This is a genomic window from Burkholderia sp. Ax-1720, from assembly GCF_011753035.1.
GTDB lineage: Bacteria > Pseudomonadota > Gammaproteobacteria > Burkholderiales > Burkholderiaceae > Burkholderia > Burkholderia gladioli.
This window is the reverse complement of the sequence record NZ_VWWK01000003.1, coordinates 1-54,481: the sequence shown is the minus strand read 5'-3', so window position 1 is coordinate 54,481 and position 54,481 is coordinate 1. Positions and strand designations below refer to the sequence as shown.

At 61.5% G+C, this 54,481-nt stretch carries 65 protein-coding genes and 1 pseudogene; 52 read left to right on the top strand and 14 right to left on the bottom strand.

Annotated elements, in window-relative coordinates; all coding sequences use genetic code 11:
• Window positions 1-93: 93 nt before the first annotated feature.
• The 30 genes from F3J18_RS01665 to F3J18_RS01530 all read left to right on the top strand — a co-directional run bounded on the left by F3J18_RS01665 (window position 94) and on the right by F3J18_RS01530 (window position 26,606).
• A complete protein-coding gene (locus F3J18_RS01665) occupies window positions 94-1,233 on the top strand; it encodes a PRTRC system protein F (RefSeq protein ID WP_166910939.1) in 1,140 nt (379 codons plus the stop codon).
• Window positions 1,234-1,250: 17 nt separating this feature from the next.
• On the top strand, window positions 1,251-1,976 hold the full coding sequence (locus F3J18_RS01660) for a PRTRC system protein B (RefSeq protein WP_166910937.1): 726 nt from the start codon (window positions 1,251-1,253) through the stop codon (window positions 1,974-1,976).
• A complete protein-coding gene (locus tag F3J18_RS01655) occupies window positions 1,973-2,608 on the top strand; it encodes a PRTRC system protein A (protein WP_166910935.1) in 636 nt (211 codons plus the stop codon). The genes F3J18_RS01660 and F3J18_RS01655 overlap by 4 nt, the downstream gene beginning before the upstream one ends.
• A complete protein-coding gene (locus F3J18_RS01650) occupies window positions 2,608-3,426 on the top strand; it encodes a PRTRC system ThiF family protein (protein ID WP_166910933.1) in 819 nt (272 codons plus the stop codon). The genes F3J18_RS01655 and F3J18_RS01650 overlap by 1 nt, the downstream gene beginning before the upstream one ends.
• Before the next feature lie 269 nt (window positions 3,427-3,695).
• On the top strand, window positions 3,696-4,157 hold the full coding sequence (locus tag F3J18_RS01645; protein WP_166910931.1) for a hypothetical protein: 462 nt from the start codon (window positions 3,696-3,698) through the stop codon (window positions 4,155-4,157).
• An 85-nt stretch (window positions 4,158-4,242) separates the two neighbouring features.
• Complete coding sequence (locus F3J18_RS01640; protein WP_166910930.1) at window positions 4,243-4,635, top strand: hypothetical protein; 393 nt, start codon at window positions 4,243-4,245, stop codon at window positions 4,633-4,635.
• 9 nt (window positions 4,636-4,644) lie between these two features.
• Entirely contained in the window at window positions 4,645-5,118 is a 474-nt protein-coding gene (locus F3J18_RS01635) for a hypothetical protein (protein WP_166910928.1), read from the top strand.
• A complete protein-coding gene (locus F3J18_RS38500) occupies window positions 5,115-5,246 on the top strand; it encodes a hypothetical protein (RefSeq protein WP_275691106.1) in 132 nt (43 codons plus the stop codon). The genes F3J18_RS01635 and F3J18_RS38500 overlap by 4 nt, the downstream gene beginning before the upstream one ends.
• Window positions 5,247-5,333: 87 nt before the next feature.
• Window positions 5,334-5,732, top strand: coding sequence for a hypothetical protein (locus tag F3J18_RS01630; protein WP_205195243.1), 399 nt, complete (start codon window positions 5,334-5,336; stop codon window positions 5,730-5,732).
• 80 nt (window positions 5,733-5,812) lie between these two features.
• Complete coding sequence (locus F3J18_RS38010; protein WP_240154474.1) at window positions 5,813-6,100, top strand: hypothetical protein; 288 nt, start codon at window positions 5,813-5,815, stop codon at window positions 6,098-6,100.
• Between the two features lie 75 nt (window positions 6,101-6,175).
• Window positions 6,176-7,333: a hypothetical protein gene (locus tag F3J18_RS01625; protein WP_240156345.1), complete on the top strand. Its 1,158-nt coding sequence runs from the start codon at window positions 6,176-6,178 to the stop codon at window positions 7,331-7,333.
• A 14-nt stretch (window positions 7,334-7,347) separates the two neighbouring features.
• Entirely contained in the window at window positions 7,348-7,812 is a 465-nt protein-coding gene (locus tag F3J18_RS01620) for a hypothetical protein (RefSeq protein WP_166910924.1), read from the top strand.
• Between the two features lie 255 nt (window positions 7,813-8,067).
• Window positions 8,068-8,319 carry a DUF3717 domain-containing protein gene (locus F3J18_RS01615; RefSeq protein ID WP_166910922.1) on the top strand — a complete coding sequence of 84 codons (252 nt, stop codon included), beginning with the start codon at window positions 8,068-8,070 and terminating at the stop codon, window positions 8,317-8,319.
• 119 nt (window positions 8,320-8,438) lie between these two features.
• Window positions 8,439-9,464, top strand: a complete 1,026-nt coding sequence (locus F3J18_RS01610) for an ATP-binding protein (RefSeq protein WP_166910921.1) — start codon at window positions 8,439-8,441, stop codon at window positions 9,462-9,464.
• Window positions 9,465-9,573: 109 nt separating this feature from the next.
• Window positions 9,574-10,197 carry a DNA polymerase III subunit beta gene (locus F3J18_RS01605; protein WP_166910920.1) on the top strand — a complete coding sequence of 208 codons (624 nt, stop codon included), beginning with the start codon at window positions 9,574-9,576 and terminating at the stop codon, window positions 10,195-10,197.
• 216 nt (window positions 10,198-10,413) lie between these two features.
• Entirely contained in the window at window positions 10,414-11,343 is a 930-nt protein-coding gene (locus tag F3J18_RS01600; RefSeq protein WP_166910919.1) for a hypothetical protein, read from the top strand.
• 7 nt (window positions 11,344-11,350) lie between these two features.
• Window positions 11,351-12,556 carry a VWA-like domain-containing protein gene (locus tag F3J18_RS01595; RefSeq protein ID WP_166910918.1) on the top strand — a complete coding sequence of 402 codons (1,206 nt, stop codon included), beginning with the start codon at window positions 11,351-11,353 and terminating at the stop codon, window positions 12,554-12,556.
• A 277-nt stretch (window positions 12,557-12,833) separates the two neighbouring features.
• Entirely contained in the window at window positions 12,834-13,880 is a 1,047-nt protein-coding gene (locus tag F3J18_RS01590) for an ATPase, T2SS/T4P/T4SS family (protein WP_166910917.1), read from the top strand.
• Between the two features lie 17 nt (window positions 13,881-13,897).
• The gene (locus tag F3J18_RS01585; RefSeq protein ID WP_166910915.1) at window positions 13,898-14,278 is read left to right on the top strand and encodes a conjugal transfer protein TrbC; all 381 of its coding nucleotides are present in this window, start codon (window positions 13,898-13,900) and stop codon (window positions 14,276-14,278) included.
• Window positions 14,271-14,582, top strand: coding sequence for a VirB3 family type IV secretion system protein (locus F3J18_RS01580; protein ID WP_166910913.1), 312 nt, complete (start codon window positions 14,271-14,273; stop codon window positions 14,580-14,582). Before F3J18_RS01585 ends, F3J18_RS01580 begins: the two co-directional genes overlap by 8 nt.
• Window positions 14,579-17,056, top strand: coding sequence for a type IV secretion system protein VirB4 (locus F3J18_RS01575; RefSeq protein WP_166910911.1), 2,478 nt, complete (start codon window positions 14,579-14,581; stop codon window positions 17,054-17,056). Before F3J18_RS01580 ends, F3J18_RS01575 begins: the two co-directional genes overlap by 4 nt.
• A 234-nt stretch (window positions 17,057-17,290) precedes the next feature.
• Complete coding sequence (locus F3J18_RS01570) at window positions 17,291-18,031, top strand: type VI secretion protein (RefSeq protein ID WP_166910910.1); 741 nt, start codon at window positions 17,291-17,293, stop codon at window positions 18,029-18,031.
• Entirely contained in the window at window positions 18,028-19,038 is a 1,011-nt protein-coding gene (locus tag F3J18_RS01565; protein WP_166910908.1) for a type IV secretion system protein, read from the top strand. The genes F3J18_RS01570 and F3J18_RS01565 overlap by 4 nt, the downstream gene beginning before the upstream one ends.
• Window positions 19,038-20,390 (top strand): TraI domain-containing protein, encoded by a 1,353-nt coding sequence (locus tag F3J18_RS01560; protein ID WP_166910906.1) that lies wholly within the window; start codon window positions 19,038-19,040, stop codon window positions 20,388-20,390. Before F3J18_RS01565 ends, F3J18_RS01560 begins: the two co-directional genes overlap by 1 nt.
• The gene (gene traD, locus F3J18_RS01555; RefSeq protein ID WP_166910904.1) at window positions 20,387-22,255 is read left to right on the top strand and encodes a conjugative transfer system coupling protein TraD; all 1,869 of its coding nucleotides are present in this window, start codon (window positions 20,387-20,389) and stop codon (window positions 22,253-22,255) included. The genes F3J18_RS01560 and traD overlap by 4 nt, the downstream gene beginning before the upstream one ends.
• 10 nt (window positions 22,256-22,265) lie before the next feature.
• The gene (locus F3J18_RS01550; protein ID WP_166910902.1) at window positions 22,266-22,781 is read left to right on the top strand and encodes a hypothetical protein; all 516 of its coding nucleotides are present in this window, start codon (window positions 22,266-22,268) and stop codon (window positions 22,779-22,781) included.
• Window positions 22,738-23,001, top strand: a complete 264-nt coding sequence (locus F3J18_RS01545; protein ID WP_166910900.1) for a hypothetical protein — start codon at window positions 22,738-22,740, stop codon at window positions 22,999-23,001. Before F3J18_RS01550 ends, F3J18_RS01545 begins: the two co-directional genes overlap by 44 nt.
• On the top strand, window positions 22,991-23,596 hold the full coding sequence (locus F3J18_RS01540; RefSeq protein ID WP_166910898.1) for a DUF4400 domain-containing protein: 606 nt from the start codon (window positions 22,991-22,993) through the stop codon (window positions 23,594-23,596). Before F3J18_RS01545 ends, F3J18_RS01540 begins: the two co-directional genes overlap by 11 nt.
• A gap of 355 nt (window positions 23,597-23,951) precedes the next feature.
• The gene (locus F3J18_RS01535; protein ID WP_166910896.1) at window positions 23,952-24,866 is read left to right on the top strand and encodes an ATPase; all 915 of its coding nucleotides are present in this window, start codon (window positions 23,952-23,954) and stop codon (window positions 24,864-24,866) included.
• 18 nt (window positions 24,867-24,884) lie between these two features.
• On the top strand, window positions 24,885-26,606 hold the full coding sequence (locus F3J18_RS01530) for an ATP-dependent helicase (protein WP_166910894.1): 1,722 nt from the start codon (window positions 24,885-24,887) through the stop codon (window positions 26,604-26,606).
• Window positions 26,607-26,691: 85 nt separating this feature from the next.
• Here F3J18_RS01530 and F3J18_RS01525 read toward each other — a convergent pair whose 3' ends face one another.
• The 3 genes from F3J18_RS01525 to F3J18_RS01515 all read right to left on the bottom strand — a co-directional run bounded on the left by F3J18_RS01525 (window position 26,692) and on the right by F3J18_RS01515 (window position 29,026).
• Window positions 26,692-27,087: a hypothetical protein gene (locus F3J18_RS01525; protein ID WP_166910892.1), complete on the bottom strand. Its 396-nt coding sequence runs from the start codon at window positions 27,085-27,087 to the stop codon at window positions 26,692-26,694.
• Window positions 27,084-27,491 carry a polymer-forming cytoskeletal protein gene (locus F3J18_RS01520; RefSeq protein ID WP_166910889.1) on the bottom strand — a complete coding sequence of 136 codons (408 nt, stop codon included), beginning with the start codon at window positions 27,489-27,491 and terminating at the stop codon, window positions 27,084-27,086. The genes F3J18_RS01525 and F3J18_RS01520 overlap by 4 nt, the downstream gene beginning before the upstream one ends.
• Before the next feature lie 926 nt (window positions 27,492-28,417).
• Window positions 28,418-29,026, bottom strand: coding sequence for a DUF1845 domain-containing protein (locus F3J18_RS01515; protein ID WP_166910887.1), 609 nt, complete (start codon window positions 29,024-29,026; stop codon window positions 28,418-28,420).
• Between the two features lie 615 nt (window positions 29,027-29,641).
• On the opposite strand from F3J18_RS01515, the gene F3J18_RS01510 reads away from it, so the two are divergent.
• From F3J18_RS01510 to F3J18_RS01475, 8 genes are all read left to right on the top strand, one after another.
• Complete coding sequence (locus F3J18_RS01510) at window positions 29,642-29,908, top strand: hypothetical protein (RefSeq protein ID WP_166910885.1); 267 nt, start codon at window positions 29,642-29,644, stop codon at window positions 29,906-29,908.
• Entirely contained in the window at window positions 29,905-31,179 is a 1,275-nt protein-coding gene (locus F3J18_RS01505) for a hypothetical protein (RefSeq protein ID WP_166910883.1), read from the top strand. Before F3J18_RS01510 ends, F3J18_RS01505 begins: the two co-directional genes overlap by 4 nt.
• A gap of 167 nt (window positions 31,180-31,346) precedes the next feature.
• Window positions 31,347-31,832, top strand: coding sequence for an NADAR family protein (locus F3J18_RS01500; protein ID WP_166910881.1), 486 nt, complete (start codon window positions 31,347-31,349; stop codon window positions 31,830-31,832).
• Between the two features lie 79 nt (window positions 31,833-31,911).
• Window positions 31,912-33,279 carry a metallophosphatase family protein gene (locus tag F3J18_RS01495; RefSeq protein ID WP_166910880.1) on the top strand — a complete coding sequence of 456 codons (1,368 nt, stop codon included), beginning with the start codon at window positions 31,912-31,914 and terminating at the stop codon, window positions 33,277-33,279.
• A 191-nt stretch (window positions 33,280-33,470) separates the two neighbouring features.
• Window positions 33,471-33,995, top strand: coding sequence for a hypothetical protein (locus F3J18_RS01490; RefSeq protein ID WP_166910878.1), 525 nt, complete (start codon window positions 33,471-33,473; stop codon window positions 33,993-33,995).
• Window positions 33,983-36,304 (top strand): SMC family ATPase, encoded by a 2,322-nt coding sequence (locus F3J18_RS01485; protein ID WP_166910876.1) that lies wholly within the window; start codon window positions 33,983-33,985, stop codon window positions 36,302-36,304. Before F3J18_RS01490 ends, F3J18_RS01485 begins: the two co-directional genes overlap by 13 nt.
• A gap of 79 nt (window positions 36,305-36,383) precedes the next feature.
• Window positions 36,384-36,560, top strand: coding sequence for a hypothetical protein (locus tag F3J18_RS01480; RefSeq protein ID WP_166910874.1), 177 nt, complete (start codon window positions 36,384-36,386; stop codon window positions 36,558-36,560).
• 22 nt (window positions 36,561-36,582) lie between these two features.
• Window positions 36,583-36,777 carry a hypothetical protein gene (locus F3J18_RS01475; RefSeq protein WP_166910872.1) on the top strand — a complete coding sequence of 65 codons (195 nt, stop codon included), beginning with the start codon at window positions 36,583-36,585 and terminating at the stop codon, window positions 36,775-36,777.
• Window positions 36,778-36,846: 69 nt separating this feature from the next.
• Here the strand turns inward: F3J18_RS01475 and F3J18_RS01470 are convergent, their stop codons facing one another.
• The 7 genes from F3J18_RS01470 to imuA all read right to left on the bottom strand — a co-directional run bounded on the left by F3J18_RS01470 (window position 36,847) and on the right by imuA (window position 44,572).
• Complete coding sequence (locus F3J18_RS01470) at window positions 36,847-37,317, bottom strand: hypothetical protein (protein WP_166910870.1); 471 nt, start codon at window positions 37,315-37,317, stop codon at window positions 36,847-36,849.
• Window positions 37,318-37,388: 71 nt separating this feature from the next.
• Window positions 37,389-38,318 carry a site-specific integrase gene (locus F3J18_RS01465; RefSeq protein WP_166910868.1) on the bottom strand — a complete coding sequence of 310 codons (930 nt, stop codon included), beginning with the start codon at window positions 38,316-38,318 and terminating at the stop codon, window positions 37,389-37,391.
• Between the two features lie 300 nt (window positions 38,319-38,618).
• Window positions 38,619-38,918, bottom strand: coding sequence for an H-NS histone family protein (locus F3J18_RS01460; protein ID WP_166911091.1), 300 nt, complete (start codon window positions 38,916-38,918; stop codon window positions 38,619-38,621).
• 92 nt (window positions 38,919-39,010) lie between these two features.
• Window positions 39,011-39,277 (bottom strand): hypothetical protein, encoded by a 267-nt coding sequence (locus tag F3J18_RS01455; protein ID WP_166910866.1) that lies wholly within the window; start codon window positions 39,275-39,277, stop codon window positions 39,011-39,013.
• Between the two features lie 23 nt (window positions 39,278-39,300).
• Complete coding sequence (locus F3J18_RS01450) at window positions 39,301-42,450, bottom strand: error-prone DNA polymerase (RefSeq protein ID WP_166910864.1); 3,150 nt, start codon at window positions 42,448-42,450, stop codon at window positions 39,301-39,303.
• A 6-nt stretch (window positions 42,451-42,456) separates the two neighbouring features.
• Complete coding sequence (locus F3J18_RS01445; RefSeq protein WP_166910862.1) at window positions 42,457-43,935, bottom strand: DNA polymerase Y family protein; 1,479 nt, start codon at window positions 43,933-43,935, stop codon at window positions 42,457-42,459.
• Window positions 43,853-44,572, bottom strand: a complete 720-nt coding sequence (gene imuA, locus F3J18_RS01440) for a translesion DNA synthesis-associated protein ImuA (RefSeq protein WP_166910860.1) — start codon at window positions 44,570-44,572, stop codon at window positions 43,853-43,855. Before imuA ends, F3J18_RS01445 begins: the two co-directional genes overlap by 83 nt.
• A 184-nt stretch (window positions 44,573-44,756) precedes the next feature.
• Here imuA and F3J18_RS01435 point away from each other — a divergent pair, with 184 nt between their 5' ends.
• Entirely contained in the window at window positions 44,757-45,164 is a 408-nt protein-coding gene (locus F3J18_RS01435) for a hypothetical protein (protein ID WP_166910858.1), read from the top strand.
• A gap of 63 nt (window positions 45,165-45,227) precedes the next feature.
• On the top strand, window positions 45,228-45,986 hold the full coding sequence (locus F3J18_RS01430) for an SOS response-associated peptidase family protein (protein ID WP_166910856.1): 759 nt from the start codon (window positions 45,228-45,230) through the stop codon (window positions 45,984-45,986).
• 411 nt (window positions 45,987-46,397) lie between these two features.
• Here F3J18_RS01430 and F3J18_RS01425 read toward each other — a convergent pair whose 3' ends face one another.
• Together F3J18_RS01425 and F3J18_RS01420 are read right to left on the bottom strand one after the other, a co-directional pair.
• On the bottom strand, window positions 46,398-47,237 hold the full coding sequence (locus tag F3J18_RS01425) for a hypothetical protein (RefSeq protein WP_166910854.1): 840 nt from the start codon (window positions 47,235-47,237) through the stop codon (window positions 46,398-46,400).
• 11 nt (window positions 47,238-47,248) lie between these two features.
• Window positions 47,249-47,521: a hypothetical protein gene (locus F3J18_RS01420; protein ID WP_166910852.1), complete on the bottom strand. Its 273-nt coding sequence runs from the start codon at window positions 47,519-47,521 to the stop codon at window positions 47,249-47,251.
• A 739-nt stretch (window positions 47,522-48,260) separates the two neighbouring features.
• On the opposite strand from F3J18_RS01420, the gene F3J18_RS01415 reads away from it, so the two are divergent.
• From F3J18_RS01415 to F3J18_RS01360, 12 genes and pseudogenes are all read left to right on the top strand, one after another.
• Window positions 48,261-48,488, top strand: a complete 228-nt coding sequence (locus tag F3J18_RS01415; protein WP_166910850.1) for a transcriptional regulator — start codon at window positions 48,261-48,263, stop codon at window positions 48,486-48,488.
• Between the two features lie 209 nt (window positions 48,489-48,697).
• Window positions 48,698-48,919, top strand: coding sequence for a hypothetical protein (locus tag F3J18_RS01410; RefSeq protein WP_166910848.1), 222 nt, complete (start codon window positions 48,698-48,700; stop codon window positions 48,917-48,919).
• A complete protein-coding gene (locus F3J18_RS01405) occupies window positions 48,916-49,209 on the top strand; it encodes a hypothetical protein (RefSeq protein ID WP_345891669.1) in 294 nt (97 codons plus the stop codon). The genes F3J18_RS01410 and F3J18_RS01405 overlap by 4 nt, the downstream gene beginning before the upstream one ends.
• Before the next feature lie 26 nt (window positions 49,210-49,235).
• The gene (locus F3J18_RS01400) at window positions 49,236-49,460 is read left to right on the top strand and encodes a hypothetical protein (protein ID WP_166910846.1); all 225 of its coding nucleotides are present in this window, start codon (window positions 49,236-49,238) and stop codon (window positions 49,458-49,460) included.
• A gap of 66 nt (window positions 49,461-49,526) precedes the next feature.
• Window positions 49,527-49,751 carry a hypothetical protein gene (locus tag F3J18_RS01395; RefSeq protein ID WP_166910844.1) on the top strand — a complete coding sequence of 75 codons (225 nt, stop codon included), beginning with the start codon at window positions 49,527-49,529 and terminating at the stop codon, window positions 49,749-49,751.
• Entirely contained in the window at window positions 49,751-49,993 is a 243-nt protein-coding gene (locus tag F3J18_RS01390; RefSeq protein ID WP_166910842.1) for a hypothetical protein, read from the top strand. The genes F3J18_RS01395 and F3J18_RS01390 overlap by 1 nt, the downstream gene beginning before the upstream one ends.
• Before the next feature lie 324 nt (window positions 49,994-50,317).
• On the top strand, window positions 50,318-50,638 hold the full coding sequence (locus F3J18_RS01385; RefSeq protein WP_166910840.1) for a hypothetical protein: 321 nt from the start codon (window positions 50,318-50,320) through the stop codon (window positions 50,636-50,638).
• Between the two features lie 32 nt (window positions 50,639-50,670).
• On the top strand, window positions 50,671-50,916 hold the full coding sequence (locus F3J18_RS01380; protein ID WP_166910838.1) for a hypothetical protein: 246 nt from the start codon (window positions 50,671-50,673) through the stop codon (window positions 50,914-50,916).
• A 98-nt stretch (window positions 50,917-51,014) separates the two neighbouring features.
• Entirely contained in the window at window positions 51,015-51,335 is a 321-nt protein-coding gene (locus F3J18_RS01375) for a hypothetical protein (protein ID WP_166910836.1), read from the top strand.
• Between the two features lie 18 nt (window positions 51,336-51,353).
• Window positions 51,354-51,671: an H-NS histone family protein gene (locus F3J18_RS01370; RefSeq protein ID WP_166910834.1), complete on the top strand. Its 318-nt coding sequence runs from the start codon at window positions 51,354-51,356 to the stop codon at window positions 51,669-51,671.
• 312 nt (window positions 51,672-51,983) lie between these two features.
• Entirely contained in the window at window positions 51,984-52,583 is a 600-nt protein-coding gene (locus tag F3J18_RS01365; protein ID WP_166910832.1) for a DUF3267 domain-containing protein, read from the top strand.
• Window positions 52,584-52,669: 86 nt separating this feature from the next.
• Window positions 52,670-52,753: pseudogene (locus F3J18_RS01360) on the top strand (DDE-type integrase/transposase/recombinase); the annotation flags it as partial.
• A gap of 777 nt (window positions 52,754-53,530) precedes the next feature.
• Here F3J18_RS01360 and F3J18_RS01355 read toward each other — a convergent pair.
• The gene (locus F3J18_RS01355) at window positions 53,531-53,956 is read right to left on the bottom strand and encodes a biopolymer transporter ExbD (protein ID WP_166910830.1); all 426 of its coding nucleotides are present in this window, start codon (window positions 53,954-53,956) and stop codon (window positions 53,531-53,533) included.
• A gap of 12 nt (window positions 53,957-53,968) precedes the next feature.
• A complete protein-coding gene (locus F3J18_RS01350) occupies window positions 53,969-54,391 on the bottom strand; it encodes a biopolymer transporter ExbD (protein ID WP_166910828.1) in 423 nt (140 codons plus the stop codon).
• Window positions 54,392-54,481: the final 90 nt, after the last annotated feature.

Sequence of the window (54,481 nt, the reverse complement as noted above, 5' to 3'; positions counted from 1 at the left end):
CCTGCTCGCAGCCCTGTCCGATCCGGACAACGGTTTTGACCAACATGAACCGCCCGGATGGGCGGTTTTTTTTCATGATGACGAGGTGGCTAAATGCTGTACGGCACTCCGGGACTTGATTCAGTCCTCGTTGACGGCGCCTGCCCACATTGGGAATCGGCGCGCCATTCAGCTCCCCGAAGTGGATCTGCCGATGGTTTTCTGACCTTGCCGATGCTTTCGGAATGCGTTCCCGTCGCTGCGGTGTATCGATGGCGGACGGAGCTGGATTTGGCAGAGATGGTGAAGCTGCACTTCATTAATGGTCCGCTCCGCGCGGCCGATGTCGAGAACCCGTCCGGCGCGCTGGATGCGTTTAAGCAGGCCTTCAAGGTTTGGTTGGGACGCGTTGGCATGGAAACCCTGAATGTGTCGTATACGCCGGTGCTGCTGGAGCGGGAGGCGGTAGTGGAGATGGTCGAATGCCGCTGCGGTGACGACGAATCGAGGTTGGTTTCACCACTGTACCTCGCGTTGGAAATGGCGGACGAGGGGTTGTATTCGCTCGCTAGGTTCGCGCCAGCGGCCCAGCAGGTTCACCCGTTGTTGCTCTCTTCGGTGATATCGATCCTCGATCAAGTGTCGTGTCGAACGGGACTGATCAGAACGCCAGGATGGTTCCTCAGCCAGTTTTCTCGCTATCACTGGGAGTACAACGAATCAGCGACTGACGAGGAAGCGCTCGAGTGGCTCCGGGAAATGTACGAGGACGACGAAAAGTCGATCCAAAGGCGCCTTCCCAGCGTCGTGCGCCCGCAAGTCTACCCAGATGATGTTCGGATGCCAGCGAAGGTGAAGGGCCGACGATCCAGGTCGTTTCATCTATCGGAGCGCGAGTTGGCGGAGTTGCGCCCGCTGGCGGGCGGCGGGATGGCGAAGGTTTGCGATGAACTCTCCACACTGTCGCGTCTTCTGCGTACTGCGGGCAAACGATTTTTGCTCGGCGATGGGATCGATGGTCAACCGATCTACTCGTTGGCCACCGTGGTCATCGACGAGAACCCCCTCATTTCCGAGCTTCTCGACGATCACTTCAATTATGCCCACCAAGGTGGCGAAGAGACTTACTTCAACGGTTTCATCCCTCTTTCTACTTCCAGCGTCACGGTCGCTCAGCAGTACCGCGATCTCGCGCTCGGCTTTCGGATGCTCAACCATGTCGATCGTTTGCTCGGCGTGTTGGACACCTTTTAACTCACCCGAGGATTCCTATGTCTGAACTTTCAACAGCAGAGCGATCGCGCGCCGTTGAGCTCGAATCTGCAATTCTTTTTTATGCTGGCCGATCCGGCAATCAGTTCGCCACCGTCCATGAGATCGTCCACGATCGCACTGGGCGGCCCGTGATCGGTGCGGGGAGGCCAGTGGATCGCAACGCGTTGCTTCGCGCGCTCATTCAACTGGACCGGAACGCAGCGCCGAAATCGGAGTTCCTGCCCCCGAACGTTCTCGGATTGTCGAGTACCGGGGTCACATGGTGGAGCCCGCCGGCGATGCGCCGGGTGTTCTTCGATTGCAGTGAGTTAGGTGTTAGGTCGGCGGTGGTGCCCCATCCAGGCCTCGTTTTTCAAGCAGCGGCGACCGGGTTTCGTGTGTTCTCAACGAAGACCTGCGAACGGCCATCTGCCGACACGCCACTTTTCGAGCCGCCATACTTCAACACGTGGAACGACGGCCAGATCTGCATCGGCACTGCGAAGGTCCCAGCCCGCATCGAGGTGAAGTCGATCGAGGGGTGGGAGGCGGCATTTTTCGATTCAGCCTTTACTCACCCGAACCACGGTTCCGCGCGCGTGAAGTACAAGCGCGGTGTCTTCGCGTTCTGGCAGGACATGCTCGACGGCAAGTTTGGCGAGAGGTTTCCGCTGAATGCGCTGGTGCCAACGACGTACAAAGTCCGGAAGCTCGTGTGTGGTGCAAACGGAGGTGGTGAATGAATCCGATCGATACAGCGCTTCAGATGTCCTTTCCGACCGTGATGGTACCCAAACACGAACCGGTGCATCCGATGGAACGCTCCGGGGAGCGTCTCCTCATCGCCGCGAACGGGGTGTTTTTGGAAGTCCTTCGACCGTGGATCCGGGCGGTGCGCCGTGTCGCGACGTACCACGAGTCGACGCCGATCCCGTACGGCTCAGTCGATGAAGCCACGGAACTGCGCTGTGGCCCTGTGCCGCCGGAGCTCATTGCGGAATTTCATGCGATGACGCGTACCGCGCTTCCGAACGAGACTGGTGCCTGGATCGTTTGGAAGGCAGCCTCTCGCGAGTGGCGGCTGATTCCTCTGAAATCTTTGTCGCATGGGCCTTCGCATCTCGACTACGACCGGCCAAGTCTGGCCGATGGTGAGTGGCTCGTAGTTGACTGCCATTCCCATGGAAGGGGGAGGGCATTTTTCTCAAACCAGGACGATAAGGACGACCGGTACGATGTGAAGTTTGCATTCGTGCTGGGGCACTGCGACAGGGTGCCGTCGCGCGCGCTTCGTCTCTGCGTGAAGAGGATATTCGAGAATCTGCCGGACGTTCCAGAAGCCTGGGCCGCTGCTTTGGCCAAGGAGGTAGCGTGATGAGTGGTCCCATTCAGCATCGCATTCCGGCTGATATGGTGAATGCGCCGTGGAAAGTAGTGGTTGTCGGCGCTGGCGGCACGGGGAGCGCGTTTCTTCCTAGCCTCGCACGGCTTCATCACGCGATGATTGATCTCGGACACCCCGGTGGAATCGAATGCACGGTGTTCGACGATGACACGGTGAGTGAGACGAACGTCGGTCGGCAGGGTTTTTATCCGTCCGATGTCGGTCAGCACAAGGCCCTGCTTATGGTGCACCGGCTGAACAATCTGATGGGCACGCGGTGGAAAGCGGAGCCGCGTCGGGTCGACTCCGGCGTACGGCTGGTTGCGGACCTCGTGGTTGGATGCGTCGACACGCGGCGGGCGCGGCATGCGATCGTGCAAGCGGCGAAACGCGGGCGAGTTAGGTACTACCTCGACTGCGGCAACGAGACCGATCGGGGGCAGGTGATTCTCGGCGAGCTTGGAAAGGCCCGCCACGACAGGTTGCCGCATGTGGGCGATTTGTTTCCGGACCTGCTGAACGCCCGGAACGACAAGGGCGACGAGATGCCGTCGTGCTCGATGGCTGACGCGCTGCGCAAGCAGTCGTTGGTGATCAACCAGGCGATCTCCGTCCAGGCATTTAATCTGCTTTGGACTCTCTATCGGACTGGGTCGCTTTCTTATTCCGCAGTGTTTGTGAACCTGGCAACGGGCCGAACGAATCCGGTGCCGTTAGACCCCGCAGCATGGGGCCGATTCGGGTATGACGCGCCCGAGCCGAAAAAGCCGAGGGTCCGCAAGTCGAAGGCAGTGGACATGCCGTTCTAGGTCGTCTCCGTTTTTATCCAGCGCCTCCCGATCATTCGGGCAAGCGCTTTTTTTTCGTCCAGAAGAAAGGGGGGCGGTTTTCTCGATGATTCCGGCGCGCAGCGTCGGCTTGGAGTCTTACACTGACCTTGACTCTCGCGCTTCTGCGCATCGACCCAGCCGCACCGGCTCAGCCCGTGCGCATTTCTCTCGCCGACACAATGTCGGCTTCCCAGTCAGGGCACTCTCCCTGACGGGCGATTGCCCTGCTTTTTTTCGAGGCAATCGTCATGTTCAGGCTTCTCATCTCTGTCCTGCTTCTCGCGTCGCTGACAGCGTGTGCTTCGTATGACTTCGGCTCTCCCGACGTCTACAAGCGCTACGACGTCCAGCGCGCAGGTGATATCGAGGCGGCCACGGTCGTCAGCGTGCGTGGCATCACGATCAGTTCCGAGACCGACCGCTCCGGCCTGGCTTCGCTCCTGAGCGCCGGTGTCAGCGCGTTTCTCGGTTCCCGCACCATCGGGGGAGGAAACGGCAGGTACATCGCCGGCGCGCTGGCGGGCGCCGGCGCTGCCTATGTTTCGCAGCGGCTGTCGGAGTCCCTCGCACGTCACGCGGGCCTCGAGGTCGTCGTTCGCACCGGGTCCGGGCGGACCTTGGTGGTCGTTCAATCCGATGAGCAGCGCTTCGCACCTGGTGATCGCGTGATGCTCGTCAGCAGTTCTTCCGGCATGCGCATCACGCGCTAAGCCGCTCTATCGCCGGCACCAGCCGGCTTCTTCCTGCATAGCGAGGTTCCCTTTTGGGGCCTCGCTTTTTTATTCCGAGGGCAAGATGTTCAAGGTACCGAAAGTTTTGTATGCGGACCGGCGCGCGCGTGGCGCCGTGGCCGATGCTGCTTTGACCCACCACGCGACGCGAATGCTACACCGTGTTGCGCGCGACCTCCGGTTGCGCGCGGGCGAGCATGAGGTGGTGGCGGAGCCGGCGAAACCTGGCCGCGGTTGCCGCGTGACGCTGCGGACTAGCCGGATGATGCTCGAGGTCGCTGATTCGTCATCGCGTCAGCGTGTCGCGGTGTCGTTCCGGACTCGCCGCGGGCATCGCGACCTGTCCGGCGGTGGGGACAACGTGGTGCCGCTGGCCGAGCTCGACACGGACGAGGGGTACCAGGCTTTGCTCGGCGGCCTGCGTCTCGTGGATGGCCTCGATATCGACCGGCGATAGGAGATAGCGATGGAAATCGTTGATGTTCGCGTCGAATATCCTTCGGGCCTGACGGTCGTCGATCGCGGATCGTTCGACGCCGAAGACGAGATCGTTCGCGTCTCTGTCGCAATGCGAGATGCGTTGCTTTCGATCAACGCGTTTGAGGCGCCTCCGCTGGCCACGGCAACCGGGGATGGATTTGTGGCGACGCTGATACAGTCGAAGGGGGATACCTTTGACGTTGTCTCGGTAACGGAGCTCGCCTCGAAGCCACGGTCGAGGTTGGGTGCCCGTCTCGTCCGCGCGTCCTGGTCGAAGGACCAGCGGCAGCAATTCGGGCGGTTTTGCCACACGTTGACAGTCTCGTCGATCGTCGGCGCAGTCGGCTATGTGCACGCCATTTCGGGTTTCTCGATCTGGGCCGCGATGAACGTCGGGGCACTGGTCGTGATCGGTGTGATAACCTACATTGTGGGCATGGATTCCATGAACGGAGAATGAATATGTACTTCGGTCCTGTTGCACTGCTTCTGACGCTGGTGTTCTGCGGCTACGGCATCGTCGCGTGCGAGCGCGGTCGCAAGGCCGAGCGCGACCAACGTCGTTCTCTGCGTCACGACACGCGTTAAATCGAACTCACGGCCGTCCCTAGGCGGCCGGTTTTCTATCAAGGGCTACACCTTCCGGTGTGGCCCTTTTTGTTTTCGGAGGTGTCCATGTCTGACGCGGAGGAACAGTGGTCGGATCTGCGCGAATTCGCGGATAAGACGGTCGAAGAGGTCGCCCGGTCCATCGAGCAGGCGCTTCGCGGCGCCAGCCTTGAGCCGGAATGGGTGAGCGTTGCGAACCGAAGCACTTTTGCGAGCGAAATCGTTTTTGGCTCGAGGCCGTGGGCCCAGTGGCCCATTGCTGGTGGAGACCGACGTCGGATTTACGTGTCGCTCCAGCGAGGGGTGTCGGAAGGGTGGATCGTGCATGTCGATAATGTCTGGCTCCATGTCGAGGGACCTGCTGATCACTGGCGAACGCAACCCCTGATTCGCATTAAGACGCTGACGCGTTCCCATGGATGGGCCGTCGCCTCCTTCGTATCGAGCCTGCTCGATATCGCCTAACGCTCCACTTTCTATTTCTCCCAATCCGGGGCAATCGCCCGGATGGGGTGGTTGCCCTTTCTTTGTAAGGTCAACCACTGATGTACACGATCCATACTCCCGACAACGCAATCAAAGTTGACACGTTGGCGCACGTCTTGCACCTCTTCTTCCACGATGCATCGCTAGCCGCTTACGACACGACGCAGATCTCATTGACGCGCTGGGGCACGGCGCTGCCGATCCTGCGCTACAACGGGATGTTGACCGTTCGCCAGCCTGGAACCGCCCACGCAATTTTTACGTCTCTCTTCGCGGAGATTCGTGACCGCTGGTTCACGGAGGACGGGAAGGTGCTGCAGCCGTGGCAGGTCAACCGCGAGCGCTGAGAGATCTTCCAGTTCGTTTTCGAGTCGGCGAGCAAGCCGGCGTGGGTGCTCTCTTCGGAGCAGCTGGAGGTCGAAGTGGCGTCCGCGCGCGCGGTGGGTTCCAGTTTTTCCCTGTCGTCTGTCTGCGACGGCGTAGCTTTCACCCTCTTTGGCTACACCTCGCAAGGCCCGCGACTCGCGCTGTCCGGAGGTGTCAACGGCCGGCACGAGCTTCATGTCGCGCAGGCTCTATTTCTGGATCAACCGATTCCTGATTCAGTGCTGGCCGGCTACCGTGGCAACGTAGAGCGCTTCCAGTACGACCTCCAGTGGGTTCCCGTTCTTCTGGACGTGCCAGGCCTGCGTAACTCGCTGCCGTACGATGTTATGCGGTCCGCAGTGGCGATCTTCCGTCATGAGAAGCGGCCGATCGACGCCAAGATGGGCGCCGCGATTGTCGCGGCACTCGAGTCGGCGCCGCCCGGCATTTCCTACAATGAAGTCGACGACCGTCTCTTCGCCGCTGGGATTCTGGCCAAGCCAGATCTTCCCAAGCGGTATCAACGGCCCGTGGATGTCGGCACCGCGTCTTCTCCGGTGGCCGAGCGCTTGCGCGAGCTGATCGCGGACGCGGTTTTGAAGAAGACGCTCGATTGGCTCGAGGCGGAGCGGCAGCAAGGGCGAGTTTCTCAGCGTCGGTATGGCCTCCTGGTCGAGATGGCCAAGCTGGATCGAGGCCGGACAACGTTCGAGCATCCGAATCGATTCGCCGCCGCGGTGGAAGCGCGGGCTGTCGGCGAGTTGCTGAGACACCTGGACCACCCGGTTGGTTGGAATGACCAGAGCAAGCAGGTAGTCCATGAGCGGTATGGGTTGTCGCTGCGCGGGTTGAATTCGGTACGCCGGCGGCGCGCGATCTTCGTGTTTTGTGGATATGACGAGGCGGAGCAGGCCGAATGGGAGGCCGAACAGAAAGCCGCTCGGGCGCGCCGGGTCGCCGAAGATGCGGCTAACGACGCGAAGGAGCAGGCTGGCCGGGCTCGATACCGGAGATCCGACAATGTCGTGGTATCGGGCGTCGAACACGTGGACCGGGCGATCGCCGAAGGCTATTCCGAGATTCGATGCTTTCGCCGTGGTGCGGCGACGCGCTACGCGTTGGCCAAACCTCGCTCGACTGAGGCTCGGCGACTGCAAAGGAAGGACGGCACGCTTGACTATGCTCGGTCTCGGCTCGCGCCGCTCGCGGCTTGAATGGAGAGCGAAACATGCGATTTGATCGGAAGGTTCGGTTCGAAGAGTATGCCTGGACGCGCCGGAAAGAGCTGGCGTTTCTCAATCGGCACAAGCGCGCGGCTCGAAAGCTTGAGCGGGACTGTCCGCTGTTTGCGGACCAACTCGCCCCGGCGCCGGAGACGGACGTTGATGCCGAGAAAGCCCGAAGGATGCAACGGGCGCAGGAGAACGAGCAGATGATGCGTGATCTGGATGCCCGCCATTGGCGTTCCGGACGAGCGTCATACTTTGCCTGTGGTCCCGAGACTCGCAGCCGCATCATGGCCGAATGGAAAAAATGGCCTGGTCCGGCAAAGGCCACCTACTTTATCTACGTTGTAGAGAAACACAACGGCGTGTCGGAAGAGCGGAGCCGCCGTATACGGGAAGAGGAAGCCGCGCGTCGTGCAAGGATTTCCGCAGCGTTGCCTTCCCAAGGTGAACTGCTTCAATTCTGACGGCTGCGCATTCGATCGATCTAGAACAACCGGCGCCTCGTGCGCCGGTTTTTTTTGCCCATTCGGATAGCCATTTTTTCAAAGCAGGGTGATTTTCTCTATCTTTCTGACCAGCGCACGGGGCGACGGCTCCTACACTGGCTTGACTCATCGCGTCTTTGACGCATCGAATCCGCCGCAATGCGGCTCTCTCCAGCCCCATGGGATCGCGTCCCGACGGGTGTGGTCCACGGGGCTACACCTTCGAGGCCACCCGTGAACCAACCTGCCATCGCAACTCCCCTTTTGCCTGATGCTGTTTCGATCGCCGAGATCGAGGCGGCGATCAACGTCTGGCGCAATCGCTCGCGAGCGCCGGCCGGGCTCGATGAAGTGCTAGTGCTCTGCCCCGAGGCGCGGGCTCTTGCTGACGTCTATGGCGTCATGATCGTGAGCCGCGCATCGAGTGTTTCGCGCTCGGCGTTGTCGACCAAGCAAGCCGCCGCGCTTCGCGGCGCCAGCGCGTAGGGAATCACTCGCGTCCCAGGACGCATCGACTCGCCGCACCGCGGCAACCTCCATCGCCCCGCAGGGTCACGTCCCTGCCGGGCGCGATTTCCGTGGGGCTTTTTCACTTCAGGCCTCCCATGAAACTCTCTCCCGCACGCCTTTCTCAACTGCTTGCTGCCTACATCCCTAGCCGATTTCCTGTGCTGATCACCGGTCGTCCCGGGATCGGTAAATCGGACATCGTGGCGGCGGGCACTGAGGCGGCTGACCACGACCTCCTGATCAGCCACCCTGTTGTCGAGGATCCGACCGACTCCAAGGGCCTGCCGTTCCCGTCGAACGATGGCCAGCACGCGCGATTTTTGCCTTTCGGTGACCTCGAGCGAGCGTTGTCGGCGACCCGGCCATTGGTCTGGTTCTTCGACGATCTTGGCCAGGCCTCGCCCGCAGTGCAGGCCGCCAAGATGCAATTAGTGCTCGCGCGTCGTATCGGTGAGCACCGACTGCCGGACTGCGTAACGTTTGTCGCAGCTACGAATCGCCGCGGAGACAACGCTGGCGTCTCGGGCTTGCTCGATCCGCTGATCGATCGTTTCTCGGCGGTTGTCGAGCTCGAAGCCACAGCCGAAGACTGGACGACCTGGGCAGTTCGTCAGAACCTTGCCCCCGAGCTGATCGCATTCATCCGCTTCCGCCCCGATCTACTCGAGGAGCGGCGCAGCAGTCGCGACATCGTGGCGTCAGCGAGCCCTCGGAAATGGGGATTTCTGGCGAAGACGATGCAGACAGTCACCGCCGATTTGCTGCCTGCCGCAATTCCTGCGACGGTCGGCGAAGCAGCTGGCGTCGAGCTGCTCAGCTTCCTCGAGATATACCGGGCGCTGCCGTCGGTTGACGCGATTCTCCTCAACCCGGATCTAGGCGACATCCCGACAGAGCCGAGCATTCTGTTCGCGCTCGCTGCGGCGCTCGCTCACAAGGCGCGCGACGCCAACTTCGAGCGGGTGCTTCGATATGCGGAGCGCCTCGTGGATGCCGGCCATCGCGAGTTCACGGCGCTGCTCGTGCGGGACGCGGTTACTCGCACGCCTGAACTGGCTAACCACCACGCATTCATTCGGGCGCAAGGCGGGGAGATCGGCAAGATCATTCGCGGCGAGTAACGCAATTCAAGGCGTCGAGGTCGACTGGCAGACGAACTGAAACGCCAATCCCAACTGCGACCAGATACCGGTCCGAAATGGCTGGTGGTGGCGCCCCATGGAAATCACTATGCAACGAATCTTCCTGAGTGGTACCCAGCTGAAAGCGATACAGCTCTGTGCAGCCATTAACGACGTCCGCCATTACCTGAACGGGGTGCATCTGGAGGCGACGCTACGCGAGACGCGTCTGGTCGCAACGGACGGCTCGATGATGGTGGCCTTCCGAACGGAAGCGGACAATGAACTGGATGCTCCGATCGCCACCCTCACGGTCCCAAGTGAGGTGGTCAAGCAAGTTAAACCCGCAAAGGGCGTTGACGACGTTCTCACGATCGAGATCGAGGGTTCGCGCTACACGCTGATTTTCGGTCGGCTGCGCATCGGTTTCGAGCCGCTGCAGGGGCGCTATCCGGACTATCGCCGCATCGTGGCAACGAAGACCAACGGCGCTGTAGGTCAATATGATCCCGATCGCCTGGCAGTGATGAAACGGATCGGGCGGATGCTCGGACAAACCATCAAGGCGATCCCCTACGTCCATCACAACGGCGAGGGCGACGCCGTCGTCACCATAGGATGCGTGCCGACGTTCATCGGAGTTTTGATGCACGACCGGAAAGCGGCCGAGAGGTCTGAGCCGCAACCCTGGCCGGCGCTCTCGCAAGAAGACGTTTCGGCGCCCCGGGAATAGCCTGCGACGAATGCTGCCCGGCGGGCCGCGTTGCCGGTCCTCGCGCTCGCACGCTTTGCAACCCTTGCGCGCACGGTCTTCGCATCGCATTCGATCCCGCAAAGGGATTGCGAATTCGGCATCTGATGCACTGTCATGCTTTTGCCTGTAGCCACGTCCGATTTCGGGATGTGGCTTTTTTTTATCTCGATATTCCTCGTTTATTTGGAGTTATTCATGAACATCACCGATCTGCAGTCGAAGGTCATGCTGTCTTCTGTCGCGATTTCCACGTGGGTTGCCCGTCGCTATGACGGGAAAGTCACGGAGGAGGTCGAAAAGAGCCATAGTGCCCGGGGCATTGGCCGCTTCAATAAGCGGTTGCTGCCCGAGCATGCACCGAGCTTTACCGAGGTGTTGTCGATCGGAAATCGGATCCGCTCTCACTACTACAGCCGGACGCTGAAATACGATCAACTGGGCGTGCGTCTGCTTCCGACCATGGTCTACATGGAGCTGGCCGAGCGGCTGCGCGCGATGAAGGACGAGTTTGACCTCGCGGTCTCGATCTTCCTCACGAACTACCTCGACCTGAAGGAGCAGGCGAGGGTGGAGATGAACACCCTGTACAACGAAGCAGACTATCCGAGCTTGGCGGAGTTGAAAGGCAAGTTCGGAGTCAAACTGTCGGTGCTGCCGTTCCCGGACGCCAGCCAATTCGGCGTCGACCTGCCAAATGACGTCCTCGCGACGCTGCGAAACGAGGTCGATGAGCACGCGATGGCGTCGATCCAGACCGCGAACAACGACCTGGTGGGGCGGCTCTACGAGGCAGTCTCGACGATGGCGTCGCGCTTGTACGGGGCCGGCAACGTCCGACTTGACGTCGCCAACAACGTCCGCGAGCTGTGCGATCTGCTGCCCAAGCTGAACTTCAGCAACGACCCTAAGCTCGCGCACATTCTGACCGAGGCGAAGCAGCATCTCGCAGCGCACAGCGGTGCTGAGCTCAAGGAGTCCAGCGTTTTGCGTTCGAAGGTGGCCGGCAAGGCGTCCGAAATCGAAGGTTTGATGGCGGCCTTCATGGGCGGTGCGCCGGCAGTACCGCTGACTGACCAAGTTCCGGTCCTGCCGAAGCCCGGCCTGTCGCTCCTCGCCGCGGCATGAGGGCGCCATGGAAAAACGCATCGCAAAGCAGCGCACTGCCTTGGTTCTCGACCATCCGTTCATTGGGGCGCTGGCCCTACGGCTCAAAGTCCGCGAGGATCCGAGCTGCAAGACGTTCTGGACGGACGGCGAGTCGCTGGGTTACAACCCGGCGTACGCGTCGACTCTGACAGACCTCCAAATTCGTGGGGTGCTCGCTCATGAGGTATGGCACGTAGCCGGCGGCCATTGTTGGCGCCAAGGTGCACGAGATCCTGATGGCTGGAACGAGGCATGCGACTTCGTCGTCAATCTTATCGTCGATGGCGCTGGTATGCAGCTTCCACCCGGGGTGCTCATCGACGCTCGCTTCAAGGGGATGTCCGCAGAAGAGGTGTACGGCATCCGCGCGCACGAGAAGCGCCAGTCGGCGAAGAAAAAGGGCGGCGGCCAGCCGCCCAATCCGCAGGCTGGCGAGTCAGGTCAGCCGGACGGCTCAACCGCCAATCAACCAGCGGGTACGCCGAATAGCCGGGTTGCAGAAGCAACTCCGTCTTGTGGCGAGGTCCGGCAGTACGCGGGCCACGACAAGGCGGCGAAGGAGGCTCAATGGAAGGTGGCGGTGCTGCAGGCGGCCAAAGCGGCGCAGGCATGCGGCAAGCTAGGCGGCGCGCTTCAGGCCGCAGTCGAGCAGTCGGTGACTGCGGTTGTCGACTGGCGCCCGCTCCTGCATCGGTTTGCGCAGGACTCGGCACCGACCGACTACACCTGGACACATCCAAACCGCCGGTATCTGCACCTGGGGATGTATTTGCCCTCGTTGAGCGAGCGCCGAGTCGGTGACGCGGTGTTTGTTCGCGACACCAGTGGTTCGCTTTGGGATGAGACCCAGGCGCAGTTCGCGGCCGAGATTCTGGCCGTCGCCGAGGCGGTTCGTCCGCGGCGCCTGATCGTGATGGATTGCGACGAGCGCGTGACCCAGGTCCAGATATTCGAGCAGGGTGATGCAGTCGAGCTTGCGCCGTTGAAAGGCGGCGGTGGCACATCATTTGCCGATCCATTCCGACGGATCGCGGTTGAGGATATTGAACCGGCGTTCCTCGTGTACCTGACGGACATGGACGGCACGTTTCCGTCCGAAGAGCCGGCATACCCGGTCCTTTGGGCGTCAACGACGCCACTCAAGCGCGCGCGGCGCGCACCGTTCGGGGAAACGATCGAAGTCGTTTGCTGATCGGCCGCATTTTGTACGCCATTTCCTGTCCTACGCCCGGTCCTTGTGACCGGGCTTTTTTTTCGGCTCTCGCAAACGCTTGCCATTACCGCGCACGTTCCCGAGGGCGAAAAGCTATATCTTTTTACGACGCATTTTGGGTTTGCCCCATCAACCGGTTGCTCGTAGCTCGGTCTCTACGGGGTCTCGGCGGGCGCGCTCTCCGACACCCGAAAGCTGTTCAAATTCGCCGATCTTTTGGGCGATTCGCCGATGTAGCAGCTTGAACAATAGCTGCATGTCCGAAACTGCCGAAAATCCATTTCTGAAGGTCGCGCGTCTCGAGGAGAACGCTGTTCAGCTGTTCTTCGAGTCGCTGAAGCTCATCCAGCCGTATCTCGAATCACCGAGCGTCGCCGAGGTCATGATCAATTCGGCGAACAACGTCTGGGTCGAGGAGCGGGGCGTGATGCGCCGGCTCGATATCGAGTTCAATCCCGCGACGCTGAAGGGCGCCATCCACTCGCTCGCGGCGTCGGTGGAGAAATCGGCGCAGGCCGGCACGGCTCAGGGGATTATCAACGGCGGCCACAAGAACCTCCGTATCGCGACGGTCATGAAACCGACGGCGATCGATGGCGACGCGCTAGCGATTCGCCGGCACCGGGACACCAAACTGTCGCTCGCCGATTACGCGAGGACGGGGGCGTTCTCCCGGCTCCATGCGAAGCGGGATGTTCAGCGACCGATATTCCCACCGGGCGTCGCGGACGAGGCGCTCGGCGAAGCGTTCGCCGCGATGGTCCGACAGCGAGCAAACGTACTCGTTGCTGGAGGTACATCGTCCGGAAAGACGACGCTCCTGAACGCATTAAACGAGGCCATTCCGGAAGAGGAGCGCGTCATCACGATAGAGGACACCATGGAGCTTAGGGTCGACCTACCAAACCGTGTCCGGCTGCTGTCGAACCCCGACAAGGGTGTGACGACTCAGGTTCTGGTGGTGCTTTGTCTGCGCTTGCGCCCCGACCGGATCATCGTCGGCGAAGTGCGCGGCGGGGAAGCGTACGACTTCATCCAGGCGCTGAGCACCGGCCACGACGGCGGAATGGGTTCGATTCACTCGAACGATGCACGTGGCGGACTGAGCCGTCTGGAGAGCCTGGCGATGTTGGGCATCCCGCCCGGCAGCCGTTGGGAACTGACCGACATGCGCAAGGCAATCGCCGACTGCTTCCACTACGTCGTCCACCTCCGACGCACGGGCGAGCTCCGTCATGTCTCCGAGGTTCTAGCCATCAAAGGGTTCAAAGACGGGGACTATGTCCTCGAACGCGTTTTCTAACCACACGGGGTTTATCAATGAAGAAGCACATTCGCATGTTGTGTTCGCTGGTTCTGCAAAAGGCACTGGCGTGCGCTCAATACTTGTTCGGACGTGACGAGAGGCGCTCGACGTTTATCGCGCTGCTCCTTACGTTTGCTGCACCGGCGGCGAAGGCGGTTGACCTCACCGACATGGCCAACGGGTCCGACCTGATCTGCTTGATTCAGGCCTACGTCAGTGGTCCGCTCTTGTTTGGGATCGGCATCGTGTTGATCATCGTCGCCGGTCTGGCCGTCGCGAACTCGGAAAGCACCATCGGGAAAGTGATCGGTAGCGTGGTCGCCGGACTTGGCGTCGCTGCCTGTGCACTTCCGCTCGTGAAGAACCATCTGAAGATCAACTACACCTGTGCGTGAGCCGAAGAAAGTTAGCCGATCGCTCTCGCTACCGCGCCAGATGGGCGGAGCCGATCGTTCCCTTGCAATCGCGAACGGAACGCTGACGGCATTGCTCTGCTATAGCAGCATGACGCCGATTTATCTGGTGGTGGGCATCACGGTGCATTGGGTGCTTCGCTGGCTGTCAACGAATGATCCGTGGTGGCGAGACGTGCTGGTCGTCTACAACCGCTATCCGGACGTGCATGAGCCGCTGCAAACGGCCGACGTCGCAGCGCGATTCAAGCGGCCATACGGCTTTGACCAGGAGCTTCCCCTGTGAGTGCCAACCCGAAGCGTCGAGCGGTTCAGGAAATAGCCCCGTGGGCGACGATGGTCACACCCGAAGTCATTTTGGACAAGGACGGGTCGTTGTTGACGCTGTACACGTTCGACGGTGTGGATGCCGACAGTCCGAACACCGATGAGATTTCGGCTGCCCGCGACAATCTCGACCACGCGTGCAAGAACTTCGATCATCGAATTACCGCTTGGTGGCGGCTGTCGCATCGTCGCGTCCGGGGAGAGATTGGAGGACGCTTCGCGTCTGAGATGGACCGGTACATTGACTCGATAAACCAGAAGAGCGTGGGGAGTGGAAAATATTTCCGCAACACGCATTCCCTCGCGCTCGCGTACACGCCCGAGACCGGCATTAATAAGCTATTTGAAAAGATTGCTTATCACATTACGGTGGGCGGGAAATCGGTTCCGATCGCTTTGCTCGAAACCGTCAAGGACATGGTGTTCTCGCGCAGTGCGTTCGTGTTCGACATGGAACGGATTGCGTCGGACATCAAGCGATTCGAGTCGATCCTGGACGCGTTCAAGGGGGGCGTCGGTCGGCTCAAGATGAAGCGGCTGCAGTTGCAGGCCGCGCTAGGTTTTCTACACCAGACGGCAAACCCGTCAGTTCCCCCGAGGCGCGTGCGCTACCCGGTCACGATGCTGGATACCCACCTGACAGAGAGCTTCGTGACGTATGGCGCCGAGCACATCATGTTCGAGTCAGCCTACGGAACCCGGTACGCGAAGATCATTGCCGTGAAGGAGTGGATGGGGTTTCAGGAAGCTGCTCTCGACGTGCTGTCCGACGTCGATGCTGAGTTTGATGTGTGCGTGATGTTCCGCTTCCTGTCGACAACGAAAGCGCAGGCGTATATCGAGAAAATGCGCAAGTTCTACAAGGTTGCGGCATTCAGCCCGATGAAGGTGCTGAAAAGCTTCCTGTCGAAGGATGTGAAACAAGAGAACATGGAGAACGAGAAAGGGCGCGAGATCCTCGCTGACGAGGCGGAGAAGGCGCTCGCGCGCCTGGTGGCGGAGGGCCAGCAGTACGGATTCGCGAACGTCTCGGTAGTCGTCTATGGGGATACGATCGACGAGTGTGATGACAACGCGCGCGAGATCGTCGGCCGCATCGGTAACGCTGGCTTCGGTGTGCTCGTAGAGAAACGGAACCTAGCCGCGGCCTGGGCGTCGACGTTGCCCGGTCGGTGGGACCAGCAGAAGCGGTTGCAGTTCGTCGAGACGCCGGTGGTCTCGGATATTGCGCCAGTGCGAGGCGTCACGGAAGGGAGCGAGGTCAACGAGTGGCTGACGCAGCAGCTGGGTGAGAAAGTCGGGCCATTGACGCTTCTTCCCACTCGCCACCGAACATTGCAGCGGGTTACGTTGCATGATCGCAGCGGGAAGTCGCACGCGCTGATCATAGGTCCGATTGGTGCCGGCAAAACGATCATGCTCAATTTTCTCGTTTCGCAAACCGGCCGCTTCGCGCCGCGGCGCATCAAGTTCGACAAGAACCGATCGACACGAATACCGACCCTCTTCGCAGATGGAAAATTCGTTGATGCGACTGGCAAGTTCGCGGCAGCGACGCAGGTCAATCCGCTTTCTCTGTTGGACGAGCCTCGGCACCACACCTACGTCGCGGACTGGGTCCAAATGGCGATCGAGGGGGAAGACGAAGAATTCCGATGCACCCCGCAGCAGCAGCGGACGATCTACGAACGGGTTTTGACGCTCGCTCAAGGATTTTCCCGAGAGTACTGGACGCTGTCGTTCCTGACGACGTTGTTGCCGGAAGAGCTGCGCGAGCGGCTCCAGATCTGGACCAAGGGTGAAAAGAACGGGCGATTCTTTGATCACGTCGAGGATGCATTCTCGCTATCCGATGACCTGGCTATCGAGATGGGCGAGCTATTCGAGAGCTATCCAGTCGCTGCGGCGCTCTTCATGGACTATGCCTTCTACCGCATCTCGCAATGGCTGGACGGCAAACGATTGACTGTCATCGAGGTCGAGGAGTGCGGCTTCTTCTTCCGGTACCCGCGCTTCTATGCACGTCTGGAAATGTGGGCCGTCACGATCCGTGGGCTGAACGGCACGTTGGTCATGGCGACGCAGTCGCTGAGCCAGCTTGAGCGCGTTCCGAACTTCGAGATCTTGAAAGAGAACATCCAAAACTTCTTCTTTCTGCCAAACCGCGACGCGCGCAACAACAAGCGTCTGTATCGCGATGTGTTTGGGCTGACAGACGACCAGATCGAGATGATCAGCGAGGGCGTGCCCAACCGCGACTACCTGTGGGTCACACCGGATCAGTCGCGAATGCTTCAGGCGCAGTTCCCCAAGGAGGCTCTGTCGATCTTGCGCGCCGATGGCGCTGCGCAGCGCATGGTTGACAAGCATCTCGCGACCGGATCGCAGACCTGGCGCGAGGACTATCTGAATGAAATGGCCACGATTGACTGATAGGAACCCTATGGAAGCAATTTTCACCACTGCCCAGCAGGCGCGATACCGCGACGCATTTGGGCTCACGCAGGACGAAATCAACAGGATCGCCGTCGGGAAGCCGGATCGGGTCCACTTGCAGGCGGGCCCGAGCGAGTCGGCGTGCTCGGTACCGACGCCGCGGCCGGCAGTATTTGACAGACCGCTCGCTGTAGGTGCGACCCACCGAACCATCGACTGAAAGGCTTTCCGATGAATCTCTTGCCGACCCTTCGCACCGCGGCGCTCGCGGCTTCTCTCCTCCTCAGCCAGCACGCGTCGGCGATTTTGGTGTTCGACCCGACGAATTTCGCCCAGAACGTCGTGACCGCGGCCAAAGCGGTCAAGGGCGAGATCTACCAGAACACCAACATCCTCTATCAGTACCAGATGATGATGAACGACCTACTGCAGGCGCAGAACCTGAATCCGGCCGCATGGAAGGCAGCGTATGACCAAATCACCGGGGACATCAACAAGGTCAAGGGCCTGGTTGGCACGCTCCAGGGCCTTTACGGCGACCTCAATAAAGGCGGGGAGTGGGTGACCCAGGTTCAGGGGTTGATTAGCCGATCGGGGAAGTCGAACGCGCAGTGGTTCTCGGACATGAACACCCTGTTCCAGCAGAACGATAAGGTCGCGCGGAATCTGTTCCAGATGGGGTCGAACATCATGGAGCACACGAATGAGATGGCACAACGCCGACAGGACCTTCAATCGCAGCTGTCGATGTCACCGACGCAGCAGGCGACAGCCGAGATCACGACGCACTACCTCGACATTGTGACGAGTCAGAATTCGGACATTCTCCAGCTCAACGCTGCCAAGGCCCAGAAGGACGCCCAAAAAGACGCGCAACAAGCGGCAGACGACGAGGAGAAGGCGGGGGACGCGCAGAAGTTTCTCTCGAAGCAACAGGCCGAGCGGGCGGCCTACGGGGTCACGACGCAATGAGGCACGATATGGCGCGCTTGTGGCTGTTGAAGGTGCTGCTATTTGCCGTGCTAGTGCTACCGGCGATTGGTCGAGCCGCGGCCCCGGATACGCCTTCCGTGCCCGGGACCTCCGGTTGGAGCTCGAGCTACGTGGTCGGGGAGGTCGCCCAGGGTGCGATGGCGGCGATCGACGAGATCACGAAGTTGATGAAGGATCTGATCGATCTCGCGGTCACTGTCAGTAAATCTCTCGATAAGGATTCCGACAAGATGGCAGGCGGCCTCGCGGTTATTACTATTGTCCTGGCGTCCCTGCGTTTCGCTGCGACAAAGGACTCGGTTTTAGCGTGGGAAAGCCTCCTCGAAGATCTTGCAATCCTGGGAATATTCACGTCCATCTACGTGTCGTATGCCACCTGGGCACCGGGATTCTACAAGTGGTTCAACGATATGGCGGTCGCGGTTTCTGGAACCGATGCCCAGTCTCTGCCGTCGGCAATGGTGAAGTCGGCGGGAGCGATATTCGACGCAATCAACGAAGCGCTGAAGGCGGAACACTGGTGGAACTATGTCGCCTTGGTCATCAATCTAGTTCCGCTTCTTGCGGCGTGGTTCATTCTGATGGTCGCGTCGTTGGTGTTCCTGTTCTACGTCTCGCTCGGCACGATCCAAATGGCGATCGCCATCGTGATGGGGAAGATTGCGCTCGCGCTCGGCATGTCGGAGTTCACGCGAGGATGGTTTAAGAGCTGGCTCGATTTCACAATCGGGGCCGGCATGTACATGGTCGTTGCCGCAATTCTCCAACGGCTGATGACGACCACTCTGGCCACGACGTTCGCGAACACGATTTCGAAGGGACTGACGACACCGTATTCCGGGTCAATGACGTTCGATCTATCGATCTTTGTGCTCATTCTGGCCTTCGAGATCCCGAAGTTCGCGTCAATGTTCGGCGGCGGTGCCAATGCAAGCGGCGCAGCCTTCAAGACCTTGGCCAAGGTGGCGACGAAGGGCATGGCGTGATGAGCGATTCACGTCTTTTTCCGCCTGGCGACAACGACGAGCTCCTGCACCGCAACGAGCGCCGTATCGAGCTGATCGCGCAATGCGCCAACGAATCGCCGCGGGCTGAATTCGATCGAAAATGGATGGTGCTGATCCGCCGTTGCGCGGATTGGTTTTCGTCCGTTCCGCTCAGCCCGGAGCTGTACCGAGAACCTTCCGGTGGGTTTCGATGGACCGTCGAAACGGCTTTCTATGCGATGCGTCTGGCCGGCGGCCTGAAGTTCGGTTCGAACCTTCCGTCGGAGCGCCGGCGCCGCATCGAACCCCAGTACAGCTACGGTGTGTTCCTCGCCGCAATCTGTTCGGGGTTGGACGAACCGTTCCGCCATTTCGAAGTCGAGCGGGCATCGGACCGCCAGGTCTGGAATCCCTCCGTCCATGGAGCGCTCGGGCCCTGGCTCGCGGGCGCGAGCTATCGTGTGGCACGGCGGCCAGCGCCGCTCCCGGTCGAACGGATGCGCACAGGCGTGTTGGCGCATGCCCTGGTTGGTACGGAGCTGCTGTCTGGCCTGGATGGCGAGGTGCAGGCCGAAATCTTTGGCGCGATCAATCCAGCGTCGAGCCCGTTAGGCGGTGTTGAATCGCTCACCCATAAGGTGGTGCGCCAGGCGGTCGCGACGGCAGCCGAATTCGATCGTAAGGCGCAACGCGCAGTCTTCGAGCCGGTGACGTTCGCGGTGCCGTCGGCGATCCATGTGGCCGCCGAGCTCGAGCCCAGGGTCGAGGCGCAACGATCGGTGGCTACGCCGGTACCGGAAGCGGCGGCAGCACCGGCACCGGCACCAACGGGAGCTGCAGCGCAACCAGTGATTGCCGAGTCGCCGTCTGCGACAGAGACGGCCGAGGCGAGTCGTGCGTCGAAGGACCTTGGCTTCTCTGGCGCGGCCGCCCCGGACGGGGAAACTGCGCTCCCGCCGTCGGCGCCTCCTGCGGGGCTCGATGGACGGCAGATGGCGCTCGAGTTGCCCCCGCCGGCGGTTGCCGTCAATCCCGCCGAAATGCGACGGGTTTCGGCCGTCGCCCCGGGCGCTTCGCCAGCGGATCGCTTCGCCGAGATCCTGAGGGGCGCGCCGCGGATGATCTCGGATTTCTTCTTGGCGCTGCAGCAGGACGTGGCCAGTGGAAAAGCCAAGGTGCGGTGGGACGACAAGGGGCTCACTGTCTCGAAGCGAACGATCGGTAGCTATGGCGTGACCAGCGATACGCTGATCGAACATATGCGCCGGCGCAATCTGCTTCTCGCGAACGATCCGGCCGAGGTGATGTTGGCGCCGCGCATTGGCGAACTGATCCAGGAGCGAGAAGCATGAAGGGCCATATAAACCACTTTCGCCCCATCTACGAGGTGCGGGGAGCAATCGGTTGGCTCATGGCGCTACTTGTCCTTCCGCTTTCGGGCATGCCGTATGGCTGGGTTTTCGCCCTGTTCGCGCTCGCGATGTTCGGTCTCCGCTCGGGTCAGGTGTGGCGCGCGCTCAAGTTCCGAATGGGGCTGTCCACGAAATGGCTGACGACGCTGGCGGTACCGGCGTTGCTCGCGATCCAAACCCGCATGCGGGCTGAAGTGAACGCGATGTATCTCGGCACCGGCTTCGAATGGACGCAAAAGCACTGTCAGATGGCGCACGACATTTTGCGGATGCCAACCACCGAGATCCCGGGGCTGCCGAAGTGGTTGCCGAAAACGAAAGCGGGGCGCGCGTTCGAGGAGATGATCGAGAACCTTTTTGCACCGAAAGACAGCATCCGGGATCGCACGCCGCAGGGTGTGTCCTGGACTCATGGACTGGAGGCAGCGAAGGGCTACGTGCCGTTCCACTATAAAGCCATGGGTGGCCATACTGCGGTGGGTGGAACAACGGGCTCTGGCAAGACACGGTGTTACGAGGTCATCACGACGCAGGTCATCCACGGCGGCGACGTGCTGATCGACATCGATCCCAAGAACGACAAGGAGTGGAAGGCGCGAGCTGAGCGCGAGGCGGAGCGCACCGGCCGAAAGTTCCTCTACTTCAACCAGGCGAAGCCGTCCGAGTCGATCCGCCTCGAGCCGCTCGAGAGCTGGTCGCAACCTTCGGAAATCCCAAGCCGCATCGCACAGCTGATGGAGGAGGGGCCGTTCCGATCCTTCGCGTTCCTCTTCATCAGCCGATCGGTGAACGGTGAACTGTATATTGGCGACAAGCCGAACCTGCGCTCGATTCTGAAGTATGCGCAGCTGGGCATCGATCCACTGCTGGAGAAGGCGCTCATGCGCTTCTTCATTGAACGCGGTCTGATTGACTGGGAACAGCTTGTCACGGCCGACACCGTGAGAATTGCGAACAAGCCCGGATCGACGCGCGTCGACGCGATGATCTCGCTCTACCAAGCCCGGTTTGGTGCGCAGGATCGAGCCCACGAAGCGATCGATGGTTTGATCGCGACGCACTTGCACGATCGCGAGCATTACATGCGGATTATCGCGTCGGCATTGCCGCTGCTCCAGATGCTCGCGACCGGAGAAACCGGCCTGATGCTCGCTCCGAAGGTTGACGACTTCGAGGACGAGCGCGAGATCTGGACGATCGAGAAGGTGATTCGACAGAAGGCGGTACTCCATATCGGCCTTGACTCCCTGTCGAACAGTATCGTGGCGAAGGCCATCGCGTCGATGATTCTCGCGGACGTGTCTGCCGTGTGCGGTGCGGTCTACAACTTCTATGACACGACGCCTGAGGTCGTGCTGGTCATCGATGAGATCGCGGAAGCGATCAACGAGCAGGTGATCCAGATCCTGAACAAGGGGCGCGGCGCCGGGTTCAAGGCGTTCGTGGCGTTCCAGACGCGCGCCGACCTCGAGGCGAAGCTGGGGAATGCCGCGAAAATGCTGCAGGTTTTGGGGAACCTGAACAATCAGATCATCTTACGATTGGAAGACACCGACACGGCTGAGTGGTTCTCGAAGAAGGTGGGGGATACCGCGATTCGCAACCTGATCTTCTCAAGCAGTACGAGTAAGGCCAGCGAGGGTCACGTCGGGGAGTTTACCGGTTCGGTAACCCGCTCGCAGCAGCTGGAGGCAGTGCCGTTGATTCCGACGCGTCTGATACAGACCCTTCCGAATTTGCAGTATTTCATGCGGATTTCGGGCGGCGCGGTGTACCAGGGACGTATTCCAATTCTTACAGGCTAAACAACCAAGCATGTCTGCCGTATTCAAAAAAATCATTCGCGAGCACAAACTGTCTGCCCACCTGACGCCCGTATTCACCTTCGCACCTGAGCTGGAATTGGTCTGCACCCGCGTCGCAGAATTCGTTGGGGAGCACTTCATCGGGAAGACGGAGCCCCTCGTCAAGGAGATGTTCTCGGACGGGCTGGCCGAGTTCAAGCGCGTGCGCAAGAACGGCGATCCGCATGTCGCGTTCATGCAGGGTATGTTCCGGTCGGCGCACATGCTGTATGCGCGGCGCTTTGTCGTGCGCGACGGCGAACGATGCCACGTCTGGTCGCCGATGTTCGAGCCGGTAACGGCGTTTGAGTCCCGGTTCAAGGCGGCGCCGGAGATGGTGAATGAGCGGTGTCCGGAGAATATCAGCCAGAAGTCGGCTGCATTCCAACTGGCCGCTCGCGCGCTGACAGGGGAAACCTTCAGACTGTACTTCGAGGAATACGATGTCGCTCACACATTTTCTGATTCGGACGCTGGCGCGGCTTGACGACCATACCGTGCGGCGAGTGATCGCGACAGCAGCCGCGCAAGATGAGCCGACCGCGCAGCCCCCGATGGAGTTTCGGCAAGGCAGGAACGCGATGGCCTATGCGCTGGCGGGGTTTATCGCCAGGCGGCCTCTCCAGTTCTTCGTCGGACTGTCCGGCCTGATCGCGTTTCCGATCTACCTGGTCGGCAGGCTTGTTGGGGGCTTCTATGGCGGGTAGCCGGTTCGTCGGACACATCAAGATGTGGTTTTTCTTTGTGCCCCTGCTTTCTGTCGCGCTCCTTCCGGCTGCTCCAGCCCCGTCTCTCTTTGAGATCCCGGATGCCGAAGCGGCGTCCGTGGCGAGCAGCCTCGGTGACGCCAGAACTGCAGCCGTGGTGGCGGCAACGAATGACAGATTTCGGCACTACTTTATCGACAGCGGTTTGGTGCAAGCGTCGATGGAGTCCGCCGGCGGGTCCCCGATCGCGGATGGGGGGATCGCGAACTTCGCAAACAGGTGGGTCCGAAATTTCTGGCATCTCGTCTACCGCATGATCTATCGGCTCACGGTGATGAAGTATTGGTTGCTCGGCGTGCTGGTATTCGGAATGGCGATGTTCATTGACGGGTCCGTGCGCCGCAAGGTTCGGGCCGCGGCCGCGGGGTACGTCAGCCCACTGTCGTTCCACCTCGCGGCTCACGGGATACTCGTGGTGTTTGGCGTGACATTCACGGTGCTGATCGCGCCGTTGCCGCTGCTTGCACCCTACTTGCTGGCGATCGCTGCGAGCCTGGGTGTGCTGCTCTGGAAGGTTGCATCCTCGTACCAGTGATGCCGAAAAGCTGGCAATTTTCATATAGCTTTCTGCGTCTAGGCCCACAACCGGTTGTGGGCCACCTGGTCACCCGACTGAGGAAAGCGTATCGAAACAGACGACGTTTCCGGCGGTTCTTCTCGAGCTGTCGAGGCACAATGATTCATGGCCTTCGGTCCTAGGAAAGCTCGACTCCCCGTAGAGCTTTCAGCCTTGCCCCCTCTTAATCGGAGGGGGTTTTTTTTCGACCCTCCGGGACGAATCGCTGCGAAAGCCGCGCGAAATCGATCACGTTTTGGACGCGTGCCGCGGTATTGGGCCGCAAGAATAGATGCAGGCCGCACGTGCGGTTAGTCAACTAGAAAGGATCCACATGAGCACGATCAACGAAGAACCGCACGTTGGCGTCAGTAGCGCTGACGTGACATCGGACGCCGGCGCAGGGGCGGTCGACGGCTCGGAGGCAAACGCGATCGAAGGCGGCAATGTCCTCGCGCCGGCGGCCACCCCGGAGTTGGTCGACGCCCGGCAAATCACGGATGGCGCGGACGATGGAGACGTCGAACGGGAACTCGACGAAATGGAGCGGTCGGCGGGCGTCCTCCAGCGTGAGGGGCTGATCAGCGCGGAAGAAGCAGCGACGAAGCGAGACGAGGTGGCACGCACGCGTACGCTGTTCCGAGACCTGCCGCCGGAGCAGCGCGCACGGATCGTCCAGCGCCGGCGCGAGATCGGCCGCGAGCTGATGAACAAGCAGTTGTCCGGCGCTGCCGTCGTGACCGCCCGGGTCACGATGAGGCATACCCGGCTGAAGCCGCTGTTCGAGCAGTGGTGGCCGTATCTGAATCGAATGACGATCAACATGCAGCGGTTCGGCCGAGTCACCTATGGCGCGAACGAGCAGGGGGTCGTGAGCTCGTGGTTCGAGAAGCAGTTGGACCAGCTCGAAGGGTACGTGGACGAGCAGTTGGACGTCGCGAAGGGGTTTCGGGAAAAGACCGAGACCGAGATGCGGGAGCGGGCCGAAACGGTGTTTGTTCCTACCGTGACGAAGCCGTCGCTGGATATCGAGGTCGAGGCTTACTCGCGGTTCTCGATGCGGCTGCTCTCCGTGATCCTGAAATTCGACCAGGTGATGGACCACTTCGATTTTCTGGTCTGGAACGGCATTCGCGATCAGTCCGACGTCGATGACGAAACTGCGCGCTTTCTCCGCAAGTTCCATCCGGTGGGCCTGCGCGGCTACACGACTCACTTGAAGCTGATGAACACGGTTCGCGGTAACTAACCCGAAAGGCATGGTGCCATGCTCGACGAGTTGAATCCCCAACAGCGCGAGGTGGCACTTCTACGCCGCCACTGCCTCGCGATCGCCTGCCCGGGTGCGGGCAAGACGAAGATGAGCGCTGCCAAGGCCGCCTGGCGGCTGCAGGATCCGACTGCGCTGGTCGGCGCTGTGACGTTCAGTAAGGACGCGGCGCTCGAGCTGCGTGAGCGCATCCTTGCTTTGGCCCCGCCCGATGCGAAGCGCCGCCTCATCGCCGGCACCTTCCACTCGCTGGCCTACAAACAAATTCAGCAGCCCGGCCGAGGCCGCCCGGACATTGCGTCCGACGGCGATCGCTTGGCGTTACTTGGGCGGGTGCTGGCGGAGCTCGGGTACAACTGGAAGGTCGAGGAGGCCGTACCGATCGTCGAGCGCATCAAGACGAACTTCGGTAGGGCCGGCGAAGGAACGGCCGAGGCTGCGCTCTACGCCGCATACCAGGAAGCGCTCGAACGCAACGGCAAGATCGACTTCCAGGATATGTTACGTCTCGCCGTCGAACGGATGCAGAGTGGGGATATCCGTCCCTACCGGCTCACCGATCTGCTCGTAGACGAATTCCAGGATACGGACCCGCTGCAGTTTCGATGGGTCGAGCTGCATGCGCGTGCGGGCACGCATGTGACGGTCGTGGGTGACGATGACCAGAGCATCTACGGGTTCCGGGCGGCTCTCGGGTTTCGAGGCATGGAGAGCTTCGCGAGCACGTTTGAAGCGCAACGCGTGGTGCTGGGGAGCAACTATCGCTGCCGAGCGGAGATTCTGGCGGCCGCCGACCGGGTGATCCGGAACAACGTCGACCGCATGCCGAAGATCCTTCATGCCGCCCGGGGCGCCGGCGGCGCAATTGCGGCTCGACGGTTCGACGACGAGTATTGCGATGCTGTGGCCGCCGTCGAGGCGCTGCAGCCGAGGCTTGCCGGCGGCGCGAGCTGCGCGATCCTCGCGCGCACGAATCGAATTCTCGATCCGATCGAGTCGGTGTGTCGATCACACGGCGTACCCTACTACCGCGCGTCAGGCGGCTCCGTGCTCAACAAGCCTCAGGCCGCGTTGATGTGCAATTTGCTGCAGGTGGTCGAAGGCCACAAGCAAAACGGTATCGACGCAGTCTTGGGCTATATGGGTGTGAGTTCCTACGACCTCGGCACGTTGCACAAGCGCATGGGCACGTCCTTCGTTCAGCTGCAAAAGCAGGAGCTGGTCGGTCTCGGACTGAGCGAAGAGACTGCGACCGCATACCGAGCCTTTATGAAACGGCTGGGTGAATGGCAGGCGCTATGCCAGAGGACGTTTCACTCGCTCGCGTTAGAGGGCGTCTACGAGTGGATGATGACGTATGCCAAGGGTGACGTCGCAGCTCGAGCGATCCAGTGCATCTACGACGTCGTGGGGCGCCTGAATGGCACGTTTACCGATCGTATCGAATTTTTGAAGCGCGACAACAATAAGCCTGGAGATGGCGTCCTGGTGCTGACGACGATGCACAGCTCGAAGGGGCTCGAGTACGACCACGTTTGGATCAGCCGATCGGAGGAGGGGGTGGTGCCGGACGACAAGAGCCCTGAGTCGGAGGAGCGGCGCCTCTTTTACGTCGCGATGACCCGAGCACGCGATAGCCTGACCATCTCGTCGATCAGGAAAAATCCGGTGTCTCGTTTTGTGATCGAGTCGGGAATCGAACGGCAGCCGGCCGCGTGACGCGGCCGGATACACCTATTCAGAACGAGACGACGGGGCCACAACAGAGCGCGCGAGCACCTGCCATCGTGTGGCCACGGAGTTCCTAGGCGCTCACCATCGAGCGCCGGATCCGAAGCACAAACCCAAACGCCGCGCGATTGAGTGAAGGGGTAATTTCTAAACTGATAAGACAAACTAAGATTACCAGGACGAAATCAGTCAACACTCCCCAGAGATAGAATGCCCCCCGGCCGATGACCCCCAGTTGTTCGAGGTTGCCTGCGGAAAATGGTTGGAAGCGGGCCGACGCGTCTGTGACGGTCCGTACGAAAAAATATGCGACGGTCTGTAGGATCGAGACAACTTGCGATGTCCCGTCGTCGCGGAAGAATGGCACGAGACTCCAGACAATGTGTGCCGCGAGGATGATCACCGGAAGCGTCCAGACACACGCCACGGCGACGTCGGTGCGGCGCCGGATTCGACGGAGCACCTTCATTCGGGTGCACCGTTGGCTTTAAGGCGCTCGGCAGCAGTCGCACGGTCGCTGGGCGAATTTTCGATGATGAGCTCGCGCGACACGCGACGGAGCTGCCCATTAAGCGCGGCTTGCTGGCCGAGCCGGATGGTGCCGCAATAAAACACGTTCCCTAGCACGCGGCCGTTAATCTCGAGCATGGCGCGCGCGTGGACGTCGCCTTCAACAACGCCATCTATCCGGACGACCTCGCCGTCTACCTTTCCCTTGACGATTCCGCCAGTGCCGACGTGCAGCAGACCGCCGGTCGATATGATGTCGCCGTTTACCAGAGCGAAGACGCTCAGGCCATGGTCGAGGATCATGTTGCCTTCGACCACCAAGCCCGCCATGAGGACCGTCACGTTATTTGGTTTTGCTTTCATGGTGAGCCTATCTCAGAACAGTGGAACATCGCCGGCCTTAGCTGGCGTTGGAGACTTCGACGGGGATTCGACGCGCAGCGTGGAGGCCGTCGTCTCGTTTACGGCCGTCTCTTGACGTTGACGCGCTACTGCTCGATGTCCGCGGTGCTGGTTGCCTTTCGGCTGCTCAGCGGATCGTACCGAGGGTTGCTCAGCTGCCGGCGCGGAAGACGTTGCAGGTACCGCCGAGGGTGCTTGTTCCGCCGTCGCGGGCTGTTGCTGGCCAGCGGCGGCGCTCGATGCGGCACTGTCGGCCGGAGGTGACGACGGTGCGCCTTTTTCGTGGAAGGTATTGGGCCGGGCGTTGCTTGCCCGTGCCGCCGATTGGCCAGCTTCAGGGGGCTGTTGCGTTCCTGCGCCTTGTGGATGCGTCCCGTTCGGCGTGCGTTCGGCCAGGTCGGCGAAGTCGCCGCTGGTGAGCTGCCGCTGAGGGCCGGTGGGCGCAGAGTGGGAGATAGCCGCCAGCGCCGTGACGGGGGAGGGTCGGGTTGCCCCCGCGACGTCTGCGACGGCCTGGGGCGGGTTGAGAGCGTGCCAGAGCCTGGCCGCGCAGATGCCGGTCAGCGCCGCTCCTGCCGCCAGGGCAACGACAATAGCGGCCGGCCGTCCGAGTTTTCGACCTGAAGAAACGAGCCGAGTAGTAAGGCGGTCGCGCGCCAAGCCAGGCCGGTGGGGAGCAGGAAGCGCCCGCACGTGGCTGTTGATGTCGATGACGACGGGTTGCGACGAATACTGGGCGTGCAGCGCCTGGATATCTCGAATGTCCAAAATGGGCTCCGTGGTTGATCGAGACGCCGCGAGGAAGTGTGAACGCGCGACGGGCTCGAGACGAGCTTATTCACCGGACAGCTGGGTCAAGGTCCGGTCTTTCCGCGAAATCTCAGGCGTCAGTCGCGAACGGTGCCGTCGCTGTCGTACCGGTCGTTGTCCGGGATGCACACGGTTTTGACGTGTAGGATCCGGCCTTCGGCGTTCTTCAGGATGTTGGCGCGGTCTTGCGGGGTGATCTTGTCGGCGAGCTGCGCTTCCATGGATGCCGTGAAGAGTCGGTCGTACTGGGTTAGGCAGCGGACCAACAGGCCGGCAAGAGGCCGAGTCACCTTCAGCTCGATCTGTTCGTAAGGAAAGGTGAGCGCGCGCGCGTTGTGGCGTTCGACCCAAGCACTCGCTTTGCGCATCCAGTCCGCCGTCTCCCTCAGTGCGATTTCGAGTGCCCGGACCTTGCCGCCGCGCGCCACCGATATTTTGGCGGCGCAGAAGTTGTAGTCGCTTCGGATGAACGTGCGGGCGAAGACGGAGCTGTAGTGCAGGATCGTGACCGCGTCGGAATCCGGCACGATCTTGTCGATTCGGCTGTCGCTCGTCAGACGCTGGATCGGTTTGAGACCCGTCGACGTGGCAAGGCGGACACCCGGCTCGCCGGCCGGTAAGGTGGGCGGCGTGGGCGTGTCACATTGCCCGCGCCCTTGGTGCGGTGGTTCGAGAACGGCTGACATGGTTTTTTCGGGTGGTCTCTCTCATTGACAATTCTGCGCGTGCCGCACGTGTGATTTGTCAGGAAAAGCGTGGCTGTTTTCGTGAGCTTTTCGGGGATTGCCGATCGAGAATTTCGCGATACTGACTCTACTTCTCGCGTCTCTGACGCATCGACCTTGACTTCGCTGGCCGAAGTCCATCTTTTGTACAAGCCGTGCCAATGGGCATGCTCCGACTGGTTGGCAACCGGTGTGGAATTTCTTTTTGATGAGCGCCTCGCCCGTGCTCCCCATTTCAGTCATGAAACTCGTCGCTGGCCGCAGTCTTCTGCGCCGCGACGTCGTTCGAACCCCGACAATGGGTGTCTCTCTCCAGGCCTCTGTCTGGGTAGAACGACTGTAGTCGACTGAGCCGTGATCCTGCGGCGGAATGGCACTTCCGAAAATGGGCTGTAGCGCAGCGTGACCATGCTGCGCGAGGACGACCTAACGTCCTCTCTATGAGCCACCCGGCTCCCTGAGCACCACGTCCCCGGAAGGGACGTGGTGCTTGGGTCATTCCACCGAATCCACGAAGCGCGTTCCTCTGCCGAGGGACGCGCTTTTTTTCGTCTTTTTTCTGTCCTGGAGGTACGTGTGCTTCCCAATCGTCTCAATTCCCGGATTGCCGACGTGATCAGTCAGACGATCGCGGAGGAACGCTCGACCACCGATACGACGTCGCCCGCCTGGCGGGAGCGTTGCGAAGTGGCGCAAGTCGCTATGTTCACCGACAACGAGCGCCGGATTTTTCTGACCAGTATCGCCACCCGCCGCGGAGAGGCGGCCGCCAGCGTGCTCGAGCAATCGGCGGACGCGTTGCGGACTCAGGCGATCTTCAAACTTTCGAGGAAACCTTCATGAATGCAGTGGTCAATTTGGTCGGCGGCCCCGTACGGAGTGTCGTCGAAGAGCGGGCGATGCGCCCGCCCGTGATCGGGAGGATCCGTCCCGGGATCAAGGTCCTGACATCGGGTGCACGCAACAATCCGAATGCGGTCGCGCTGTACGAGGCAATGGCGGCTGCTGGCGACTCGTTCGAGACGATCGGCAAGGCGATCGAATCGCGTTGCCAGATCCGGAATGCACTGGCTCCGCGCAACACGGATTATTTCACCTGCCGGCGCTCCGATTTCAACAACCCGGATGTTGCTGACGAGATCCTCCGGCTCTACGGCGAGGATCGTGGACATGGCCCGAGGCTCTACCGCTTTCCGGTGCTGTTCGCGTTCAACGACTGGATGCAGAACATCCCCAACGAGATGGCGGCCTGGGGCTCCAGCGGCCGGAAGTACTTCTCGGAATATGGCGGTGATGGGCTTCGGTATTGCAAGACCTACGCGAAGGTTGAGCGCGATCCGCGCGCGCAACGTGCGTTTCGCCATTTCGGCGGCCGAGACGTGATTTTCCGACAGGACGATCCGATTCCGGACGGTATCTGCAATCCCGAACATTGCCCGCAGTATCAGGGGCGGCAATGCAACCTCGGCGCGCATTTCGTATTCGCGATTCCTGACATCAAGGGCCTGGGCTTGATCGAACTGCCGACCAATTCGATCTACGTGCTGCAGAAAGCCTATGCTGCGATGAAGACAGTCCAGCTGGCACGCGGCAAGCTCACGGGGACCCGTTTCTGGATCTCGAAGCGCGAATTCGACATCACTCGGATCAACGACCAGGGCGAATCGGTTAGGCAACCGCAGATGCTGACCGTGCTCGATGCCGATATCGATATCGGCGCGCTGCTCGACGGCGCCGAGGGCGCGCCTTTGGCGATCGAGGAATCGGGTGCGACGCAAAGGAGCGATTCCGGCGGCACCGTGTTACGACTCCATCCCGCAGAAGTCGAAAGCACTGCGGGACACGTCGACCAGGCCGTAGACGGTGACAGCCCGCCGGAGTCGATGGAAGAAAAGCGCCACCGCATGCAGGACCTGCTACAGCGCCTCGGTTTCGTTGAAGACGAGCGGCGTAACGCGTTTCGCATCTACGGCCGCTCCCAATTTGGGCGTGGCTGGGTGGAGCGGACTGTGGATGTCGACAAGATGATCGAACGATTGACGTCGGCGCTGGAGGATCCCGCCGGGTTTGAGGCTGACTTCGACGCGGCGATCAAATCCTTTCACCACGCGTAACTTACACCACGTTTACCGGCCCTTCGGGGCCGGTGCCATTTTCCTGAACCTGCGAGTGCGAGAGTTCTTCAGCAAAGCGATTTGCTCAAGTGCTTTCGATCGCGTGTCCCACGCATCGAAACCGTCCGCGCGAGCGGCCATCTATTGACTCATCCCTGGAGGATTCCATGCGCCGGATTGGCAGCATTACGGCGTTTTTCGGTGCCAGCGACGTTTTCAGCAATTGGCACCCGTCCGGCTTCACGTTCCACGAAGTCACCTTCAACTGTGTCGAACAGTTCATGATGTACGCGAAGGCAATGCTGTTCGACGATCACGTCTCTGCGGAGGCAATTTTGAGGTCGACGTCGCCACGCGAGCAGAAGCGCCTAGGCCGCGAGGTGTGCGGCTTCGATGAGGGCCGTTGGCGCGAAGCGCGGGAAAAAATCATGTTCGTTGGCTGTCGAGAGAAGTTTCGACAGAACGAATCCTTCGCGACCGCGCTTCGCGCAACGGGAACGTCTTTGCTGGTGGAGGCGAGCCCCTATGATCGGATCTGGGGCGCCGGTTTGGGTGAACACGATCCGCGTATTGCTGACCCGTCGGCCTGGTTGGGATTGAACCTGCTCGGTATTGCGCTGATGCGTGTGCGAGACGGTTTGTCTCGTTCGTAACTTTCCCCGTTGCGCCGGCTGTCGGCGCGGACCTTATACGGCTGCCCTTGGGCGGCCTTCTTTTTTTCTGGAGGCGTTGATGAAGATCGCGCATTTCTCTGACCTGCATTACTCGCCAGGCAATCTGGACGAGTCGGACCGCTGCTTCTCGCACGCGGTGGGCGACGCTATCGGGCGCGAGGCGCGGGTCGCCGTGATCAGCGGTGACTCGACTGATCATCGGCTCGACGCCCACGCACCCGCGCTGAACGCACTTGCCACACGGGTGCACCGTCTAGCGCAGGCAATGCCAGTGCTGATGTTGCAGGGCACCTTCTCGCACGAGCCGCCGGGAACGCTGGACAACTTCGCGCTGATGGGAGCTCGATATCCGGTGGCGGTTGCGGATCGGGTTTGCCAGGTTGCGCTCTACGATGGCCAGTTCTGGTTCTCTCGCGGCCCGATCTTCGATGATGGGGAGATTCAGCATCATTTGTATTCGGAGCCTGAGGCGATCTTCACGTGCCTACCGACGATTAACAAGGCCGACCTGGTGCTGCGGGTGGGTGCACTCGCAGCGTCCACGGATCTTGCAGATACGCTCGCGGGTTTCTTGACCGCTGCTGGGCGCGTCAACGCGAGATTCCGAGCGGAGGGTATCCCGACGGTTGGGGTGTCGCACGGGACTGTCAATGGATGTGAGACGGAGCACGGCGTGACGATGGCGGGGTTCGATCACGAATTCAGTCTCAGCGCGCTCTTTTCGGCAGAATGCTCGGCGTTCATGCTCGGCCATATCCACAAGTGCCAGACGTGGGAACGCGAGGGGCGCTTGGTGGGGTATCCAGGCTCGATCGGACGCTTCCACTACGGCGAGATCGGTGACAAGGGCTATCTGTCGTGGGAGGTATCAGCTTCGGGCGCATGCGCGGCCCTGATTCCGACGCCTTCTCGTGAGATGGTGTCCGTTGCTTTTGACGGGCCCCCTGACATGAAGGCGTTGGAAGTCCTTGCCGCGGCATCCGCTGGAAAGTTTCTGCGCATTCGATGGCAGATTGACGAGGAGCACAAGCAGTTGATCGACCGCAAGGCGATCGAAGCGATGTTCTCGGCGGCCGCGGGTGTGAAGCTCGAGCCGCGTGTGCTTCCAGTGATGCGTAGCCGGGCAGAAGGGATCAGTACCGCACTGACGGTTGAGGCTAAGTTGGCTCGTTGGTGCGACCTGGCCAACGTCGACGCCGGCCAGGTGGTGGATAGATTGCAGCTGCTCGAGACTGCCGAACCGGATGCCATCGCGGAAGCGATCCTGGCGCGATTTGCCGGCGCCGGTACGCCGGCTGCTGATCGACCAGCCGTGGTCGACGCCTGTGACGGACACGCCTTGGTCTCTGCGGCCAGTCAGGCACTCAGTTTGGCGTCTGACGCCGCGGAATCATCCTGGCTTACCGATGATCTGTTCGCGGCCTAGCGCTGCCCACCGACGGTTCGCCGTCCATCTTGAACACCAGCCGTGTTCCGATAGCCCTTGTGGCTATCGAAACGAGGTTCACCCCGCGCCCGTAGGCGCACCGAAGGCAGCGTCGCTGCATCCATTTTTTCTACCCTGACGGGGCGCGTTCCTGTCCGGGGCGCTCTCCGTCCCCAATCCGGAGTGTGCTCATGTTTGGTCTCTATCCTGCTGGTTCCCGATGGGCAAGGTCCTTTACGGCGTCGACCGACGCCAAATCGCTGCAGAAGCTTCTCGTAACCTACGGTGGATGCACGGCAGCACTCTTTCATCAACCGTTTGGTGCCCAACGTGGAGCCGTCATTGCGCAACGCGACGGCCTGGTTGTCCTCGCCCACGTGGTCGACGCCGACCAGGCCGAGATCGTGGTGACACCGGGCATTGATCTGCAGAACCTACTCTGGTCATTCGACTCGGGGTACTCGGGTCAGTGGTCAGGGCGCGAGTTGCAGATTCTCACGGGGTGTCCAGACTGGCACTCAATGCTAGAACAGACGTCGGACGCGTTTCGGCGGGTCTGTGGAACGGTCCAGTCCGCCGTTGAAGGCACACTAGGCAAGCAGGCCTCGCCGCCTGAATCGACCCCTCCCGTCGACGGTTTCGATATCCCGTTCTTCACGCCTGATGACTATGACCAGCTCATCTCGGTCTCGGAGTCTCAATCATGCGGCCACTGAGACTGTTGCTCGAGGGGTTCTATGGCGTCCGAGACGGGATGAAGCGGGACAGCATGGAGCTCGACCTGGAGGCGCTGCCGCATGGGTTGATCGCATTGACCGGACCGAATGGCGCGGGCAAGACGACGATCATGGATAACTTGCACCCGTACCGGATCATGCCGTCGCGCGCGTCGAAGCTCTCAGTCGATGCGTTCTCTTACTGGGATCACATCTGCGGGGTTCAGGCGCGCAAGGAGTTTGAATGGGAGCACGATGGCTTGCGCTATCGGTCGACCTTCGCGTTCCGCAAGCCAGGCAAGACCGGCAAGGCAGACTATTTTCTGTTCTATCGCTCGACCGATGGCGAGTGGCGGCCAGTGTCGCTGCCGGATGGCACCGTGTCGGATGGCAAGGGCGAGACCTATGATCGATGCGTTGCCGCAATCTGCGGTTCGCTCGAATCGTTCTTCACAAGCGTGTTTTCAGCGCAGAACCGCCGGCCGCTCGCGTCTTACGGAGCGACCGAGATCAAGGCGTTGCTCGCTGAACTGCTGAAGATCGATCACCTCCGCGCGTTGTCGACGAAAGCGGCAGAGGTCGCAAAGGTGCTGGCCCGGCAACTCGGCGTGGTGCAGCAGGATATCGCCGCATTTTCAGGAAAGCGTGATCGAGTCGATCAGACGCGCAATGCGATCGCGATGGACGTTTCGGCGATCGCAGCCGCGCGCGAGCAGCGTATGGCAGCCCAGGCAGACATCGCGACGCTAATGCAACAGCACGCCGTGCTGGTTGCCAAGCGAGGCGAGAACGCAGGAGCGGCGGCGCGACTTGGGGAACTGGGTGCGCGCCGCAATGAGCTGCGGACGTCGCTCGATGTCTCGGAGCGTGACGGTCAGGCCGAGCAGCAACGGTTGCTGCAGCGTGCGACGACGATTCGTAGCACGATCGCCAGCCATGCAGCGGTTGTTCGGCTGCGTGAGTCGATTCTTGGCGCCGCGGCGGATCGCGACGTTGCCCAGCTTCGGCTCAGCAAGGCCGAAGCACTGATCGAACCTTTGCAGCGCGCGATCGACGAGCTCGACGCGAAACGACTGCGGGCAGCAACGGTCGGATCGACGCTCGCCAGCCTGCAATCGGAGGGCACGACCAAGGCCCACCTGATCACGACCCTGACCGAGCAATCGGCGGTCATCGGTTCGGTGCCATGTGCGGGGATGGACATTCACGTGACGTGCCCGTTGCTCGCGCAAGCGAGGAGCGCGGCACGGCAGGTAGACGTCCAGACCATCTCGTTGAAAGACCTTCGGGTCCGGTATCGCAGTCATAAGGCGGAACTTGACCAACTGACGCCGGCTGTCGAAGTGTTGTCCGTGAAGCGCGCCGAACTGCAGCGCGTCAATGCGGAAATCGCGGCGGCCCGCCAGGCGCTACAACGTGCAACCGAGCTTGCCGCCCGAAAACCGTTGCTCGATGCAGCTGAAACGGGGATGCAACAGGGCCACGCGGAACTCGAATCGCTCGATGTTGAGCGAGGCGAGGCGTCGAAGCGTCGAGAGTCCGAGATGGCGCGGCTCAACGGCTTGTTGCGGGACGTCGAGGCGGAGGTTTCGCGTCTGGCTACGGCCGATGTTGCGCAAGCGATTGCGGATGTCGACCGGCAGTTGGCTGCGCGGCGCGAGACCAGTACGGGGCTGGACGCCAGGATCGAAGCGTTGATCAGGAGTCAGGCGACGGGAGAAACGACGCTGGTGACGCTCGAGCGCGAGCTTGAGGGCTTTTCAGCGACGCAGGCACTCGCCGAGCGCATCTCGGACGAGATCGCGAAGTGGAAGCTGTTGGCGAAAGGGCTGGGCAATGACGGCGTGATCGCGCTGACGATCGACGACGCGGGCCCGGCGCTGACGCAGACGGTGAACGACCTGCTGCTTGCGTGCTACGGCACGCGGTTCACGGTCGAGATCCAGACGCAGCGCACGTTGGCCAATGGTGACACGCGCGAGGGATTTGAAATCCTCGTGCACGACGCCGAGAGCGATAGCAGCAAAGCGGTCGGTGTGATGTCCGGTGGTCAGAAGGTGTGGATCAATGAATGCCTGACACGCGGGGTCGCCTTGTATCTCGCGGGCAACGCAGGGCAGCCATACGAGTCTCTGTTCAGCGACGAGTCGGATGGACCGCTTGATCCCGATCGAAAGGTGCAGTTCATGCGTATGAAGCGCGAGGTGCTGCGTCAGGGCGGGTATGCGCGAGAGTTTTTCATCTCGCAAACGCCTGACCTGATTGCGGAGGCCGATGCGGTCATCGACGTGGCCGCACTCGCGAGGTAGTGCAGCACACATTTTTAACCCTGGTGGGGAACGTTCCCCACAGGGGCGTTCCTCGCCTTTTTTCTGTTCGAGGAACGCAATGAAACTGAAGTCCAATGCTGCTACTTTGTATGGAAACCTGACGATTTCGATCCGCCCGACGCCCATCCGCATGGGTACGGAACACGTCTACGAGCTGAACGGCTCGAGGCTGCGGGACGTGCTGATTGACGGGCGCTGGGTGACGGTGGCCGCTGCGGCTGTCGTCGCGTCCTGACTCGTCGACGGCGGAACCTTCGATGAACGGGATGACGAACCTGGTGATGCTGTTGATCGCGATGCAGGGCGGCTCGGAGCCGCCGGCGCCGGCGCTGCGCTACGCGCTGGCTTCGCAGGCCGTGAATAGGCGGCCGCCTATGAAAACGGACGCGGTCATCTGCAAGGATGGCCAAGTCGACACTTTTCCCGCAGGGCACCCGAAGCCCTGCATTTAATCCGTTGACCAGCGGCCCCGCTCTCGCGAGAGAGTGGGGCCATTTTGCATTCTTAGGGCGAACTTAGACCTACGCCGGCTGGTCGAGGATTGCGGCAAGGCTGTCGGCCGCGATCTTCGGCTTCGAATGTGTGGTCTGCAACCGCGCCCGGCCGATCAGCAAATCACGGGACTGAATCGAGATTCGTTCAATATCGCGGCCGCGTGTTGCCGGCTGCGCGGTTCTTACGTAGGGATATCCGCGCTTGATGTAGTCATCGATGTCGGGTTCGGCGTAGACGATGTGATGTTGGCCAGCCGCGGTCAATGCGACGGAGAGCATGTCGAAAGGGATGCCGATCAGATCGCGATCGGCAATCCGGTTGAGAATTCCATCGCGGAGGATGTGATCGGCTACGAGAACGGCGTTCTCGCCGCCGGCCTCGACCTGGATGACGACGGGCTTGGGCGCAGACCTGAGGGTGAGCAGTCGATAGCGGCAGACGGCGATGCCACCAGTCACGAAGTAGATGAGGTCTGCATAAGGTGATATGTAGTCCATATTGAATACTCCGATAAGAAAAAAGCCGGCGAAGTTGCTGGCTTTTTCAGGCTATCGGCGGGCAGGAGAAGTCAAGTCTCGGATAAGCCTTGGGGTCTGCTCGGTATCGTTGCGCGAATGCGTATGACTGTCCGCTGGCTACTGAGGCCAAGCATTTTCATGACGTCGTCGTTGCGCTGGCCAGCGAGCAGCTGGCGGCGTGCGAAGGTGTTGCGTAGGGTGCGTGGACTCATATCCGGCAGTCGCACGTCGATCGTCAAGAGCTCGTCGCGCACGATCCTGCCGAGCATCTCGTCAGTCATCGGGCCGGCCGCGCGGGGCGAGGGGAAAAGTAGCGCGCTGTCAGAGGCCGTGCAGAGGTTCTGCCACTGGATGAGCGCCGGTGCCGCGAACTCGTCCACGTTGATCCGCCGTGCCTCGCGAGGCCCCCGCTTGGGGATACGGATATGCGGCCGTGCCGGCGAGAGGTCGAGGTCGATGGCGGTGGCATAGCGGATCTCCTGAGCGCTGATACCGGTCGACAGCAACAGACCAACGATGGCACGGTTGCGCAACGCGCGATCGTCTAGACCGTCGATGGATCGGACGGAGGCCTGCAGTCGCTGATCATCGGACTCGATGAGGTAGACGGGAACGGGTTCGTCTTCTGGCCACGTTTGGGCCATTGTGTAGATGGCCGCGGGATTGGTCGTGCGAACACCGACATCGACGAGGTGCCGGCCGAGCCGATCAAGGAGCCTTTGATATCGCAGACGCGTCGTGGTGCCGGGTTTGCACCGGCGATCGAGGTCGGCGAAAAAGGATTCGAGGTGCTCGGACCCGTAGGTGGCCAGCGAGCGTTGCGCGGTGATCAGGTGACGCATGAAGCGCTCGAACATGGCCTCATGCTGGACGATCGATCTGGGGGAGAACGCACGCCGATCGGCGCCTGCCGCTTCCGTGCGTTGCCACTGCTGATAGGCTTCGGTCGGTGCCGACAGCCAGAGAGTCGGATCGTCCATTTGACCTTATATACTGAATATTGGGTCCGCCAAGCATAACGCGAATCTACGATTCGCGTCCCTGGCCACCAGCGAGAGGGGGTTAATTGCGGCCGCGTTGACGAAGCTACCCGGCAACTTGCGCTAGTCCTGCATCCGCGACGGCGGTGTTCGAGCAGCGGCGAATCGAATTCGGGATCGAAGATTGCAGGAATAGCGGACTGCGCCAAAGGGGACTCGTCGAAGAATACGCGGCGGGCGGGGCTCCGCGGGCCCGCCGCAAGCTAGAGAGGCCGAATGTGTCGGGCGGTATTACGACGCTCAAGCGTGGACGGCCGGTGCCACAATCTGAAACTGGGAGCGGTCTTTACCGTCGATCCATGCCGGCGGGCGACCTCGACCACTCCACGTCGCACCGCTCTCGGGGTCGCGATATCGAGGCGGAACGGGTTGGCGCTTCCGCGTCTTGCTGATGCCGAAAATCTCCCGCTTCGTGAGGGCGAACTCGCTCACGATGCGTTTGACCTCGTTGAGCGCTTGCGCGCGTTCTTCTGCCTGGGCAGCTTGGATTTCCGTTTCCAGAGCGGCTCGCTGCTCAAGAAGTTCTTTGTAGGTCGACATCTTTTCTCCAGTCGTGGTGAGGGAATCGATATCGATCAGCATATGAAACGATTTTGGAAGTCAAGTTTCCGCGAGCGACCGTGCCGATCGCGTCAGGAGAAATCCGGTGCGAGGCTGGCGTGATGGGCCGCAGCGGCCTCAGGGCTCGGGAATCGGTCGTAGATGTGCCGGCCCTTCCATAGCAGGGTCCGCCATTCGTTGTCGATTCGGCAGCGCTCGATCGTCCAGCCGGACGGGTGTGAATAGCCGTACGGGTTCACAACTTGCCAGCCTAGGGCAATGAGCGCTTGTGCTTCTGGCGTTTGCGCAGCCGCCTGGATCCATCGCCGCGACGCTTCGTCCCGCTGTTCTCTGTTCATCCTTCCGTCCTCCCTTTTCGCAATCAATGGAAATCGTGCGACTCGACGATCAATCCGCCGAGCAGTTCACTGCGATCTCGTAGGTCTTTCGCGATCAGGTGGTGAACATCACCTTCGGTTTGCCACACACCATAGACCGCGAGCAACGAAGCGCCAAGCGCCTCTCGTCGATACCTTTCGAGAAGGTCGGGCCAGACAATCACGTTGGTCTGGCCCGTCTCGTCTTCGAGCGTAATGAACAGCACGCCCTTTGCGGTGCCCGGGCGCTGACGTACGGTCACAATCCCGCATGCGCGCGCGAATTGCCCATTGCGCAGCTGCGCGAGCTCGCGCGCCGGCAGCAGCCGGTCGGCTCGCAGCCGATCGCGCAGCAGCTCGAGTGGGTGCCGACCGAGCGTGAAGCCCATCGCACGATAGTCCGTCACAATCTCGCTGCCTTCCGAGGCCTGCGGCAGCGCCGGCGCCTCGTCGTCGCGTTCCGTGCCGCGCAGAATATCCTTGTCCGGCACCGCCGCGGCGGCCGTCCAGATGGCGTTGCGCCGATGGCCCTTGGCCAGCGAGCGCAGCGCGCTGGCACGAGCGAGAACAGCCAGGTCATGCCGGTCGAGCGCCGCCCGTCGAGCGAGATCCGCGACGTCGACGAAGGGGCGCACGGCGCGCGCCAGCTGGATCCTCTCGGCGGCTTCCACGCGCATGCCGCTGATCAGCGACATGCCCACGCGCACGGGCGCCGCGGTGGTGTCGCCCTCGAGCGTCGAATCCCAGCTGCTGACCGTCACGTCGACGGGTAGCACCTGTACGCCGCGGCGCCGGGCGTCCTGGATGAGCTGTGAGGGGGTGTAGAAGCCCATCGGCTGGCTATTCAGCAGCGCGGCCAGGAACACGGCCGGCTCGTGGCGGCGCAGCCAGGCGCTGGCGTAGACCAGCAGCGCGAAGCTGGCTGCGTGGCTCTCCGGAAAGCCGTAGTCGCCGAAGCCTTTGATTTGAGCGAAGATCGCTTCGGCGAAGTCCCGGTCGTAGTCGCGCGCCAGCATGCCGTTCACCAGGCGCTCGTGGTAGGGCTCCAGGCCGCCCTTGCGTTTCCATGCTGCCATCGCGCGGCGCAACTGGTCGGCCTCGCCGGCGGAGAAGCCGGCCGCGAGCATGGCCACCTGCATGACCTGCTCCTGGAAGATCGGCACGCCGAGCGTGCGCTTGAGCGCCTTCTCGACGTCCGGCGAGGGGAAGGTCACGGGCTCGAGGCCTTGGCGTCGGCGCAGGAACGGGTGGACCATCCCGCCCTGTACGGGCCCGGGCCGGACGATGGCCACCTCAATGACCAGGTCGTAGAAGCACCTCGGCTGCAGGCGAGGCAGCATCGACATCTGCGCGCGCGACTCGACCTGGAACACCCCCATGCTGTCGCCGTGGCAGAGCATCTCGTAAGTGGCCTCGTCTTCGGCAGGAATGTCCTGCAGTTCGAAGGCCTCACCGCGCTTCTCCGAGATCATCTCAAGCGCGCGCCGCACCATGCTGAGCATGCCTAGGGCCAGGACGTCGATTTTCAGCAGGCCCAGCGCCTCGATATCGTCCTTGTCCCACTGGATGATCGTTCGATCCACCATCGCGGCGTTTTCGATCGGCACCATGCGTGACAACTTCGTGCGCGAAATGACGAAGCCGCCCGAGTGCTGGGAAAGGTGACGAGGGTAGCCGAGCAACGCGGTGGCGAAGGCGGCCCACTGTTGGTTCATCGGCGCCTCGACGTCGAGGCCTGCCTCGGCAAAGCGCGCGAGCAGATCCGCTTTCGAGTCGAACCAGTGGTGGGCCTTCGCCACACGATCGACGATGATCGGGTCCACGCCGAGGGCCTTGCCAGCCTCGCGCAACGCGCCGCGTGGGCGATAGGTCGACACGGCCGCGGTCAGCGCCGCGCGATCGCGGCCGTACTTGCTGTAGATGTACTGCATCACCTCTTCGCGCCGCTGGTGCTCGAAGTCGACGTCGATATCGGGCGGCTCGTTGCGTTCCTTACTGATAAAGCGCTCGAACAGCATGTTGCCGCGCGCCGGATCGACCTCCGTCACCCGAAGGCAATAGCAGACAGCGCTGTTAGCGGCGGAGCCGCGGCCTTGGCAGAGGATGTTTTGGCTACGCGCGAATCGCACAATGTCGTAGACCGTCAGGAAGTACGGCTCATACTTCAGTTCGGCGATCAGCTGCAGCTCGTGTTCGATCTGCGCCTGCACGTTGAATGGTATCCCGTTGGGGAAGCGCCCGTGCGCGCCAATATAGGTCTGCTCGCGCAGATACGACGCTGGCGTGTAGCCAGCCGGCACGAGCTCGTCGGGATACTCGTAGCGCAGCTCGTCGAGCGAGAACGTGCAGCACCGCGCGATGCGGACCGTCTCCTCCAGCGCGCCGGCCGGATAGAGGTTGGCCAGGCGCAACCGGGATCGCAAGTGGCGCTCGGCGTTCGGCGCGAGCTCGTAGCCACACTCGCCCACCGACCGGCCGAGCCGGATCCCCGTCAGCACGTCTTGCAGGGGCTTCCTCGAGCGCACGTGCATCAAGGGCCAGCTGGTGGCCACCACTGACACGTCGTGGCGTGCGGCGGCCCGCTCGACGGCGCCTCGGTGGATGTCGTCCATCGCCCGGGCATGCAGCGTCAACGCGACTCGCGCGCGATCGCCGAACACGCGTGCGGCCCATTCGAGTTGCGCATCGAGGCGCTGCTCGTTCGCCGGAAAATCGGGCGTGAGGATGATCATGCAGTCCGGCAGGCCTCGCAGATGCTCAAGCGGTGCCTCGGGATGCTCGAGGTCCATCGGCGCCAGGCGATACGTGCCCTTCGCCGCGCGCGTGCGGCCGAGCGTGACGAGTTCGCAGAGATTGCCGTAGCCCTCGCGGTTCATCGCGAGGGCCGTGAAGGCGAGGGCGGGCGACCCGTCGCCGGCGGTCAGGCGAAAGTGGGAGCCGATGATCAGTGGCAGGCCTGCGGCCTTCGCTTCAATGTGTGCGCGCACGACGCCGGCCAGCGAGCACTCGTCTGTGATCGCGATCGCACTGTACCCGAGGCGCGCCGCGCGCTCCACCAGCTCCTCGGCGCGCGAGGCGCCGTGTAGGAACGAGAAGTTGCTCGCGCACTGCAGTTCCGCGTAGGCGGGCAGCACGCCGATCGGCGCGGCGCACATCGCAGGTCAACCGAACAGGCCATGCAGGAACCAGCGCGGCTCGCGCTCGTCGCGCGCCGAAACACGCTCGCGGAAGAGCCAGTAATGCACGCCGTTATCGTCTTCGCCGACGAAATAGTCGCGCGTCACGGCCTCGCCATCATCCCAGCCGCATTCGATGCGCTCGCCCGGCGACATCATGCGCAGCGGCGTACCGTAAAAAGGACGATTCGCGCGCATGAGCAGCTGGACGGGCTTCTCCAGCAGCCAGGCGGGGCGCGGCAGATCCGCCGGCGCCGGCACCGGCTTCTTGCGCTGGTCGAACGGGATCCACTGCGCGGCGACCTCCGGCCTGAAATCGGCCGCCGGCGCCGGCACGAGCACGTTCTCGGCGCCCAGGCGCGCGGTCAGCAGCTCCATGAGCCGCGCGTGGTCTTGCGGCGTGCCACCAGGCTCAGGAAACAGCGTTTCGCTCGGGGCTTCGGCCGGCTGCACACGATGAGCGTGCAGCGCGATCGCGATCGCGGGCGTGGGCAGCTCGAGGCGGCCCAGCCGCTCCTTGACCAGCCGCATGAGGTGCTCTTCGAAGCGGGTGGGCGCGCCGAGCACGATCTCGAGCTCGGTCGGGGCGATCGCGTCGCGGCCGCGCTCATGCTCGAGCTTCAGCACGAACGTGCACACGTCCAACTGCTTCACGGCCAGCCAGCCCGTCAGCTGCAGCACCAGGCGGTGGGCGGCGAACACCAGGGCATCGGCATGCTCGACGCGGTCCGGCAGCTCGATGCGGACGTCGAACGCCGGCGGCGCTTCGAGCCACTCGTAGGGCGCCGGCGCGGCGCCGGCCACCTGATCGAGCCAGTCCAACAGGGCGACCCCGCTCCGCTTCTTGAGCCCGGCGCGCGGCAGGCGCTGCAAATCTGCGAGGGTGGCGCAGCCCAGCGCGTCGAACCACTCGACGTAGCGACGCGCCGGCGGTGCGACTGCGAGCGGGGCGCGGGCCAGGGCGCGCTGCAGGGAGCGCGCGGCGAGCGCGGATCCGCCGCGCAGGCCTCGGGCGAGCGTCCAGGCGGCCGGCCCCGTCGACGCGAGCGACACGGCGGCCGTCAGACCGAACGACGTTACCAGCTGGCGGACCCGGCGCCGAAGCGCGCGAATGCCGTGGAACAGGCGCAGGCTGGCGGTCACGTCGAGCAGCACCACGGCCTCGGCGTCGAGCACGACGCTCGGCGTGAACTGCAGCAGCGCATACGCGACGCCGCGCACGAGCTCGTCCTCGCGCGCCATGTCGCGCGTGCAGATTCGTGCTTCGGGCGCGAGCGTAAGGACGCCGCCGCGGCGCATGCCGACCAGGACACCGAGCTCGGCCGCCGGCCGATCGAGCGCGACCACGCGGTCGTGCTCGAGCACGACGACACCCGTGCCGTCATTCGACGATGGCGCTGGCGACAGCGGGACGAACGTTTCGAGAGTGAGGCGCGGCAGATGCACGCCGATCCAGACTGCCATGGCGATCAAGCAAAATCGGGGAGGGGGAGAGCGGCACGAACAGCGGTTCGTCGCGCTGCGCGCCGCGGCGTTTCACGAATATCACCTCGACGCCATCGCGCGCCGGCGCGAGCGCCAGGCGTAGCGGCGCAGGGGACGCGTCGCGCGCGGCGGACGCCGGGCGCAACAGGAAAAACAGGGCGGAGCCGGCCTGCGCCGCAAGGTTGAGGCGTCGCAGTGCGTCCGATCGCACGACGTGCTGCCAGAGCAGGACCGCGCCACACGTGCCGGCGCGTAGTGCCTGTTCCGCAGCCCAGAGCGCATCGGCCGTGCGCGGTGTACGCAGGCTCACGAAGGCCGCAGGATCCACGCCCCAGTATGCGAGTGCGGCCGGCTGCAGGCGATGGGGCGGCTGGACCACCACGATCGGCTTGGGCGCCAGGCGCGCGAGCACCGGCGCGAGCAGGCGCAGTTCGCCGATGCCCGGCTGCTGCGTCAGCAGCTCGACCAGGCAGCTGGGCGGCCAGCCACCGCCGGGAAGCTCGGCGGACAGAGTAGGGTGCCCGGTTTCGATGCCGACGGCGCCGGCCTGCGCGCGCTGGCTGGCGCGCCACAGGGCTGGGTGAATTCGTTCCGGATGAGCGAGAGCGGGGTTCATGTTCGTGCACCAATACTGTATGGATATACAGGGTTGGCCGATTGTAACCCAGCCGTCTCAAAAAGCCAGCGCGGGAATTGCCTAGCCAGTTGACGGCCGGGCGGACGCCGCCGCCAAGCGGCGCTCGGCAGCCGCTGCGCACGGTGAGCGTAAGATGACCGGATCGGATCCGGAAGGAGGCGACATGCGAAAACCCCTGACCGAAATGCAGCGCGCATTCATTGACTGGTGCATCGCTTACTCGAAGTTCGAGATCGTCGACTCGATGTCGATCAGCATGGTGTCGGCCGTCGCCAACAGCTACGACTTCGTGGCAAACGAGGCCAAGCTCGACAGGTACGGCTATTGCACGCCGGGAATGATCAGATGGGGAAAAAGCCTGTTTCCCGACCCGCCGGGCAGCGCCGAGGGATCTGGTTTCGATGATGCTTACGAGGACGTCTGTACTGCGCTTGACGAATGGCTACGCACCTTTGTTATGCCGATGACGCAGATCTCGTTTCCACCCGAGCCGAGCCATGAAGGTGGGCCGGTCTACTACAACGACCCGAACATTCCCGACGAGCAACAGCCGCCGTCTGAGACGCCGTGACACCTCGGAGCGCCGCGACGTTCAGCGGGCCGGTATTCGTCGTTGTCGAGAGGGAGGTCTGCCTTGTGTACTAACTATATTGCAACCAGCGAAAGCCGGTATGCCGATCTTTTCGATTCGGCGCCGCCGGACGGCGAATGGCCGGCCGAAATCTACTGTGACTATCCTGCGCCTTTCATCCGCCGCGGCGCCGACGGCGGGCGCGAATCGCTGCTAGGCAGCTTCGGTATCCGGCCGCAATCGAAGATCGGTAAGTTCAAGTTCGACACCATGAACGCGCGCAGCGAGACGGTTGGACAGAAAGCCAACTTCAAGGATTCCTGGCACGCCTGCCGATTTGCCATCGTGCCGGCGGATGTCATCTATGAGCCTCGATATTCACCGCTTCCGGATCTCGATGGGCTGGATCGAGACGAGCGGGTGCGCAAGGTGCTGAAGGACAAATCGGAGCGCTGGGGTATCGAGCTGGCCAGCGGCGCGCCTTGCGCCGTGGCCGGATTGTGGAAACCCTGGCCGGAGCCCGATGGCACCGTGGTCTACGGCTTCACGATGTTGACTGTCAACGCAGATGGCCATCCTTTCCTGAGCCAGTTCCATCGACATCTCGAGGCGGACGGCACGCCGAACGAGAAGCGCGGCGTCGTGATCTTGCTGCCTGAGCATTACGATGACTGGCTCAGCTGCAGCGATCCGGAACAGGCACGGTCGTTTCTGTCTTTGCTGCCGGCCGAGGCGTATCGGGGCCACCCGGCGCCGCGGCCGCCTCGCCGCAAAAAGCAGGAGCTGGCGGCGCCCGGGCCAGCCAACGACGAGCTGTTTTGAGGCTGACGAACCAATGGTTCGAGGATCCGGACGATGGTGCCCATACCCTGGGAACGCTTCGGGATGCGGCCGGGGGGGCGAGCTGACGAGCCAAGCAGCGACCGGCCGACCGAGGTCGAGTGGCCGCACTGGGATCGCTAGGTCAACCCCGTTTCTGTTCGGGCATAACTAGCCTGCCGCGCTCGGCTTCAAGGCGCGCAACTTCCATGCGTGCAAGCTTGTAAATGCCTGGGTGGATACTACGCTCCCCGCGCTCCCATTGCTGCCAGGCCCTGCGCTGCGAGCAAACGGCGGCCGCACACCAATCCTGTGCAGCCGTGATGCCTACTCCCAGCGCATCTTGAACGCTCGTGCGCAGCGAGACGACATCAGCTGCAGCAGCCTCCTGTCGTGCAACGATTGGGTCCGATGTCACCATCCCTCCCGGGTAAGAAGGGCAAAGCCGACATGTTTCGCCCACCAGTCAAGCCATCGGGGTAGAGGTACATCGGCGGGAGCGTCATGTCGCAGCAGCGCCCAGGGAACCGCTGGCGCCAGCGCAGCATCGCCAAGTTGCCCGCGCGACTCCTCGATTACCGATCGCCACACGCCCGTGGCGGCCTTAGCATCGAGGCACACATAGAATGTCGCCACCGGCACACTGTGCTCGGTCAACACAAACTGGCCGCGGGCCCGCGTGACCTCGCCGCGCACTCGATACGCACTCTTGCGGCTGTCCGCCCAGCCGATCCCGGTTTGCAGCACTGGCAACAAGGTGCGCTCAATAATGAACGCTTGCTCGGTGCTGTCGCAGTCTGCACGTGTAATCCGTTCGCTGCGGCTCCGGTTCATCACAATATAGTGCAGATGCGGGCTGTCATTCATCGCGTCGACCTCGTAGTGCGAAGTAGGAACCGTGGGTTCTTTGGCCAGCGCAACGGGCCCCGCAACGGCGAGATGTTCGGCAGCCAGGCCACGTCGTGCCGCGATTGCCTTCGCGCTCTCTAGCGACGACCGTCGGCGTTGCTTTGCTTGGTGCTTTTCCACACGAGCCAATCGTGAAGCCTCCTTCTCGGCAGCGCGTCGAACCGCCGCCTCCCGTGCCTCGACTGCATAGCCCACGAGTTCGTGGGCCAAGCGCCAAGCATTCGTCCAAGTGCCGGTCGGCCCGCAACCACCGCCAACAACACGGACATCGACAAGCTTATTGGTGGCGCTCAGCGACGTGGTGAACACAACTTCGTAACCACCGATAATTTTGGTAGCTTTCACTGCGCTTCCCTTCAAATGTCGGCGTCTTCGATCTGTGCGTCGGTCACGTTCCACGCGGCTTTGACCACTCCCCGTGCGCTGCCATATTTTTTCAGCAGAGCTGTGGCGAGGACGTGGCGCTGCGCCTCTGTCACCTTGCGGTAGCAGCGATTGCCCTTTTCCTCGCGCTCCTGCTCGATCTCTGAAACAGTGGCCGCAATCGAGGCGAGCTTGCTATCGCCCGTTTCCGCCGCGATGGTGTGCACCAGGGGCAGCACCTGATAGGTACTGCTCGCATACTTCACGAACGTTAGATCCTGGTGGGCATCTCTCTCGCTACGAGCGCACGCTTCTGCAGCGTAGTCCGGGTGCCAGCTATTTGCTTTTCGCATTTGCGAATTCTCCTTCCACACGTGCCCTGCGGAGCGGTGGCGACCAGGCGGCTACCATGTCTCTGATTATGCGCAATGAACATATTTTGTCAACATCCCTTTTCACGCTCAAGTCATCGGTGCGACGGATTCGGAGGGCAGCTATCGAATACCGCCGCCGCAATTTGCCCTGTTGACCATGCGCGTGCGACGCCCACCCGGGTTGGGGACCTTGCCGCCGGGAGCTACCGCCTCGCCGGCGGTCGGTTGAACGATTACCCGTCGCGCAGCCGTTCGAGCCGACTGAGCGCCAGCAGTATCACCGATAGGAGCGTGGTGCGAAGCTAACCGTCGTGCTAGGCGATCAGAGAGGCCAGGAGCTCGTCGGTTTGGGTGTTGAGCGCCCACTCTCCACTTGCCTTCCTGCGCCGGAGCGCGGCGTTGATGCCACGTTCCGCACCAGGACCCCGGCGCGGAAGTCGCAGTCCTTCAGGACAGGTAATCGGACGAGAATCTGGCATGCGCCGCGCCGGCCCCCTGGAATCGATAGTCGCGCTCACTAACGGGATGCAACCATTGAGATCACCCCATTGGGGGTATAGAATTTCACCCAATACGATTAGATCCGCACCGACGACATCCAGCCAATACAGGCACGTGATACGAGAAACGAATGGCATCAAGAGTACCGCCTACATCACTGCCCCAGCAGGAATTTCTACGCCAAGCGATGACGACGCTGGGGATGACGCGCGCACAGTTCGCCAAACGCATCAGCGTCCCAATCAAGACTCTGGACAAATGGCTCGCGCCAAATGACACGATCGACTTCCGTAACCTGCCCGATGTGGTGTGGGCGTATGTTAGGGAGATTCTTGAATGGGACAAGAAAATTAGTTGATATACCCCCATTGGGGGTATATCATTCGCTCATGGTCCGCGCACAGGTGCCGATATCACGAACGGAACATCGAGCATGAGTGACGACGCATGTAGGCTTGCATCGCGGACCGGGGCAGCAGTCCGTGATGCAGCAGTTGGCAGCCTTGTTAGGTTGTTGTGCAGTGACTGGCTGGCGACCGTGTTGCCGGCACATACTAGGAAAAGGTGATGGGCGAAAAACTCTGGACCGTTGCGCGGTTCCCCAGCGGCGCGTGGAGCTTCGGCGGGAAGCCGGACGACCCTGCATACTCCGAATGCGAGATCTGGCAGGTCTCGGCACTGACCGGAGAGGACGCGAAGAAGAAGGCACAAGCGAAACGCAGCCGCGACCACAAGCGGATGTCGAACGAAGCGCGGAACGAGGCGGTGAAGCTCCGGTACGGCGCGTGATTAAGGGGCGCGCCGGCCCGGCCGGCGGTGAAGGAAGACATCATGTTGACAGAATCGATCAGCAGCAGCTCCTGGAGCGTCAGGTTCAAATCTGGACGAAGGAACTCAAACGGCTAGCAGACCAGATCGCCGCAGCGAAGGGGGTTCCGAGCGCGATCGTGATGTTCACGCCGCGCGATGCCGACTACGAGGACGTGGCACCCGAGCTGATCGTAGAAGATGCGCTGAACGTTCATCGAGACGGTTGGCCGGAGGGTTTCGAAGTTGAAATCCTCAACCGAATCGACTAGAAAACGCCGTGCCAGGTACGAACGACATGAATATCGTCCAAAGATTTCTCTCAGAGATACCCGTGGCTGATCTGCGCTTGAGTGTCGAAGAAATGAAGAACTACGAGGAGACTGGCGTGCTCGTAGATGGGGTCGTCCGCCGGCTCAGCGCGGATCTCATGCGTCAAACGGGTATGACTCACGGAGACTCAAGCAAAGTCATCGAGGCGGGGGTCTTGCGGTTGGCTGCTTATCGTTGGGCTAATGTTTGACCGGGATAGGCATCGAAATTTAGAAGCCGCCGGCATAGCCGGCGTAACAAGAAAAAGGACGACATCGTGAGCGAATTTTTAACGGCTGCCGAAAAAGCTGCCATCCATGCGGTTGCTTCCCGGATTCATGACGACACCCAGCTCGAGGCGGCGAAAGCGGCGTTCGACCGCCATGCTCCGCTGCATGGTATCGACGCATGCATCGAGCTTCAATTCATGAGCGAAGTCCTCAATCCTGTTCCCGATCTACTGCTCCGGGCTCGCTATCGTGCCGCAGTTCAAGCCACGTAATGGACAGAGGTCTGCTCAAGATTGAAGATGTCTTCGCGCAGCAGACCGACGCGACACTTGCCGAGGCCGTAGTCGAAATATCTAACTGGCGGCGAAGTGAGTATCTCGTCACCGCGGGAGCACTACGCGAAGTCTGCGTTCAATGCGGGGCAGAATACGAGCTCGACCAAATTGAATCGCGGCTGCTCATGTTCGTCGCGTTGCGCTGGGCGAAGAGCGTGGAAACGTCCAGGTCACGATGACTCCATCCTCGAAGGCGTTGTAACTGAACAAGCCGCGATTCCAGTGGCGTACGCGGCGGAATTGTTCTTGGCGTAGACAAGCGCTCGTCAGGCTGGCTCGTGAAGGAAACAGTCGAGGGGGCGGCGAATGAAAAGCGTTACCTCGAATTGGAATGAACGCAGCGCACATGTACGTCTGCGACTTCAAGCGGAGCGCATCAAAGCGTCGCGCGGGCTCTGGACGACTCCAACCTATGCGTGGCTTCGCTGTATCCTCGGCAAGCAAGAAGCATGGAGCAACCACATTAAGTCAGAAGCGGACCGGTAACAGGACGAAAAACGCTCATGGATAATCACCAAGATAAACAGGTGCGCGAAGCAGTGGCTCGGGCTATTTGCTCCGCGTGTGGAGAGAAGCCGGAGCATATAGGCGATGCACGCGGCAGCGCATTCCGCTGGCAAGAGTACGAATGTCTCGCCCAAGCTGTTCTTACCGAACTGCAAGCCGCCGAAACGGACGAGCCCGGGCGCAGCTCAATATCGCATCTGGCGAAAGTAATCGCTCGCTCGTGTGAAGACGGCGCCGATCAGGCGTGGATGTACGAACGTGCGGCCGGCGATGCGATGCGCGCCTACATTGGTCGCGGAAGTGGGCAAGGTAGGTAAGGGGTGAAGGCAGCCGCAAGTCGGAGGTCGATATGAAACGTGTGAGTCGGTTCGCGGAATACAAGGGCTGGAAGATCGAAGCTTCACCAACTATTCTTGCGAAGCAGCGGCTGTTCGTTTCGGGCGTGATCATCACTCGCGAGCACGAGCGCTTCATTTTCACGGACCTCGGCAACCGCGTTTATCGGGCCCAAGCTTACGAGCGCGGAATCGAATGGGCAAAGCAGTGGATCGACAACAACTACCGATCGGTGGTGCACAAGCCACCACAAGGGTAGCGGATAACGCCGGTTTGGCCTGCACCGCGACCTTCTCGGCAGTCTAAACCGGCGAAGTCTCACGTCTGTTCAAGAAATTTATAGCAGGATTTTTTTCCATGATCGTCATTCTGGTAGATCTAGTTGTGGGTGCCATCGTGGTAGGGTGGCTGGCGATCGCTATCGCTCAAGACATTGGCCGAATATTCGGGTACTGGCTGATGCCCGCGACACTTAGCATCTACTTCGGGTCCGCCCTGCTGTTCGTTGCGCCCGCACCCGCCGATGCTTCGTTGCAAACCGCCTACCAAATGTTGGCGGAATGGAATCTGGGAGGGATTCCTGTCCCAGTCTGCTTTATGATCCTAGGCGCGCTCTTCCTTGCCATCGGGGCTGGCCTGCGTAACTGGCGCACGAGTTGGACATCTAGAAATCATTGAAGAGTAGGGATCACGGAAATGACCACGAATTCGAAGGGCTACCTTGCGTTGCTTACGCAATTACAGGAGCTGGACGGGCAGATCAAAGTGGCGCTGGAAAGTGAACGGGAGGCCGCCATCGTTCAGATCAAAGCGCTGATGAGCGACTTGAGCATTAGCATCCAAGATCTCCAGGAAAAACCCTCGAAACGAAAGGCTGCCCGTTTGTCGAATGCTCCACTATATCGAGACCCGAAAACCGGCAAAACTTGGGCCGGACGCGGGCGACAGCCAGCATGGCTCGGTGATGACCCTGCTCAGTTCCTCATCCAGCCTGATCTCCTCGACGATAAATAAGGATTTCGGAGAAATCCGTCAATTTTGAGGTGCCGCGCCAGGCCATTGGTCAGGGGATCGCGCCACGCGGATGCGTAACGACCGAACTGCCAAGTGAGGGTCGACTAGGTTCGGCCAAAAAATCGTTGAAATTATGTCAAATATAAGCTATCACGTCGGCATCATTTCCCGATTGCATCCGGGTATTGAAATATCCTTGGATAAGTCTCGTCCATCGAGATTCGGAGAAAATTGCCTTTAGGCCTTCGCGAATGCTGGACTCTTGACCACGCTCACATGCGGTCAGATGCCCACATAAAGGAATAACCGTATATGGACCGAATTCCAGTTTGCCGACGTCGAATGCTTCGTTATCCAAAAACGACTGTCCTCACAGCGTCCAGTTTCTTCTTGCTTGCTTCGTTCATTCCTTTCCGTGTGCATGTCACGCACTATGTTAAGAGTATCCCGCATCCCATATATTTCGATCTGGTGATTCAATCCGGCACCGAGCATCCGATTGAATTTTGGGTTGGTTTTTTTGTAACTTCATTGGCTGTTTATGTTATTCACGAATTTACTCATGTTGTGGCACTTCCCAATTTTGGGATTGGCCACGTCATAATTAAATGGTCATCGGTAACAAGTAAGGTCGTGTTGTCTCGCAAGCGCTATGCTGTCGTTGCGCTTGCCCCCCTTGTAACAGGATTCTTTATTTCCGGAGCAGTAGGTTTCTTCCTTCCGGTGACGCTAAGGGGGTTTGCTTGGTTATATTTCGTTATCAACTCGGTGGGGTCTTCGCTTGACGTCATGTCAGTCGTCTATGTGGTGCGTGAAATACCCAAATCTTTTAAAATAAAGGAAACAAGTCGCGGATTTATTGCAAGAGATACAGGAAAATATCTGGAAATGACGAATCCCCGAACAAGTTGAAATTCACATCAACTCGGTTCCGGGTGGGTCACTATCAACAATATCGACGTCACCCACCCTTGAGCAGCGCGACTGCCCCGGCGTGCGGCGACAAGTGGCATCTCGACGAGATGGTGGTGTCGATTGGTGGCGAGAAGCATTGGCTGTGGCGTGCCGTGGATCAGCACGGCGCGCACAACAGCCACAGCTACTCGGCGCTGTTCGCTGGCCACACCGCGCACCTGCAGTTCCAAACCGATGGCGCGTCGCGTCTGTACTACCTCGAGTTCCGCTCCGACCGGATTTTCCACCTGGTCGAGGCGCCGCGCGTGGCGCCGGCGTTCGTGCGCGAGGTGTGGGCCTACATGGCCGCGCTCATCGACGGCGGCTCGCCCGACGCAGGCCGGGGAGGACAAGCGCGAGCCTCGCCGTCGGCGATTCCCGCGACGCCGGCAAAGGCGGCACGGCGCGCACCCAACCGGCTGCAGAGACGGCCAACACTCGGTAGAAAATCAGGAGCCCAACCGGTCGAAGAGCGGCTAGCCAGTGATCGCGCAACAGAAACGCGCGGCCCGGATCCAGGCGATGACAGCCTGGAAATGGCATTGCGCGCCCGCTTTACCACGTAGGCCAATCGATGAGCCGCGACCATCGCCTTTTTCTGGTCCGTCTGCCGAACAACTTGACAGTATCCAGTCCAAGAATTCCGCCGCACCTCAACACGACGTTTGGACTTAGGACTAGAAAGTAAAAAATTGATCAATACAATTATGTCAAATTAGTTGTGTGTGCAACGTATTTACGGTGCCCCGCCAGCAGCACGGAACACTCTCGCCGTCTCCCCGCCCAACTTCTTCTCAACCTGCATTTTCCGCTGTAGGCCTGGACGCCGCGTGCAGCGTCAGCTTCTTGCGCTCGCCACATACCACGCCGGTCGTAGTGGCCAGAGACAAGCCGCAGGTCCATAGTCACTGCAGATACTGCTCGTTGCCCACCAGGCCAATCCGGGTCGCCCCCTCGCGCTGGGCGGCAGCCAGCACCTGAGCGACCACCCGGTAAGGTGCGAGCCGGTTCGGCAACAGGTGCACCTCGGGCTGCACCGGCTGCCCGGCCACCTCGGCGAAACGCCGCTCCAGTTCGGCCGCATCGGCCAGCGGCGCGCCGTTCCAGCGGATCGTCCCGTCGAAATCGATGTCGACCTGCACCACCGGCGGTGGGGCTGCCGGCGGCGGCGTGCCGACCGGCAGGTTCATGTTGACCGCATGCATCTGTATCGGAATCGTGATGATCAGCATGATCAGCAACACCAGCATCACGTCGATCAGCGGCGTGGTGTTGATATCGACCATCACCCCCGGCTCGTCGCTGGCGCCTGGACGCCTCCTCATCGCCATCTTGGATCTCCCTCAGTTGCCGTGCGCGGGCGGCTGGGTGATGAAGGCCAGCTTGGCGATGCCGGCGCGCTCGCAGGCCGTCACCACCGGGCCGATCGCCTCGTAGCGCGCCGCCTGGTCGCCGCGCAGATGGATCTCGGGCTGCGGCGACTGCTGCGACACGATCTTCAGCCTGGCCAGCAGGCTCGGCCGGTCGATCGGCTGCGTGTCCCAGTAGACCTGGCCGGCCGGATCGACCGCCAGCTCGATGCTCTGCGGCCGGGTCTGCAGCGGCGTGACGGTTTCCCTGGGCAGGCTGACCGGCACCGTATGCGTGACCACCGGAATCGTGATCAGGAAGATGATCAGCAGCACCAGCATCACGTCGACCAGCGGCGTGGTGTTGATCGCGGCGATCACCTCGTCCTCGGCGTCCTGCGCGACGTTCATGGCCATGGCGAAATGCTCCCCCGGCCCGTCATCGCGCCGCGACCGCGGCGGCCGGTTGCGCGGCGCGGGCGTCGCCTGCTTCACGCGCCCCGCTCG

Bases quoted from the DNA above. Each gene is read 5' to 3' on its own strand.
- F3J18_RS01665 (WP_166910939.1), top strand. From the start codon at position 94: ATGCTGTACGGCACTCCGGGACTTGATTCAGTCCTCGTTGACGGCGCC.
- F3J18_RS01660 (WP_166910937.1), top strand. From the start codon at position 1,251: ATGTCTGAACTTTCAACAGCAGAGCGATCGCGCGCCGTTGAGCTCGAA.
- F3J18_RS01655 (WP_166910935.1), top strand. From the start codon at position 1,973: ATGAATCCGATCGATACAGCGCTTCAGATGTCCTTTCCGACCGTGATG.
- F3J18_RS01650 (WP_166910933.1), top strand. From the start codon at position 2,608: ATGAGTGGTCCCATTCAGCATCGCATTCCGGCTGATATGGTGAATGCG.
- F3J18_RS01645 (WP_166910931.1), top strand. From the start codon at position 3,696: ATGTTCAGGCTTCTCATCTCTGTCCTGCTTCTCGCGTCGCTGACAGCG.
- F3J18_RS01640 (WP_166910930.1), top strand. From the start codon at position 4,243: ATGTTCAAGGTACCGAAAGTTTTGTATGCGGACCGGCGCGCGCGTGGC.
- F3J18_RS01635 (WP_166910928.1), top strand. From the start codon at position 4,645: ATGGAAATCGTTGATGTTCGCGTCGAATATCCTTCGGGCCTGACGGTC.
- F3J18_RS38500 (WP_275691106.1), top strand. From the start codon at position 5,115: ATGAATATGTACTTCGGTCCTGTTGCACTGCTTCTGACGCTGGTGTTC.
- F3J18_RS01630 (WP_205195243.1), top strand. From the start codon at position 5,334: ATGTCTGACGCGGAGGAACAGTGGTCGGATCTGCGCGAATTCGCGGAT.
- F3J18_RS38010 (WP_240154474.1), top strand. From the start codon at position 5,813: ATGTACACGATCCATACTCCCGACAACGCAATCAAAGTTGACACGTTG.
- F3J18_RS01620 (WP_166910924.1), top strand. From the start codon at position 7,348: ATGCGATTTGATCGGAAGGTTCGGTTCGAAGAGTATGCCTGGACGCGC.
- F3J18_RS01610 (WP_166910921.1), top strand. From the start codon at position 8,439: ATGAAACTCTCTCCCGCACGCCTTTCTCAACTGCTTGCTGCCTACATC.
- F3J18_RS01605 (WP_166910920.1), top strand. From the start codon at position 9,574: ATGCAACGAATCTTCCTGAGTGGTACCCAGCTGAAAGCGATACAGCTC.
- F3J18_RS01600 (WP_166910919.1), top strand. From the start codon at position 10,414: ATGAACATCACCGATCTGCAGTCGAAGGTCATGCTGTCTTCTGTCGCG.
- F3J18_RS01595 (WP_166910918.1), top strand. From the start codon at position 11,351: ATGGAAAAACGCATCGCAAAGCAGCGCACTGCCTTGGTTCTCGACCAT.
- F3J18_RS01590 (WP_166910917.1), top strand. From the start codon at position 12,834: ATGTCCGAAACTGCCGAAAATCCATTTCTGAAGGTCGCGCGTCTCGAG.
- F3J18_RS01585 (WP_166910915.1), top strand. From the start codon at position 13,898: ATGAAGAAGCACATTCGCATGTTGTGTTCGCTGGTTCTGCAAAAGGCA.
- F3J18_RS01570 (WP_166910910.1), top strand. From the start codon at position 17,291: ATGAATCTCTTGCCGACCCTTCGCACCGCGGCGCTCGCGGCTTCTCTC.
- F3J18_RS01565 (WP_166910908.1), top strand. From the start codon at position 18,028: ATGAGGCACGATATGGCGCGCTTGTGGCTGTTGAAGGTGCTGCTATTT.
- F3J18_RS01560 (WP_166910906.1), top strand. From the start codon at position 19,038: ATGAGCGATTCACGTCTTTTTCCGCCTGGCGACAACGACGAGCTCCTG.
- traD (WP_166910904.1), top strand. From the start codon at position 20,387: ATGAAGGGCCATATAAACCACTTTCGCCCCATCTACGAGGTGCGGGGA.
- F3J18_RS01550 (WP_166910902.1), top strand. From the start codon at position 22,266: ATGTCTGCCGTATTCAAAAAAATCATTCGCGAGCACAAACTGTCTGCC.
- F3J18_RS01545 (WP_166910900.1), top strand. From the start codon at position 22,738: ATGTCGCTCACACATTTTCTGATTCGGACGCTGGCGCGGCTTGACGAC.
- F3J18_RS01540 (WP_166910898.1), top strand. From the start codon at position 22,991: ATGGCGGGTAGCCGGTTCGTCGGACACATCAAGATGTGGTTTTTCTTT.
- F3J18_RS01535 (WP_166910896.1), top strand. From the start codon at position 23,952: ATGAGCACGATCAACGAAGAACCGCACGTTGGCGTCAGTAGCGCTGAC.
- F3J18_RS01530 (WP_166910894.1), top strand. From the start codon at position 24,885: ATGCTCGACGAGTTGAATCCCCAACAGCGCGAGGTGGCACTTCTACGC.
- F3J18_RS01525 (WP_166910892.1), bottom strand. From the start codon at position 27,087: ATGAAGGTGCTCCGTCGAATCCGGCGCCGCACCGACGTCGCCGTGGCG.
- F3J18_RS01520 (WP_166910889.1), bottom strand. From the start codon at position 27,491: ATGAAAGCAAAACCAAATAACGTGACGGTCCTCATGGCGGGCTTGGTG.
- F3J18_RS01515 (WP_166910887.1), bottom strand. From the start codon at position 29,026: ATGTCAGCCGTTCTCGAACCACCGCACCAAGGGCGCGGGCAATGTGAC.
- F3J18_RS01505 (WP_166910883.1), top strand. From the start codon at position 29,905: ATGAATGCAGTGGTCAATTTGGTCGGCGGCCCCGTACGGAGTGTCGTC.
- F3J18_RS01500 (WP_166910881.1), top strand. From the start codon at position 31,347: ATGCGCCGGATTGGCAGCATTACGGCGTTTTTCGGTGCCAGCGACGTT.
- F3J18_RS01495 (WP_166910880.1), top strand. From the start codon at position 31,912: ATGAAGATCGCGCATTTCTCTGACCTGCATTACTCGCCAGGCAATCTG.
- F3J18_RS01490 (WP_166910878.1), top strand. From the start codon at position 33,471: ATGTTTGGTCTCTATCCTGCTGGTTCCCGATGGGCAAGGTCCTTTACG.
- F3J18_RS01485 (WP_166910876.1), top strand. From the start codon at position 33,983: ATGCGGCCACTGAGACTGTTGCTCGAGGGGTTCTATGGCGTCCGAGAC.
- F3J18_RS01480 (WP_166910874.1), top strand. From the start codon at position 36,384: ATGAAACTGAAGTCCAATGCTGCTACTTTGTATGGAAACCTGACGATT.
- F3J18_RS01475 (WP_166910872.1), top strand. From the start codon at position 36,583: ATGAACGGGATGACGAACCTGGTGATGCTGTTGATCGCGATGCAGGGC.
- F3J18_RS01470 (WP_166910870.1), bottom strand. From the start codon at position 37,317: ATGGACTACATATCACCTTATGCAGACCTCATCTACTTCGTGACTGGT.
- F3J18_RS01465 (WP_166910868.1), bottom strand. From the start codon at position 38,318: ATGGACGATCCGACTCTCTGGCTGTCGGCACCGACCGAAGCCTATCAG.
- F3J18_RS01460 (WP_166911091.1), bottom strand. From the start codon at position 38,918: ATGTCGACCTACAAAGAACTTCTTGAGCAGCGAGCCGCTCTGGAAACG.
- F3J18_RS01455 (WP_166910866.1), bottom strand. From the start codon at position 39,277: ATGAACAGAGAACAGCGGGACGAAGCGTCGCGGCGATGGATCCAGGCG.
- F3J18_RS01450 (WP_166910864.1), bottom strand. From the start codon at position 42,450: ATGTGCGCCGCGCCGATCGGCGTGCTGCCCGCCTACGCGGAACTGCAG.
- F3J18_RS01445 (WP_166910862.1), bottom strand. From the start codon at position 43,935: ATGGCAGTCTGGATCGGCGTGCATCTGCCGCGCCTCACTCTCGAAACG.
- imuA (WP_166910860.1), bottom strand. From the start codon at position 44,572: ATGAACCCCGCTCTCGCTCATCCGGAACGAATTCACCCAGCCCTGTGG.
- F3J18_RS01435 (WP_166910858.1), top strand. From the start codon at position 44,757: ATGCGAAAACCCCTGACCGAAATGCAGCGCGCATTCATTGACTGGTGC.
- F3J18_RS01415 (WP_166910850.1), top strand. From the start codon at position 48,261: ATGGCATCAAGAGTACCGCCTACATCACTGCCCCAGCAGGAATTTCTA.
- F3J18_RS01410 (WP_166910848.1), top strand. From the start codon at position 48,698: ATGGGCGAAAAACTCTGGACCGTTGCGCGGTTCCCCAGCGGCGCGTGG.
- F3J18_RS01400 (WP_166910846.1), top strand. From the start codon at position 49,236: ATGAATATCGTCCAAAGATTTCTCTCAGAGATACCCGTGGCTGATCTG.
- F3J18_RS01390 (WP_166910842.1), top strand. From the start codon at position 49,751: ATGGACAGAGGTCTGCTCAAGATTGAAGATGTCTTCGCGCAGCAGACC.
- F3J18_RS01385 (WP_166910840.1), top strand. From the start codon at position 50,318: ATGGATAATCACCAAGATAAACAGGTGCGCGAAGCAGTGGCTCGGGCT.
- F3J18_RS01380 (WP_166910838.1), top strand. From the start codon at position 50,671: ATGAAACGTGTGAGTCGGTTCGCGGAATACAAGGGCTGGAAGATCGAA.
- F3J18_RS01375 (WP_166910836.1), top strand. From the start codon at position 51,015: ATGATCGTCATTCTGGTAGATCTAGTTGTGGGTGCCATCGTGGTAGGG.
- F3J18_RS01370 (WP_166910834.1), top strand. From the start codon at position 51,354: ATGACCACGAATTCGAAGGGCTACCTTGCGTTGCTTACGCAATTACAG.
- F3J18_RS01365 (WP_166910832.1), top strand. From the start codon at position 51,984: ATGGACCGAATTCCAGTTTGCCGACGTCGAATGCTTCGTTATCCAAAA.
- F3J18_RS01355 (WP_166910830.1), bottom strand. From the start codon at position 53,956: ATGGCGATGAGGAGGCGTCCAGGCGCCAGCGACGAGCCGGGGGTGATG.
- F3J18_RS01350 (WP_166910828.1), bottom strand. From the start codon at position 54,391: ATGGCCATGAACGTCGCGCAGGACGCCGAGGACGAGGTGATCGCCGCG.